The sequence below is a fragment of the Pseudomonas sp. St316 genome (genome assembly GCF_018325905.1).
In the GTDB taxonomy this organism is placed as follows: Bacteria; Pseudomonadota; Gammaproteobacteria; order Pseudomonadales; family Pseudomonadaceae; genus Aquipseudomonas.
In genome coordinates, this window is sequence record NZ_AP021901.1 from 4232167 (window position 1) to 4289837 (window position 57671).

The window sequence follows — 57671 nt, forward strand, 5'->3', positions numbered from 1 at the left end:
GGAGCGACGCCGCCTGCGTAAAGCGAACGACGAGCAGAATGTAAAAACGTTCGTGGCGGGGCAATGGACGCTGGAATACGACTTGGCGTTCAGCGGCATGGCACGCGAAATGTTGATCGCCGCACGCCTAGCTGCAAAGGATGATGCGCTTCATGCCGGTCGGGAAACGCATGATCAGATCATCGAGCAGGCCATTGTTGAGTATGACGGCCTTCACAATTCGGACATGTCGCCTGAGCAAGTGAGCTCTACTGTCTATGCCCTGTTCCACCGCAAGGTCGCCTCAAAGGCCATCACTGCTCAGTACTTTGTCGATATTTTGGAGCAGCGTTATCAGAGGATCTTGGTGCCTCGCGAGGGTCTGGAGGAAAGACTCCCCGGCTACCTCCTTGAGGCGATCAACTATGTGACCTCTCGCTTGGAAGTGCCCCACGAACAGCACCAGCCATCGCAACAGCAATCTGAGCGGCAGACACCATGATCACGTTCCGTGACCTGGTGCCCGAAATCACCGACGAGGACATCAACTGGATCTCAGGACTTATGAAGCTTGAGGGCCTGGATGAGCAGCGCATGGCGTTTCTTAGGGCGCGAGAAACACTCGACGTATCGGCGTGCCCGGGAAGCGGTAAAACCACATTGCTTGTCGCCAAACTCGCCATCCTCGCCCGCAACTGGAAAAGCCGCACTCGTGGGATTTGCGTGTTATCCCACACCAACGTAGCCCGCGAGGAAATCGAGCAGCGCCTAGGCGACACTGATGTTGGCCGCCGGCTGCTGAGCTACCCCCACTACATCGACACGATTCATGGGTTCGTCAGGCGCTTCCTTGCCACGCCTTGGCTGCTCTCCGCGCAACACCGTTTTACCGCGATCGATGATGAGCTGACTCACCGGGTGCGCTCAAAATACATGTGGGAGGAACGAGAAGACAGGAGGATTCTGCGCGGTTTCCTAGGACATAGAACCTTCGATACCAAATTGCTCCGGTTAGCCAGTACAGACTTTTCCAATCCTCGCATTGGTGTCGCTCGGGGCAGCCTTCCGTGTGGCCCTGATGCTCAAAGCTATCAAATAATGGCGAGAGCGGTAGGAAAGGCAGCCCGGCAAGGTTACTTCTGCTACGACGAAATTTTCGTACTGGGCACCGCCCAGCTTAGTGAGCGGCCAAGCGTCACGGAGGGATTGAGGCACCGTTTTCCCTGCGTCTTCATCGACGAGATGCAAGATACCTCAGCGATGCAGAACGACTACCTGAGCGCTATTTTCCCCCGGGACAATTCAGGGATATGCGTGACGCGAGTTGGCGATCCCAACCAAGCGATTTTCGAATCGGACATCCACACCAATGGCAGTGACTTTCCGGATCGAAGCAGAGCAGTCGACATCTCCAGCAGCTTTCGCTTCGATGAGTCGATCGCGTTGCTGGCAAATCCCTTTGCTTTCCATGCTGTTGCAGACGGGCTTTCCGGGCGGCGCAGCGTGGGTGAGGAAGGGCCGCTCCGCCACACCATTTTTGTTTTCCCTGATGGTGACTGCAGCGGTGTACTGGATGCTTATGGGCATCTGGTTCTCCAAGAGCTCCCCGCTGACCTACGGGGCAAGGCCACAGTCTCGGCGATCGGCTATACCCATAGAGACTTCGATCCTATCGATGCCGACCCACTGCATTATCCAAAAACGGTCGGGCATTACTGGGAAGGCTATGACCGTAACGCAGGTTCGGGGGCATACCGCCCTCCGACGTTGATTGAGCGTATTCGTCAAGCGAAGCGTAATCTCGTTAAAGGCGATACCGCACACCATAGCGTTGAGGAAGTCGCCAAGGGGCTTCTCCACCTGGTGAACCTCACCAACCTCACCACCAAGATTAAGGTAGGGGCCCGGCAGCACGTCCAAGTTCAGCAACTTTTAACTAACCCAGAAGACTTGGCTACCTACCAACAACTGGTGGTTGAGCTGCTGTTCACATCCAACATCATCAGCACCGACAACTGGTCATCCTACGCACGCCGCTTCTCCAACTTGGCATCAGTGCTTGCTGGAGCGCATGAGCAACCCGAGACAGCACAGGGGTACCTTACTTGGGTAGCGGAAAGCGCAGAGGTTGTGCAGGAAGGGGCTGTACAGAATGCAGTGAATACCTTCCGAAGCACTCATGAAAATGACGTGGTGGACATCAAACTCGGCTCTATTCATTCGAGCAAGGGGCAGACCCACACTGCGACGCTTGTGCTTGAAACGTTCAACTACGAGCACTTCATCGCGAGTTTGCTGCCGTGGGCTGCCGGGCAAAACAGCCACGGCGGGGCTCGACCTGGAAAGAGAACTACCCAGCGCCTACTAGCCATGTATGTAGCGATGACACGCCCGACTCACCTGCTCTGCCTGGCAATCAGCAGACGAGCGCTCGGCGAGGGAGAAGCATTCGAAGCCAACTGCGTGCAGCTTCGCGAGCAGGGTTGGGACATCCAGCATTTGTAGCCGTCTGAGTGCCAAACCCTACCCATTCCGCGACAGAAATGACTAGCCTGCCTCAAACGCCTGAATCGCTCACTGGCTTCTTCCAACGCCATCTCAACCGGTCATCCTGATCCAGCACCCACAAGCCCGACCAGATCGCCAGCCAGAACTGAGCCGTCACCAGCCATCGGTTGCTCATGACCCACCCGATGGCCTTTGCACCCAAGCGCACCCATGGAGCAGCGTATTTCGGCCCGCCATCAGCTACGGGAACATACGTGCCGGAGTGGGAGTAGGTGCCAAACCATCGCCAATAAATTTCAAGCTCCTGCTTGGCAAATTTCACCGCATCCAAATTCCAATCCATGTCCCAGCGCTTAGACCACTGGGAGTTCCATGTCGACGTTTGGGTCAAGGTCTGGGTCAGACCATCCGGTATAAGGATGTTGCGGCCATCGCTCAGTTCGACACTGCAGTGGCGAAGGCGGTAGGTATCTAAAGAGAACCGTACCCTGTCATTCGTCACGTCGATAAGCTCACACACCGGCTGGTTATTCAATTTGAAGATGGCCGGTGTCGTGTCCACGTCAACTGCGATGATCCTGTCCTGGTATTTCACCCCCATACCCCGACCTTCAAACACACATTCGAAGCGGCTTACTGTGCCTTGCTTCGCTCTCAAAGCGATTTTGGATTCCTGAGGCTGCGCGTCAGTGGATTCTGCAAGATAAACGCTGTACTCCAAGTGCTCGCCAAGCGGCTCCCAAAACGAACCTAACCCATGCTTGCTCGTCCAGCGACGATGAGAATGGAGGTAGGTTTTATAGAACAAAGCCTTTTCGACCTTTCTCCAACACCATCCAGCCACAAATCCTACGATTCCCCAAGGGACTGATAGGGTCATTCACTTTTCCTTTGTTTAAACGTTGCACGGCGGTGATCGTATATCTGTGCATTACCGTCCTGGAACGACGCGCTACCCACATGCGGCACTGAAGAGGTTATGGGGGCCGACGAAAAAAAATGCAATCTGCGTGATTTTGCAGGCTCTACCGCCTTCACGCGAACAATGCGCCAGTGGACGAAGGACGGGTTGTAAATGCGTGAAGAAAAGAAGACCATCGATGGCCTAAAGCCATTACCACGTTGCAAGGAAGCTCTGCATGCAAGCCAAAACACTCAAATCCCTCATTGCCGATCATGGCGTCTCCTTCGACGCCGCTACCATAATGAACGCGCTCGTGAAAACCGGGCATGCCGAGGTGTTCCAGTATCCAAGCACGACAGGTAGCGGAGTGATGAAATCATTCAAGCGACTCACGGCTCAAGCAGAGCACCTCGGAATCAATAAAGCGTCAATGGGCCACCCGTTCAAAACTGAGCCAAAATTCTACGCCGGAACCTTCGTCGAACTGCTCAATGTGGTGGTACGTCAACTCCATGAGGAAACAACTGCGCTCGCAGCCGCACCTACAGGGCTAGAGGCCATTTAACTGCGGCGCCCCAAGGGGGCGCCAATGATTGACACCGTACACAATACGCACCTCGTCAAGGCCCACGAACTTCATAGGTAACGCTACCGATCTTGAAAGCTTGGTGCTGTTGTTTGGCAGAGCCTACGGATATATCGAATCGCTCCGTGACACCAAGATTTTGCCCCACGCAGCGTTTGCAAACATGGAGAAGCAAGCGCGGGCGAATTTCGAAACGATCAATACCCGGCTAGCAGCCAACGCCCGAAGGCCTGATCTCGTCGCCCCATCGTGGAAAGCGAAAGAGTAAGGCCAGGCCAGGATCCATATCTAAAGGGGAGATCGGTGAACGCATTACAGGCCGTCAGCAAGGCGCTTCAGATGAAGCTTGCAGCCTTTCAAAAAAATCCTCAGGACGAGGATGAAGAATACCTGCGCGGAGCAGCGCTCCTCGCAATCGATATAGGAATCATGATGAATGCTCCAGCGCTCATAACCGAAGCACAGCACGTGATCAGCTGGATTGAGGAATGGACTGTTGAGCAGTTGAATGAGCATGCGGTCGAGATGGAAGAAAGCCATCGGGCTTGGGAAAAAAGCCGAGAGCCTTTGTACGAGGCGAATCGATTGGCAAAAGCAATTGTAGGCCGCGAGTACAATGACCCCCGATGGATCGGGCTCGTAGACGCGTACCGCGAGGCTTTCCCCACATTCATCGTACGCAATTCCGTGTTGGCGCGGCTTGGCCCCACACAGATGGCATTCCGACTCCGCGAATTACTAAGCAAAGCCATTCAAGAAAAAAAACTTGGCCGAACACCGACTGAGCCCGACATGCAGGAATGCTTACCTGAAGCCAAAGCCCGACTTCAAACCCAGACACTGAGCTATCTAGAGCGGGCGCTGCCAGGCTTCGATTTCAACGGCCATCCAATTCTTGAGCAATAGTCAGAAGCGTGAGCTGACACCACACGTTATTCAAGGGGAAAACATGAGCGTCGAGCAGAACGGATTTCGAGAGGTTTTCAACTTAGAGCACCACCTCACCTCTGAGGGAGGGTTTACAATTGGCCCCTACCGAATCACCGTGAACAGGGAACTCATTGAGCCCGATTTTGCCCGGTCACAACGGCTCGTATTTGGTAGTACTTTCAAATCGTCCGGGTTAAAGCACACCGTCACGGAAGAGCCAGGCAGTTCTGGCGCTTGGAGCGTAACGGCTGCCGTGGGCGAGCACGAGGGTTTAGATCAAGCGTCCGTGCTCCAACCCAAAAATCCATGGGTGGATGGAGCCTACGACCTGTCCGTCATCCTTTCGCTTCTCACCGGACGCCATGTGCGGATAGGAAACGATGTTGAACCCTATCTGACTGTCTCTGCTGGTTTGGCTCTAACCAGTAAAAACTTTTTCCGCACTCATCCGGTGATCGATTGGTCATTGCTTCCCGTCTTACAAGCAGCGGGTGCCGGAGAAGCGATGGAAGCGGTGATGCTGGCAATGACAAGCGGCAATGTAGCCGTGAAGATCGCGATGGCATCGGCGGCGCTCGACGGGATGAACACCAAATGGTTTAGCACCTCTGATACCAATCGCTATACCAAGGAAGTAAAAGAGACGGTCAAGGCTGCAGCGCAGGCCTTTAAAGCCCATCTGGAAACAGCACGTGTAAGGCAGGATCTCATCGAAGACATAATGCCCCGCCTAGGTAACGTTGCGAATGAGTCGGCGCTCGCTAAGCTCACAGCGTTCTTGAAGGCCGGTGGCATGTATCCGGAAAATCCTGATGACGAAGCTCCGAAACGGCTCCAATGGCTGAACAAGCTTCGAAATGCTATTGCGCATTCAGGCTCGATTAAGCTCGACATTGCGGAAACCCCTGAGGTGTCCATCCGGGTAGCGGGCGCTGTAGCGCTGCTACTCCAAGACATCTGCCGGATTTACATTGCGAAGTACCTGCTCAAGATCGCGGATCCGGGTGTTGATGAAGCGCAGCGGGCCGTGATGACCTTTTTCCTGAGTGGAAAGTACAATGGCCAAGACATCCTTACGGAGGACTATGAGGCCTACCGATTGCGGTTGATCGACCACTACGAAGAGTTTGGCAATATCGACCTCTGAAGCCAAGCTTGCTCGGGGAGGGCCAAAAGCTCTCCCCGCGTATAACTATTTCCTCGGGGCCTCACTTGCCCTTGCTAGGGAGCTGAGAGAACACTTCGCCCATTTGAGCCAAGGATTCAACCAATGATTCCAGCATCTGACGACCTTGCACAACGGGATCTGCCAGTTGATCGACGCCGACGAGGCCAAACGCCTTGGTGAACTCGGAAGAAGGTAGATGAGCGTCTGCCTGCCTGAGCTCATTGATACCCACCAGCACCTTGGTTATTGACCTCGCCTGCTCAAGGGTCAAGCCCATTTGCACCGTTGCCTCCAAGTGCTTGACCGAACCGGCCTTCATACCCTTGGGGGTCGGCGCGAGCGCTGACAAGGCGTCTCCATCCAAGGACTCTACCGTCACCCTGGCAAGATCTTTGGCCAGTTCGAGCACACCGGTATTTTCCAGAGCCCGGAAACGGTGAATACGACGGAAAATTTCATCCAGAGCGTGATGCGAACCAAATAGCTGTTTCCCGGTTAATTTTAGGAACACAGCGTTGAGATCGTCATAGACTGGACGCAGCTGCATTTCCGGAGCTTTGGTGGATGCCGGCTTGGCATTAGCCTGAGATGCCAGCAACTCAGCTGATACGCCACCATCTGGCACCAAGTTTGCGCCAGCCCATACGCGCTGCTGCCAAAGCGGAAGCTGCCCGATGTCTTTGGCATACACGTTGATCAGACCCAGCTCATTGAGACCAAAATGGACGCTGTGTCCGGATGAGATGCCGATGATACCGGTGTCTCGGGTAAACCATCTCAGTGAAGATCCACGATAGCTCCCAAGAAGAGCGGTAACGTTTGGCCGGAACCACAGCCAACGGCCACAGTGTTCCAGCTCATCACCATTCAGACGCTCCCCTGAGCCATCCACGGCAAAGTCCACCTTGGCGAGCGGGGACTCCCCTTGTACTCGCTCACTGACCCGCCCTGGCTCTACGACTTCAGTTTTCCAAAGCGAACCACTCAGGTCGTACAGCTTTCTTCCTTGGTGCTGGATCGACCATGTTTTCGAAACCACGGAATCATCATCTGGGAGCCCCAGGACGGGGACTTCGTCATCCTCGTCAACGTCCGTGCGAGAAGCATAGAAAACCCCCGTAGAGGAACCGTAGGGCATCCCGCCTTCGTGAATTGCCCGGCTGACGCCCTCCCACTTGTTCCCATCTTTCACTTCCTCCACAACCGCCATAGCCCATTTGACATGAGAGGCGTCCGCCACGATTTGCCGGCGGCTCCGGTAGCTCGAAATCAGCAGATACATCCCCCGTGCCTTTAGGTAGTCACGAAGATGCTCGGTACGCACATCCAGCCGAACAGGACGATCATGCTCGTCACGCACCAACCTCACGACCTCCTGAAAGCCCTCAATGGGTCGTAGCCAGATGTCACCCTGGCGCTGCAAGCCTAAAGAAACGACAAAGTCCTGGTGCAAATGCCACTCAGTGGGCGCTTCACTGTCAAAACTCTGCTCAATCACAAGTCCGGTGCCTATCGCATCCCCACGGTGGCTACCCCAATCACCTGCCCAATGGTAGGTCGTGATTTTCTCAGGCTCTGCCCGCTCAAAAGGTTCAGGTCGAGTTACCAGGGTTGCCAGCTCTGCGGGCTCAAGCTCCGCTGCCTGCACACGTAAGGTGAGATTCAAATTTGTAAAAGGCACGCGAAAAGAAACAAGTGGCTTGCCCTGCCCGACCTCAGCCGGCTTGGTATCCTCTAAAGACCCGCCGGCATCAGCTACACTCGCCGACCCATTACGCTCTGGCCAGACGTAATCTGTCACCTCGCCACCGATAAAGGTGTTCCCACCGAGGTCACCCCAGTCCAACTCACGGATCTGTTCTCGGTGCCCAAGATCAAACATCACCGAGCTGACACCGAAATACTCCTCGAGGTAGCCTTCGCGACCATACTCACCTTCTTTGCTGAGCACCGAGCTTGCACGAAGCGTAATCCAAACCTTGTCTGCGACAGACGCCTTTCGGATCTTGGCCATCTCGAACCAGGTCTGCGGCTTGCGCACCGCTGTCTTGGGTATCACTCCCAGTGCTGCACTGGCTACGGGTAGATCTTTCAACACCAGGACCACAGCCATCTCGCGCGAGTGATCGATTGCGGCCAGCTGCTCGCGCAACATTTGACGTATCTCCTCAGTCGGAATTAGCTGGTCGATAGCGTCAACAGAAAAGAAGGCGCCTGGATTCTCGAGCCCGTTCGTATCGGAATGCCAAAGGACGAAGCTCGGGCCTTGCGCAATAATCTCATCAGTGCGGCTGAGATCAGTCCAGACGGTGCGCCAGTGATTCAGAATTATCTCGACCTGATCATCCTGGCTATCGGCCTCATGCCCATTATCAGGGGCTTCTGTCGCTATCTCACATCCTTGATGCTTCTCCATCTGCCCCTCTCACATGCGCGGCCTTTAATCAGGCAAGAATTAAAACACGAGCTGTGATAGGCCTTGTAGAGCCTTTTTTTGATTTCCAATCTGGCTTGGAGCGGCGGGAGACGGAGTTGGTAGCCTTGACCAGCAGAATCCACCCCAAACGTGACCTGCGCCACCGCCAGACAACCCGAGATTCAGTGGCAAGCCCTGCCACTTCCCCGAAGATGGAACATTATCTCGGACCCAGGGCCCCGCAGACGATCTGCACGGTAAATTCGAAATTATCCGTAGTGAGCCTATCGATTGGCGAACGCCCCTTCAGTCGCTCATGGGGCTCACAGACCGTCCGATAAAGCCTCCAAGCATCGATATCCGGAAACCGCGCCAACGCAGCAATTACCAACTTGTGCCGCAGTGGATCAAGCTGCCAATCAGGAATGCGCTGACCGCGATTCCCCAGGCTCAGAGACAGCAGGCGCCGAGCCTTGATATCGCGGTTGATTTGATCTCGGGATTTGCCTGCCAGCTTGGCGAAGACAAGCAGCGGCAGATTACTCGAAGCTTCATAGATGGCGAGCATCTCGGCGCGCTGACGTTGTATGTCTGATACTTGGGGTTCGCGCAGCTGTTCAATCTGCGTTGGAGCAAGTAGGACAGGTGAATACTGAGCCGCGTTAAGGACCGGCTCGTTGCTGACGGACGTTTTGGAGGCTGGGACCGTCGTCGCTGGGAAGCCACGGCTGTACAGAACTGCGTTTGCGTTCGCGTTTTCCAACGAAGGTAACGAAGCTGCACCTTCTAAACGAATAGTAAGCGGAGAGCTAGCAGCTTTCAGCTGGCCCTGCCCCCACAGATCCAGGCGATTCGCCCAATCCTGCATCATCGTCCGGCGCTGCTCGACGTATTCCGCGTGATTGTAGGCCGCGCTCACCTTATCCGGATCAGCATGAGAAAGCTGAGCATCCACCCAAACCTTCGGATACCCGATCTCATTCAGCGCCGTCGAGATCGTCGCCCTCATGCCATGGCCGGTGAGTTGATCGGCGTACCCCATCCGACGTAACGCGCCATTCAGCGTGTTCTCACTGATGCGCTTGCTCAGGTCGCTTCGATGCGCAAACAAGTAGCGCTGTGCGGGAACAACCTGGTCCAACAAACGACGCACGATTTCCAGAGCCTGAACCGACAACGGCACGATATAAGGCGGTACATTTTGGGTCTGCTTACCTGGCTTTCGCATGGCTAGCTGGAGCTGTTTCACCACCTCCGCGGGTATCACCCACAACCGCTTCTCCAGATCGAACTGGTCGGGTGTCGCCAACCGCAATTCGCCCGTGCGGACACCGGTCAGCAACAACAACCGAAGGCCAAGCCGAGTTTGGTTGGCGCCACCGTAGTTTCGAAGAGCAGCCATCAATGCCGGAAGCTCATCCATTCGGAGAAATGGATTGTGCGTCACGGGAGGTTTGGGAAGTGCGACCACATCAAGATCTGAAGCCGGGTTGTGTTCCAGCCCCTCGACCTTCACCAGCGCATATCGGAACAATTGGTTGAACCAGGTCCGACATTTTTCGGCTGTCGTTAAGGCCTTGCGCTGTTCGATCCTGCTCAGTAAATCCAGCAGATCGTGACGACTGATATCATAGACAGACCGTCCGCTCAGTACGGGCAGGACGTCTTTATTGAAGATTCTCAAGATCTGCGAGAGCGTGCTCTGGCGCCCTTCCTTCAGGCTTAGCCTGCGGAACTCCACCCACTGATTGAACACGGCCTCGAAGGTATGCTCTGTCGCAAAACGAACAGCAAGCCGTTGTTGTTTTCGATGCTCATAGGGGTTGACGCCTTGGGCAACCAAGGCGCGCGCATCGTCACGTCGTGTACGCGCTTCTTTGAGGGAGATTTGTGGGTAACAACCCAAGGACATGCGCTTCTGCTTGCCTGCCCAGTAGTAGCGGAAGAGCCAGACTTTTCCGCCGCTGGCCGTCACATTGAGTGTGAGACCATCACTGTCGCCGAGGGTGTAGTCGTTACCGGTGATTCGGGCATGCCGAACTGTCATTTCTGAGAGTGCCATCGCTAGCTCCTGAACAGAGTCAGGGCCAGATGCTCATCTCGCTACACAATCTGCTCCAGCATTAAACCGATTCAGTGCTCGTCAGAATCCTGGACTCAATTCTGGACTTACACGCACCGGATAGTGCTGGATTTCGGTGGTTCCCGCTGGAACGAAAAAAGGGCCTAAAGGCCCTGATTTCAATCACTTACAGAATTCAGTGGAACTCTGTAGCGCAATATTTGGAGCGGGAAACGAGACTCGAACTCGCGACCCCGACCTTGGCAAGGTCGTGCTCTACCAACTGAGCTATTCCCGCGTCTTGGTGTGGCGCATTCTATAGATTCAGATTACGCCGTCAACCCTTTGATTCAAAAAAGTTTTATTTCGGGTCTACGTCGGTTCGCAGATGCGGCCAGGCGGCGCGCAGGTATTGGACCATCGACCACAGCGTCAGGCCGGCGGAAACCAGCAGCAATGCATAGCCCAACAGCACCCAGAAGCTGAAGTCCGAAGGGTTGGCCAGGAGGATCACCAGCGCCAACATTTGCGCGGCGGTTTTCCATTTGCCCAGGTTCGACACGGCCACTTGCGCGCGCGCACCCAGCTCGGCCATCCATTCGCGCAGGGCCGAGACGACGATTTCGCGCCCGATGATCACCGCCGCCGGCAGGGTCAGCCAGAGGTTGCCGTGTTCCTGCACCAGCAGCACCAGGGCCACCGCGACCATCAGCTTGTCGGCCACAGGATCTAGGAAGGCACCGAACGGCGTGCTCTGCTCCAGACGGCGGGCCAGGTAACCATCGAGCCAGTCCGTCGCGGCGGCGAAGGCGAAGACCGAGGCGGAGGCCGCGTAGCTCCAGTGGTACGGCAAATAGAACAGCAATATGAAGATCGGGATGAGCAGGACGCGTAGGACGGTAATCAGATTTGGGATATTCATCGGCACAACTGGCTGCGAGGTTGACGGGCATTCTACTCGCTGTGCAGGTTTGCATAAATCGACTCAGCGAGCTTTTTACTGATACCGGGTGCTTTGGCTATCTCCTCGATGCTGGCACGAGACAGTTCCTGCAATCCACCAAAATGTTTCAACAAGTCGCGGCGGCGTGTCGGGCCGACGCCTGCCACACCTTCCAGTGTAGACGTACGGCGCGTCTTGCCACGGCGAGCACGGTGCCCGGTGATGGCGAAACGGTGGGCTTCGTCGCGGATCTGCTGGATCAGGTGCAGCGCTGGCGAATCGCCCTTGAGGGTGAACTCGTGGGCGGCATCGTTCAGGTACAAGGTCTCGAAGCCGGCCTTGCGCGTCGCGCCCTTGGCCACGCCCAGCAGGATCAGGTCGGGCACCATCAGCTCATTGAGCACATCGCGGGCCATGGACAACTGGCCCTTGCCGCCGTCCACCAGGAGGATGTCTGGCAACTTGCCCTCCCCGTCCTTGACCTTGCCGAAGCGCCGCATCAACGCTTGATGCATCGCCGCGTAGTCATCGCCGGGCGTGACGCCTTCGATGTTGTACCGGCGGTAATCGGACTTGATCGGGCCTTCCGGACCGAACACTACGCAGGACGCCACCGTTGCCTCGCCACTGGAATGACTGATGTCGTAGCACTCCAGCCGCTGCGGCGGCTCGTCCAGGTTAAGGACATCGGCCAGGGCATCGAACCGCGCCGCCACGTGCTGGCGGTTGGCCAGGCGCGCACCCAAGGCCTGTTCGGCGTTGGTCACGGCCAGTTGCTGCCAACGGGCACGGGTGCCACGAACGCGGTGGCTGATGGTCAGTTCACGACCGCGAAGCTTGTCGATGGCTTCGATCAGGGCCGGAAAATCCTCGTGGACCACGTTGACGATCAACTCGGCAGGCAAGTCGCGTTCCGGGCTGCTGATGTAGTACTGGCCCAGGAAAGCCGCCATGACCTCAGCCACGTCCTCCTCGATACCCACTTGGGGAAAGAAGTTCTTGCTGCCCAGCACCCGACCGCCCCGTACGCTGATCAAATGCACGCAAGCGCCGCCCGGGTTGATGAACGCGGCGATCACATCGACATCACCGCTGCCACCTTCCATGCTTTGCTGGTCCTGAACGCGGCGCAACAGGCCAATCTGGTCGCGCAACTCGGCGGCCCGTTCGAACTCAAGATTAACCGCCGCGTCTTCCATGGCTGCCGACAGTTCATCGGTCAGCGCGTTGCTGCGGCCCTCCAGGAACATCACTGAGTGACGCACGTCTTCGGCATAGACCTGCGGCTCGACAAACCCCACGCAAGGTGCCTTGCAGCGCTTGATCTGGTATTGCAGGCAAGGCCGGGTGCGGTTCTTGTAGTAGCTGTCTTCACACTGGCGAACGAAAAAAGTCTTTTGCAGCAGGCTGAGGCTTTCACGAATCGCCCCGGCGCTGGGGTAAGGACCGAAATAGCGTCCCTTGGCTTTCTTCGCCCCTCGATGAATGCTCAGGCGCGGGAACGCCCCGTCGGACAGAAACACGTACGGGTAGGATTTGTCGTCGCGCAGCAGGATGTTGTACGGCGGGCGCCATTCCTTGATCAGCGTCTGCTCAAGCAGCAGCGCCTCGGTTTCATTGGCGGTGATCGTTGTTTCGACTTGGGCGATGCGCCCCACCAGGGCGGCGGTCTTCGGCGCGAGACCGGTTTTGCGGAAGTAACTGGCCAGGCGTTTCTTGAGATTCTTGGCCTTGCCGACATAAAGCAGGCGCGCGTCGCTGTCGAACATGCGGTACACGCCGGGGCGGCCACTGCATGTAGACAGGAAAGCGCTTGGATCAAACAATTCAGTCATTATCAGGCGCTGGCATCGACCATGCCGTGGCGCACCGCCAACAGTGTCAATTCGACGTCACTGCTGATCGAAAGCTTCTCGAAGATACGGTAACGGTAGGTGTTGACGGTTTTAGGCGACAGGCACAGCTTGTCGGAGATGATCTGCACCTTCTGGCAACCGACAATCATCAGGGCAATCTGGATTTCCCGTTCCGACAGCGCATCGAAGGGCGAATCGTTGGTCGGTTGGAACGACTTGATCGCCAATTGCTGGGCGATTTGCGGGCTGATGTAGCGTTGCCCGGCAAAAACCAGACGAATGGCCTGGACCATCTCGTTCAAGCCCGCGCCCTTGGTTAGGTAACCCGCCGCGCCCGCCTGCAACAGCCGGGTTGGGAACGGATCCTCTTCGCAGACGGTTACCGCGACCACTTTGATGTCCGGGTGACTGCGCAGCAGCTTGCGCGTGGCTTCAAGGCCGCCGATGCCGGGCATCTTGACGTCCATCAATACCACGTCGGGTTTCAATTCACGCGCCTTGATCAGGGATTCTTCCCCGGATTCAGCCTGGCCAACTACCTGCAGGCCGTCGATGTCAGCCAGCATTCGTGTAATGCCCGTACGGACGAGATCATGGTCATCGACCACTAACACCCTAATCAAGCAGACACCTCACGATTTGGTCTTATTTGGATTGCACAACACCTTAGCAAAAAGCATCCGGTAGACCTAGCGCAAAGGGACAGATAAAAGTTACAACACATCTTAAGCGGCACGCCATCCGAGGCCTCAAGCACCGACGTCTCGCTGCATCCTCAGGAAACATTCATCCTCGCCCACGACACGCAGGCCCATGCGTTCGTACAACACCCTGGCCGGATTATCCTTGAACACCGTCAGGCGCAGCGCCGGCCGACGCTCCAGCCCTACCAGGTCCCAAACCTGTCCGATCGCCCAGGTACCGGCGCCCTGCCCACGGAATGCCTCGTCGATCTGCAGCTCCCGGATGTACAACGCCCGGGCATCACGACTGAGGCTGACGAAGCCCAGCGCCTGGCCGGCACGGCTGATTATCCAGCTCTGGCGGATGATCCAGGCCAGGTCGAACGCTTCATCCTGCCAGAGCAAATCATGCTTGAGGTAATAGGCAAGCATGTTGTCGCAGGTCAGCTGCCGGGCGAAGTCGATGTCCCCGGCCGTTGCGGCACGCCACTCGAAGCTCATGAACACCTCATCAAAGCACTTGCACCGGCACGACTTGCCCTACCCAACCGTTGACATCGCGGCGGGCGATCACCAACAGCTCGCCCGTGCCAGGCGCTGCCGCGAGCAGCGAACCGTCCGGGCCCCAGATAGCACTGCGGCCAGCCGATTCCCAGCCTCCGGTGGCGCCGCCATGATTGGCCATCAACACGGTCATGGCATGCTGCCGGGCATATCCTTGCAGCAATGCCGTATCGGACGCGTAGCCACCCTCGGTGATCAACACCCCCGCCGCATAGAGCGTAGCGCCCTGCCCGGCTGCCGCCGCAGCATGGCTGGCGTGGGAAAAATCGGCGCATACGGCCAGGGCGATGCAATCCTGCCCCATCGCCAGTATCGAACCGCCATGGCCCGGGGCGAAGGCGACTTCTTCCCCCGCGTGCAGATGCTGCTTGCTGTACACCCCGAGGGAGCCGTCAGCGCCGAGGACCAACGCGCCGATCAACACCGGGGCGTCCGCCGACAGGCGAATCGGCATGCCCACCACCGCCGTCAGGCCGAGCTCGCGGGCCAAGTCACGCAGCGGTTGCAGTACGCCATCCTCCGGCAGGATGGCCAGATCCGCCGCCAGGCCACGCTCGTAGCCGGTGAGCGACAGCTCAGGAAACACCAGCAACTCGACGCCCTGTTCAGCGGCCGCCTGCATGAAATGCTGATGACGAACGAGGTTGGCACGAACGTTCCCCGCAATGGAGATCGACTGGGCGGCGGCGAAGGTTGGAGCGGTCATGGGTCATCCTTGGAAGGCGCTGCAAACCTGAAGTTTGTCATAAAGCCCAGCGGACTCAAGCCAGGGTGAACAATTGCATACCCTCGATAGAATTTTCTGATTGAAGCGGCGCACCGTCCTCAAGTAAGCTCAGGGCCATTCACCGGAGACAGACCATGTTCAACGCCCTCTCACCGCTCCAAACCGCCAGCGCCCCGCGCTCGGTTGCGGCTGCCTGGGCGAACAGCGTTCAAACTCCGGTCAGCTTTTATTTGGGGTATTGGTTTAGCCACTGGCGCGCCTGATACCCAACCGGCGCCCATTTTAAACGGGTCGCCTTCCAGAGTTTTCCAAACCCCCGGTCGGCCTCCCGACCGGGGGTTTTGTTTTTTCAGGCCCCACACATTTGCAGCACCAGACAACTTGAGGATTGAGCCATGAACTACGCCACTTATTACCGTTACGACAGTTTTTCCGCCTGGCGATTTACCAGCCACCGCTCGGGACAGCCTGCCGCCTCCGATCGGTCACCTACCGGTGGCAAGCCTCAATTGCGGGCCAATCCGGCCAATTGTCGAACACCCCACTAGGACCGGCGCGCGGGAATGAACCCGCCGCCCGTCCAGGAAGCCAGATCATGAATTCGTCCGTCTCCGCTTTGCCGCTGTCCACGCTCAACCCTGCCAACGAAGCCCTGACCCTGCGTCTGCCGAGCTCATTGCAACTCAAGCACCAATTGCCCCTCAGCCCCGCGCTGAGCCACCAAGTGAGCGTCCATCGCCAGGCCATCCGCGCGATCCTCGACGGTGAGGACTCCCGCCTGTTGGTCATCGTCGGCCCCTGCTCGATCCACGACCCGAAATCCGCCCTCGAATACGCCGCCAATCTGGCTCGCCTGGCCCATGAAGTGAGCGACAGCATGCTGCTGGTGATGCGCGCCTACGTGGAAAAGCCCCGCACGACCGTAGGCTGGAAAGGCCTGGCTTACGATCCTGGCCTGGATGGCAGCGATGACATGGCGGCCGGCCTGACCCTGTCCCGGGAATTGATGCGCGAAATATTGCAACTGGGCTTGCCCGTCGCCACCGAACTGTTGCAACCCATGGCTGCCAGTTACTTCGACGACCTGCTCAGTTGGGTCGCCATCGGTGCACGCACCACCGAATCGCAGATTCATCGGGAAATGGCCAGCGGCCTGGGCATGCCGGTAGGGTTCAAGAACGGCACGGACGGCGGGGTCGGTATTGCCTGCGATGCCATGCGCTCTGCCTCCCATCCCCATCGGCATTTCGGCGTGGACAGCCAAGGGCATCCGGCGATCATCCAGACACCGGGCAACCCCGACACCCACCTGGTGCTGCGCGGCGGCCATCGGGGGCCGAACTACGACCAGCAAAGCGTCACGCAGATACACCACGACCTGACCCGCCTCAAGATACCGGCCCGGATCATGGTGGACTGCAGCCATGCCAACAGCGGCAAAGACCCGCTGCGCCAACCGCAGGTGTTCAATGACGTGCTGGAACAACGACTGCAAGGAAACCGCGACCTGATCGGCATGATGATCGAAAGCCATCTGTTCGAAGGCTGCCAACCGCTGGGCCCATCGATGCGCTACGGCGTATCGGTCACTGACGGTTGCCTGGGCTGGGAGTCCACCGAGCAGTTGTTGCGCGAGGCCCATCGCAAGCTGCAATTGCCAGCCTGAGACCCGAACACGCCGCCCCCTGGAACCAGGGGGCGGTGCAAGCCATGCGGGAACGAGCTTGCTCGCGATAGCGTCAGTTCTGCCAACATCGATGCTGCCTGACATACCGTCATCGCGAGCAAGCTCGCTCACACAGCGGTGCCTTGCTCAGCCTGGCGCTTTGGAACGCACCTGCACCGTCACCGACTCTGAACGCTGGCTGACGTCATCCAGGCGCTCGACCTGATAGAACACCCCCACCGACCTGTCGCCCTGAGCCTGCCAATACGCCGCTGGAACCACAAAAACGAGCGGCTGACCTGCCGTGGCCTCGGTGACTTCGCGCTCCAGGACATGAGCGGAGCTGCCATTGCACTGCAACCAGACCAGCTCGCCCGCCTCAAGCCCGGGATCATCGATGACAATCGTCACCCCCTCTTGCAAATCGTCGACATTCAGCCAACCGTCGTTCATCTCCCGAATCCTGGGCGCCTTCAACGCAGGACGCAGCAGAGGACCGATGTGCAACGACAAGGGCTCGGCGCGGCGCACCGAATGTCCGCGCCTGACGACATAGACCAAGGCCAGGTTATGCCCTACATGGGGAGCGATCAGCGAATGATCGACCCAGAGCGATACCTCACGACCGACAGCATGGGCTTCTATCTCCAGCACATCGCGCCACAGCACGTTGGAAGTTTTGCTGGCCGTCAGGATCAACCGATCGCCGACCGCCATCCTGGCGTAGGGCCTAATCGTCACCCACGTTCCGTCAGGTACCCGACTCGGATCAAGGCTGCCACCCACCGCATCGTTGGCAATGGCAGGCAGCAGTTGCGGTGATGCATCGCCGATGTCCAGTTGCAAGTGTTGCGAAGCCAGGGTGACCGGCAACTGTTTGCCCGTCACCTGGTAGGAGAGCTCCAGCGAGCCACCGTCCAACTCGGCGATATGCGGTTCGCGCACGACGAACACCACGTCTCGCCCGACTTGCCGCTCCGTGACGAACCCGGCCACTTCATGTCGGTAAGGCTCTCCCTCGTTGTTGAGTCCATGCCAACGCAGCAGCACCTCATCCCCGCACGCCATCATCGGATAAGGCTTGACGGTAACGACGACCTTGCGCCAAGCGGGGTCGATCACCCCGTCCCTGGCCGCGGCCAGGACCGGTGGCGGCAGCCTTGCCCTAGAGGTTGAACGGGATCGTTGGAGAGTGGGGTAAGTGATCATGTGCAGGCTCCAGTCCTTGGATGAAGGCACCGTTTGCATAACGGCGCTCGATGAGGTCATTAAAACCCGCTCGCGCCAAACCCACAGCCAGACAAGACGACAGCGGCTGTGGTCCCTGGCGTTCAAAGCTGTGGCTGCAAACGACTCGGGTTATAGGAGACCTCCTACACCTTTAGCCAGCGCCAGACTATTTCCCACTCTTCCCACTTTTTCTATTCCGGTTTCCCCGGTTCAGCGCGGTTTCTTCCTACACCGCCCATTACAGGCCTGGATTAGAGTGAAGTGGCAAATTCATCGTGAACCTCTTCGAAAAAGGTACGAACATGCAACGGAATGCAACCACTCAATTTCCCATCCTGTTGGTCCATGGGTTGTTCGGGTTTGACAGGGTCGGTGGTTTTGAACTTTTCCATGGCATCAAACAAGCCCTACGCGCAGGCGGTGCTCGGGTGTTCATCCCCTATCTGTCGGCCACCCATTGCAACGAGGCCAGAGGCGAGCAACTGCTGGCGCAAATCGATCGGGTCCTGGCCGGCACCGGTGCCGCCCGGGTCAACCTGATCGGCCACAGCCAGGGTGCGCTGGCCGCCCGCTATGCCGCCGCGCGGGCCTCCGACAAAGTGGCCTCGGTCACGTCGGTCAGCGGCCCCAACCATGGTTCCGAACTGGCCGACTTCCTGCGCAAGGCACTTACCCCGGACGCTTGCCAGGGCACGTGGCAAGAGGCGTCGCCACACTGTTCGCCGATTTCATCTCGCTGCTTGACGGGCAGGCGCAGCTATCGCCCACCGCCGTCGCCGCGCTAGCAACGTTGACCACTGAGGGTGTGGGTGCCTTCAACGACAAATACCCCCAGGGCCTGCCGAAGAACTGGGGTGGAAACGGCCCGGACCGGGTCAATGGCGTGCGCTACTACTCATGGAGCGGCACGTTGCGCGAGGCTACGGGGGAAACATCGGAGCCGTTGCAGGTTTTCTGCCGCGCCTTTTCCGGATACTTCATCACCGAAGCCGAGCAGAACGACGGCCTGGTCGGGCGCTTCAGTTCGCACCTGGGCAAGGTCATTCGCTCCGACTATCCAATGGACCATATAGAGGCCATCAATCCAGGCGTCGGCGCATCACGCAGGGGTACAGACCCCACAGAACTTTACCTGCGCCACGCCGAGCGCCTGCGCAAAGCCGGCCTTTGATCGCCGGGCCCAAGGTTTTGACGCAATTTTGACAACACCCCGTTAATGAATCCGGTAGGCTCAACACCTTTAAATACAGCGAAAGGAATTTCCCCATGGCCAAAGCCACTGCCCGCCACATACTGGTTTCCACCGAAGACAAGTGCAACGAACTCAAGACCCAGATCGAAGCCGGCGCCGATTTCGCCGAAGTCGCCAAAGCCAACTCCTCCTGCCCATCCAGCCGCCAAGGCGGCGACCTGGGTTCGTTCGGTCCAGGCCAAATGGTCAAGGAATTCGACACCGTGGTATTCAGTGCGCCGATCAATGTGGTCCAGGGTCCGGTCAAGACCCAGTTCGGCTACCACCTGTTGGAAGTCACCAGCCGTCAGGACTGATGACCCCTTGTAGGAGCAAGGCTTGCCCGCGATGAAACGATAACGCGGCTTAGCTTGGACCGCGGCGCGACTATCGCGGGCAAGCCTTGCTCCCACAGGTCTTGCTCTCACAGATAAATCCCTTCGCCGTAAGGGACTGGCGATCCAGGCGCCGCTCGCGTACAAATCGTGTCATCGATCACCCGGCTTTAAGGCTGACAATGCGACTGGCGTTCCCTTCCCTGCTATTGACTGCCGTGGTCCTGCTGACAGGCGCCGTCGGCGTCGATGCAGCACCGCAACATGCCCTGACTGTCTATGGCGAACCGGCCAAATACGCCGAAGGCTTCGGTCACTTCGCCTATACCAACCCCCAGGCCCCCAAGGGCGGGACCCTGCGCCGCTCGGCCGTCGAGATCGGCCACTTCGACCACATCCTGCCCTACGTCGACAAAGGCATCGGCGTCAGCCAGATCGACGGGATGCTCTATTCGCCGCTGGCCCAGCGCTCGCTGGATGAGCCCTATACGGTCTATGGCCTGGTGGCGCAGAAGATGGAACGTGCCGACGATGGCCTGTCCCTGCGCTTCTACCTGAATCCCAAGGCGCGCTTCGCTGATGGCAAGCCCATCACCGCCCAGGACGTGCGCTACAGCTTCGAACTGTTGATGACCCAAGGCAGCCTGCGCTATCGCACCCAGTTCGCGGCGGTCAAGGACGTCGTGGTCGAGGACGAGCGCACCGTTCGCTTCAACTTCAAGAACAACGAAAGCCGCACCCTGCCCCTGGACATCGCCACCTTGCCGGTCTTCCCCGAACATTGGTGGAAGACCCGCGATTTCGCCAACGGCGGCGGCTATGAGGCGCCACTGGGCAGCGGCCCGTACCGGGTGAGCAAGGTCGATTCCGGGCGCAGCATCACCTTCGAGCGCAATGCCGACTGGTGGGGCAAGGACCTGCCCGTCAGCCGTGGCCTCTACAATTTCGACCACTTCAGCATCGAGTATTTCGGCGACACCGATGTAGCCCGGCAGGTGCTGCGCGGCGGTGCCTATGACTACAACCGCGAATTCTCCGCCACCGGTTTTTCCATCGGCTATGACAGCCCCGCCCTGCGCGACGGTCGCTTGCAAAAAGCCCACCTGGCCACCGAGGCGCCACAGACCGCCCAGGGTTTTGTGTTCAACCTGCAAAAACCGCAATTCCAGGACCGCCGCGTGCGCCAGGCCCTGGCGATGCTCTGGGATTTCGAGTGGAGCAACCGCCAGATGATGCGCAACCTCTATGTGCGTCAGCAGAGTTACTTTTCCAACACCGACCTCGCCGCCCGGAAACTGCCCGACGCGGGCGAGTTGGCGATTCTCGAGCCTTTGCGCGGGAAAATTCCCGATGAAGTCTTCACCCAGGTGTTCGAAGCGGCGAAAACCGACGGCAGCGGCGTGATCCGCGACAAGCAACTGCAAGCCCTGGCCTTGTTGGAACAGGCCGGCTGGAAACCCGACGGCGACCGCCTGGTGAATGCCGAGGGCGAACCGCTGAGCTTCACGTTCCTGAACAGCCAGAACGGTATCGACCGCCTGCTGCTGCCCTACAAACGCACCCTGGCGCAAATCGGCATCGACATGAGCATCCGCCACATCGACGCGTCCCAGTACGTCAATCGCCTGATGAGCCGCGACTACGACATGATCATCACCGGCTACCCCGTCAGCACCTCGCCAGGCATGGAACTCTACAATTACTTCGGTTCGGCGGCGGCCAACGATCCGGGGGCCAACAACTACATGGCCTTGCAGAACCCGGCGGTGGACACGCTGATCGACGGACTGGTCAAGGCCACCACCCAAGCAGACATGCTGCGCCATGCCCACGCCCTGGACCGGGTGCTGCAATGGAACTACTACTGGATTCCCAACTATTACCCGCCGGGCAGCTCGACGGTGTGGTGGAACCGCTTTGGCATCCCGAAAGTACAAGCCAGTAATGACGAAGCCATCGAAAGCTGGTGGGAAATGAGTACCACGCCGCTGACCAACGAGCAGATGAGCGCCGAGCGCATCAAGCGCGGCTCACCCGGAGGGCCGCATTGATGTGGGCTTATATCGCGCGGCGCCTGCTGTTGATCATCCCCACGCTGGTGATCATCCTGCTGGTGAATTTCGTCATCGTCCAGGCCGCCCCAGGCGGTCCGGTGGAACAGGCTATCGCCCACTTGCAAGGCATCGGCGGCGCCAACATCGGCAGCTCGGGCAACGCCATGACCGGCAGCTCCCGAGCCAGTCGCGGCCTCGACCCACAACTGATCAAGGACATCGAAAAACAATACGGCTTCGACAAACCGGCCCACGAGCGCTTGTGGCTGATGCTCAGCAGCTACGCCCGGCTGGATTTCGGCAAGAGTTTCTTTCGCGGCGCAACCGTCACCGACCTGATCCTGGAAAAGATGCCGGTGACCATTTCGCTCGGGCTCTGGGCCACATTGCTCACCTACCTGGTGTCGATCCCCCTGGGTATCCGCAAGGCGGTGCGTCACGGCTCGGCCTTCGATGTGTGGAGCAGCACGGCGATCATCATTGGCTATGCGATGCCGGCGTTCCTCTTCGCGATGTTCCTGATCGTGGTGTTCGCTGGCGGCACCTCTCTGAACTGGTTTCCGGTGCGCGGGTTGGTGTCGGATAACTTCGAGTCACTGTCGACCCTGGGCAAGATCGCCGACTACTTCTGGCACCTGGTGCTGCCGGTCACGTCGCTGGTGATCGGCGGCTTCGCCACCCTGACGATCCTGACCAAGAACTCGTTCCTCAATGAAATCACCCGCCAGTACGTGGTCACCGCGCGAGCCAAGGGCATGAGCGAACGACGGGTACTGTATGGCCATGTGTTCCGCAATGCGATGCTGCTGGTGGTCTCGGGTATTCCCCAGGCGTTCATCAGCGTGTTCTTCGCCGGTTCCTTGCTGATCGAGGTGATTTTTTCCCTCGACGGCCTGGGACGCATGAGCTACGAGGCCGCGGTCTCCCGGGATTATCCGGTGGTGTTCGGCTCGTTGTTCATCTTTACGCTGTTCGGCCTGCTGATCAAACTCGTCGGCGACCTTTGCTACACCCTGGTGGACCCGCGCATCGACTTCGCCGCGAGGAACGCCTGATGTTCAAGTTTTCCCCCTTGGGCCGCCGGCGCTTCGAACGCTTCAAGAAAAACCGTCGGGGCTGGTGGTCGCTATGGCTGTTCATCGGCCTGTTCATCCTGAGCCTGGGCGGCGAGTTGATCGCCAATGACAAGCCGCTGGTGGTGAGCTATCAGGGCTCATTATATTTCCCGGTGTTCAAGCGCCATACCGAGCAGGAGTTTGGCGGACAGTTGCCGTTCCAGGCCGACTACCGCAGCAATTACGTGCAGAACCTGATCCACAAGGACGGCGGCTGGCTGCTGTTCCCGCCGATCCCGTTCAGCGACGACACGCCCAACTACGACCTCAACCAGCCGGCGCCGAGCCCACCCTCGACCGTGAACTGGCTGGGCACCGATGACCAGTCCCGGGACGTACTGGCCCGGGTGATCTTCGGCGCACGGGTGTCGATCCTGTTCGCCCTGGCCCTGACCGCCATCAGCGCACTGATCGGCATCGCTGCCGGGGCATTGCAGGGTTATTACGGCGGGTGGGTGGACCTGCTCGGGCAACGCTTGCTGGAGGTCTGGTCCGGGCTGCCGGTGCTTTACCTGTTGATCATCCTATCCGGCTTCGTGGAGCCGAATTTCTGGTGGTTGCTGGGGATCATGGCGCTGTTTTCCTGGCTGGCCCTGGTGGACGTGGTCCGCGCCGAGTTCCTGCGCGGGCGCAACCTGGAATACGTGAAAGCCGCCCGGGCCCTGGGCTTGTCGGACCGCAAGGTGATCGTGCGGCATATCCTGCCCAATGCGATGAATGCGACCCTGAGCTACCTGCCCTTCATTCTCACCGGGGCGATCTCGACCCTGACGGCCCTGGACTTCCTTGGCTTCGGCATGCCGGCCGGCAGCGCCTCCCTGGGCGAATTGATTGCCCAGGGCAAGCAGAACCTGCAAGCGCCATGGCTGGGGCTGACAGCGTTTTTCACCTTGGCGCTGATCCTTTCTCTACTGGTGTTTATCGGCGAAGCGTTGCGAGACGCCTTCGACCCACGATCTTGAAACGGCCATGAAGCGGAACCTTGAGATGAGCGACAACCTGATCGAAATCCGTAACCTGAGCGTGGCCTTCAACGACCAGACGGTGGTGCGCAACCTGTGCCTGGACATTCGTCCCGGCGAGTGCCTGGCCCTGGTGGGCGAATCGGGCTCGGGCAAGTCGGTGACCGCCCACTCGATCCTGCAATTGCTGCCCGAGACACAAGCCCGCACCACCGGCAGCATTCGCTACCGCGGCCAGGAACTGCTGGGGGCCGAGGCCAAGACCCTGCGGGAGTTGCGCGGCAATCGCATCGCGATGATCTTCCAGGAGCCGATGACCTCGCTGAACCCGTTGCACAGCGTCGAGAAGCAGATCGGTGAAACCCTGATGCTGCACCGGGGCCTGGGCGGCAAAGCGGCGCGCCAGCGCATTCTGGAACTGCTGGCCCTGGTGGGCATCCAGAAACCCGCCGAACGACTCAAGGCCTATCCCCACCAACTGTCCGGCGGCCAGCGGCAACGGGTGATGATCGCCATGGCCCTGGCCTGCGAGCCGGAACTGTTGATTGCCGATGAACCGACCACAGCGCTGGACGTCACCGTGCAGCGCAAGATCCTGCTGCTGCTCAAGTCCTTGCAGCAACGGCTCGGCATGTCCTTGCTGCTGATCAGCCACGACCTCAACCTGGTGCGCAGCATCGCCCAACGGGTGTGCGTGATGAAGGCAGGGGAAATCGTCGAACAGGCGCCTTGTGAAACCCTGTTCAGCGCCCCGAAACATCCCTACAGCTGCGAGCTGCTGCACGCCGAACCGGAAGGCGAAGCCCTGCCTCGGGACGAGCGCGAAAACGTGTTGCAGGTGCAGGACCTGCGCGTGAGTTTTCCTTTGGGCGGCGGGTTGTTCCGGCGCAAGGAATACTTGCGGGCCGTGGACGGTATCAGCCTGAGCATCCAGCGCGGCAAGACCCTGGGCATCGTCGGCGAATCCGGTTCCGGCAAGTCCACGCTCGGCCAGGCGATCCTGCGGCTGATCGACTGCGAAGGCAGCATCCATTTCCAGGGCCAGGCCCTCGATCAGCTCTCGCAAAAGGATCTGCGCCCCTGGCGCAAACAGATGCAGATGGTGTTCCAGGACCCGTTCGGCAGCCTCAGTCCGCGGATGTCGGTGCAGCAGATCATCAGCGAAGGCCTGGAGGTCCATAGCCCCTCGAGTCCCAAGCAATGTGAAGCCCAAGTGATCCAGGCTTTGAAAGAGGTCGGCCTCGACCCGCAGAGCCGCCATCGCTACCCCCACGAATTTTCCGGCGGCCAGCGCCAACGCATCGCCATCGCCCGGGCACTGGTGCTCAAACCCGCGCTGATCCTGCTGGACGAACCGACATCGGCCCTGGACCGCACCGTGCAGAAACAAGTGGTCGCCCTGCTCCGCCAGCTCCAGGAAAAATACGGCCTGACCTACCTGTTCATCAGCCACGACCTGGCGGTGGTCCGCGCCCTGGCCCACGACATGATCGTGATCAAGGACGGCAAAGTGGTCGAACAAGGCGCCAGCCATGACGTGTTCGACTCGCCCCAGCATCCCTATACCAAGGAGTTGTTGGCGGCGGCGCATCCGGGCTGGGCCTGACTCGATCAGGCATCGCCACGCTGATCCATGGTCTGCGCAAACTCACCAATCACCTCGACCACCTGTTGCGCACCGCGATGGATATCGAGGATCACCGTGCCCGCCTGATTCGCCAGCTTCACCCCTTGCTCCGCCTTGAGCGTACTCGATTGCATGCTGGTCACAGCCTGCTTGGCCAGTTCGCGGTTCTTGCCGACGACATCGGATATGGCCACGGTGGCCTGGCTGGTACGTCGCGCAAGGTTGCGCACCTCATCGGCAACCACCGCGAAACCACGTCCCTGCTCCCCGGCGCGGGCTGCTTCGATGGCGGCATTGAGCGCAAGCAGGTTGGTCTGTTCTGCGATTCCGCGGATGGCATCGACGATGCTACCGATTTCCTCGGACTGGGCGCTGAGGGCGCTGATCCCCATGGCGACCTGTTGCAACTCATCAGCAATGCTCTGCACCACCGTCACGGTTTGCTGCACGACCGAGGTCCCAAGCTGGGTATGTTCGTCGGTTTCTCGCGACGTCTCGAAGGCCAATCGTGCCGCTTTTGATTCAGCTTGACGCTGCTCGACCTCGCGGGTGCTGTCCGTGGCGAACTTGACCACCCCATACAAGCGGCCATTGGCATCGTAGAGCGGGTTGTAAGTCGCTTGCAGCCAGACCATCGCACCCCGTTTATCGACACGCTGGAAAAGCCCACTCATGTACTGGCCGCGGTTCAACGCGGCCCAAAAGCCGCGATAGGCTTCTTCCTGCACTTCGCTCGCTTGGCAAAACAGGCGGTGGTGCTGGCCGATCACGTCGTCATGTCGATACCCCATTACCTTGAGGAAGTTTTCGTTGGCTCGCACCACGGTGCCGCTAAGGTCAAACTCGATGACTGCCATGGAGCGGTCTATCGCCTGCATGAAACTGGACTGGGCCTGCGCGCGCAGCGCGCGCTCATGGGTGTTGCGCACAATCTGAAGAACGCGTTGCACGCCTGAACCTTGAGCGCGAACGGGAACATAATTCGCTTCGACCCAGATGCCGTCGCCCTCGCGCCGCCCGTGTAAGAAATGGGTCTCGGCACCCTCGCCTTGACCCAGCTTTTGCCACAGCGCCGCGTGCTCTCGACTTCGCGCGTAGGCCGGTTCGCAGAACATCGAGTGATGCTTGCCCAGAACCTCGTCGAGGGAGTAGCCCGTCATCTCCAGGAACAGCGGACTGGCATCGAGCACCTCCCCCGCTGCCGTAAACTCCACGATTGCCAGCGAGCCATGGAGCGCCGCCCGCTCCGCTTCAAGAATGGCCTGCCTGGCCTGGATCTGGTGCAAAGCGTCCTGATGCTTGCGAGTACGAATGAACATGGGTACCGCTCCCCGAGACGTTGAGTGCAGGACGATGGTCTTCTGAAGCGCCAATGCCCTGGGCCGGACATCATTAAGCCATTACTCAGCAAATCTTGTACATATTTTTATTTTTGTACAACTATACAGAGCATCCACTTTTTCTAGCTGTCGGTCTTAGCACCAGCCCATTTTCCAGCGTTTGCTGTCGCACAGCTCCCGCCAGTCGAAAACCTCGCAGCGAGCGCTGTGAACGGCCTGCAGCTCGACTTGGAGCGGCACTCCGAGCTCATCGCAAAGCAGTTGGATGACGAGAAAATGTTTTTCTCGATTGACCGGTTCACACGCCGTCCACTTGGACAGCTTGAGCTTTCGGGGATTAAATCGATTCACGGCCATTGCCCATTCATGTACAAAATTCGACTTAATGTACAATTTTTACCCCTTTCGAACCACGACGAATCAGAAGGAGTGTTGATCGGCCTTCGTCCCTGGTCATAATGCCGCCCAAAGAGCGACTCAGTAGCGCAAGCCTCCCTCTCCTGGAAATGGCCGATGAACCCCACCGAAAGTCTCAAGGACTACAAGCGCGTGCGCACGCTGGCGATCCGTTCGTTGTTCGAGATCATCGAGCAGTCCAGCGAAGGGACGGTGATTGTCGACCGCGATGCGAACATCGTCTGGATGAACGAACGCTACGCTCGCCGCTTCGGCCTGAACTCGGCGCAAGAGGCGATTGGCCGGGCCTGCGAGAGTGTGATCCCCGGCAGCCTGCTGCGCGAGGTGGTGCGCACCGGGCGGCCGATCCTGCTGGACATGCAGGACACGCCCAAGGAACCGCTGGTGGTGATGCGCCTGCCAATCCACGACAGCGCAGGCGCGGTGATCGGCGCCATCGGGTTTGCCTTGTTCGATGAGCTGCGCAGCCTGTCGCCGATGCTCAAGCGCTACCAGAGCATGCAGGAAGAACTGGCCTCCACCCGCTCGCTCCTGCGGGCGCGGCAAACCAAGTACAACTTCGCCCACTTCATTGGCACCAGCAACGCCGGCCTGGAGGTCAAGCGCCGTGCCCGACGCAGCGCCAGCGCCGATTCGCCGGTGTTGCTGCTGGGGGAAACCGGCACCGGCAAGGAACTGCTGGCCCAGGCGATCCACAGCGCTTCGCCGCGCGCACACAAGGCGTTCGTGAGCATCAACAGCGCGGCGATTCCTGAATCGCTGCTGGAAGCCGAGTTCTTCGGCACCGCCCCAGGGGCCTTTACCGGCGCCGACCGCAAGGGCCGTGCTGGCAAACTGCAGATCGCCCAGGGCGGTACGCTGTTCCTCGACGAGATCGGCGACATGCCATTGCCGCTGCAAAGCAAACTGCTGCGGGTGCTCCAGGAAAAGGAATACGAACCGGTGGGCTCCAACCAGGTACTGCAAAGCGATGTGCGAGTGATCGCCGCCACGTCCATGGATCTGGAGGCCGCGATCAAACGTGGGGAGTTCCGCGCCGACCTGTATTACCGCCTCAACGTGTTGCCGATCCAGGTACCGCCGTTGCGCGAGCGCCTGGATGACTTGCCGGCCTTGAGCGAGGCGATCCTCGAAGAACTGCGCAGCCAGCACGAGCTGAACCAGGGCGCCTTGGACCTGCTGGCGCAGCACGCTTGGCCCGGCAACATCCGGGAACTGCGCAACGTGCTGGAACGGGCCGCGTTGCTCAGCGACAACCTGCAACTCAATGCCGCCGACATCCGCGCGGCCATCGGCACCTTCATGCCAGTGACCCGCACAGCAAGCCCTGGCCTTGAGCCGTTGCGGCAAGAAACTTTCAGCGAGGCCCGGGCGCGGTTCGACCGGCAGTTGATCGAAACCACCCTCGCGCAATGCGGCGGCAAGGTGATCGACGCGGCGCAGCGATTGGGGCTGGGAAGGTCGACGCTGTACAAGAAGATGGTGGCGTTGGGGATTGCAGAGTCTCAATAAAGAGACTTTATTCTCTAAACATAGATAATCTTTTCTAGAGCGCTTCGCGCTCATCGCGAGCAAGCTCGCTCCCACAGGGAAGGGCGTTCCTCTGAAGTACGTGGACACCTGTGGGAGCGAGCCTGCTCGCGATGAGGCCAGCACAGCTCATAAAATTCTCAAAACAGAGACAAAGCTCTCGATTCACCTCCAAAAAATCAAATAATTTCCTTATATTTCAATCAATTACATATCTGGCACAAAACTCGCTAAAGCCCCCTCCACAGCATCATCACAACAATAACAATCCAGGAGACACACCATGAGTGTGATCATTGCCTTGGCAGCCCTCACGCTGCTGATGGTCGCCGCCTACCGTGGCTACAGCGTTATCCTCTTTGCCCCCATTGCCGCCCTCGGCGCCGTCCTGCTCACCGATCCCTCCGCCGTCGCCCCTGCCTTTACCGGGGTGTTCATGGAAAAAATGGTCGGCTTCATCAAGCTGTATTTCCCGGTGTTCCTGCTCGGCGCGGTGTTCGGCAAGTTGATCGAGCTGTCGGGGTTCTCCCGCTCCATCGTCGCCGCGGCGATTCGCTTGCTGGGGACGCGCCAGGCCATGCTGGTGATCGTACTGGTCTGTGCCTTGCTGACCTATGGCGGCGTCTCGCTGTTCGTCGTGGTGTTCGCGGTATACCCGTTCGCCGCCGAGATGTTCCGCCAGAGTGATATCCCCAAGCGCCTGATCCCGGCCACCATCGCCCTCGGCGCGTTCTCGTTCACCATGGACGCCCTGCCCGGCACGCCGCAGATCCAGAACATCATCCCCAGCACATTCTTCAACACCACTGCCTGGGCCGCGCCGTGGCTGGGTGTGATCGGCACGCTCTTCGTGTTCAGCCTCGGCATGCTGTTCCTGCAACGCCAGCGCAACAAGGCTCAGCGCGCGGGCGAAGGCTACGGCAACGAGTTGCGCAACGAGCCGGAAACCGCGGAAGACATCAAGCTGCCAAACCCCTGGATCGCCGTTTCGCCACTGCTGGCGGTAGGGCTCATGAACCTGTTGTTCACCCAGTGGATTCCTCAGTGGTATGGCAAGACCCACAGCCTGGCGCTGCCGGGCATGGCCACGCCAGTGACCAGCGACATCGCCAAGCTCACCGCGATCTGGGCGGTGCAGGCGGCGTTGCTGGTGGGCATCGTCATGGTTCTGCTGTTTGGTTTCCGGGCCATACGCAGCAAGCTGGCCGAAGGCAGCAAGAGCGCCGTAGGCGGTGCGTTGTTGGCGGCGATGAACACCGCCTCGGAGTACGGCTTCGGCGCGGTCATCGCATCCTTGCCGGGCTTCCTGGTACTGGCCGACTGGCTCAAGAGCATTCCCAACCCGCTGGTCAACGAAGCGGTAACCGTCACGCTGCTGGCGGGCATTACAGGCTCCGCCTCGGGAGGCATGAGCATCGCCCTGGCGGCCATGTCCGAAACCTTCATCAACGCCGCCCACGCCGCCAACATCCCCTTGGAAGTGCTGCACCGGGTGGCCGCCATGGCCAGCGGCGGCATGGACACCCTGCCCCACAACGGCGCGGTGATTACCCTGCTGGCGGTGACCGGGCTGACCCACCGCGAAGCCTACAAAGACATTTTCTGCATTACGCTGATCAAGACCCTCGCGGTGTTCTTCGTGATCGGTGTGTTCTACGCCACTGGCATTGTGTGAGGTTCCCATGACAACCACTCTTTCGGGCAAGACCGCCCTGGTCACCGGTTCTACCAGCGGCATCGGCCTGGGCATCGCCCTGAGCCTGGCCAGGGCCGGGGCCGACCTGATCCTCAACGGCTTTGGCGATGCTTCGGCGGTGATCGCCGAGGTGAAACGGTTCGGCGGCAAGGTCGGTCACCATCCGGCCGATGTCAGCGACCCGGCGCAGATCGCCGACATGCTCGCCTACGCCGAGCGCGAGTTCGGCGGCGTGGACATCCTGGTGAACAACGCCGGGATCCAGCACGTGGCCGCCGTGGAAGACTTTCCCGTGGAGCGCTGGGATTCGATCATCGCCATCAACCTGTCCTCGGTGTTCCACGCCACCCGCCTGAGCCTGCCAGGCATGCGCGCCAAGGGTTGGGGGCGGATTATCAACGTCGCCTCGGTGCACGGTCAGGTCGGCTCGGTGGGCAAGGCCGCGTATGTCGCGGCCAAGCATGGGGTGATCGGTCTGACCAAGGTGGTCGGCCTGGAAACCGCCACCAGCAACGTGACCTGCAACGCCATCTGCCCAGGCTGGGTGCTGACGCCGCTGGTGCAAAAGCAGATCGACGATCGCATAGCCAGCGGCGTCGATCCGCAACAGGCACAGCATGACCTGCTGGCCGAGAAACAGCCGTCCCTGGAATTCGTCACCCCGCCGCAACTGGGGGAACTGGTGCTGTTCCTGTGCAGCGAAGCCGGCAGCCAGGTGCGCGGCGCGGCGTGGAACATCGATGGTGGGTGGTTGGCTCAGTAAGCGCCTGCGAACCCCTGTGGGAGCAAGGCTTGCCCGCGATGAACGAAACGCGGTGTAGCTGTTGAACCGCGGTGCGGCCATCGCGGGCAAGCCTTGCTCCCACAGATAAAACCCCTCACCACAAGATTGAGCCGCTCTATAGTTTGTGTGTGTGTGTATAAAAAATAAGAGGCACCCCATGTCCGACATCCTCTGGCAACCCAGCCCCGAACGCATCGCCCAGTCGCGCATGAACGCCTTTCGCCGGTTCGTCAACGCGCGACATCACCTGCAACTGCACGACTACCCGGCCCTGCACGCCTGGAGCATCGACCAGCGCGAGGCCTTCTGGCAGGCCATTGTCGATTTCTTCGAGATTCGCTTTCACCAAGCCCCCGACGCAGTATTGGTGGAGGGTCCACAAATGCCCAGCGCCCGGTGGTTCCCTGGCGCCACGCTGAACTTCGCCGAACACCTGCTGCGCCGCCGCGATGACGCCGTCGCGGTGGTGGCGCTGGACGAAAACGGCGGCCAGGAACAGCTGACCTGGGCCGAACTCACCGCCCATGTCGCGGGCCTGCAACGCAGCCTGAAGGCCGCCGGCGTCACCCAGGGCGATCGAGTCGCCGCTTGCATGCCCAACACCTGGCAGACCCTGGTCGGCATGCTCGCCACCACCAGCCTGGGCGCTATCTGGTCGTGCTCGTCACCGGACTTCGGTACCCAAGGCGTTATCGACCGGTTCGGTCAGATCGAACCCAAGGTGCTGATCACCTGCGCCGCTTATCGCTACGCTGGCAAGGTCATCGACCAGCAGACCAAGATCAATGAAATCCTCGAACGGCTACCGTCGCTGCGCCAACTGATCGTGTTGCCTTATGCGCAGCCGGATGTGCGCGTCGAGGCATTCAAGACCGCGGCCGCTGTCGCGCTGTGGAACGACTTTTATCAAAGCGGTGGCGAACCGGCGTTCGTCAGCGTGCCCTTCGACCACCCGCTGTACATCCTGTATTCCAGCGGCACGACCGGCGTGCCGAAGTGCATCGTCCATGGCACCGGTGGCGTGTTGCTGCAACACGTCAAGGAACATGGCCTGCACGTCGACCTCGGGCCCGAGGATCGGCTGTTCTACTACACGACCTGCGGCTGGATGATGTGGAACTGGCTGGTGTCGGCCCTCGCCGTAGGCAGCACGGTGGTGCTCTACGATGGTTCGCCGTTCCACCCCGGCCCCGAGTGCTTGCTGGACCTGATCGATCAGCAGCGCATCAGCGTATTCGGCACCAGCCCCAAGTTCCTCGCTGCCCTGGAAAGCGAGGGCCTCAAGCCCCGCCAGACGCACCGTTTGGACAGTCTGAAAACCCTGCTTTGCACCGGTTCGGCGCTGGCACCCCATAGCTACGACTACGTGTACCGCGACATCAAGGCCGATGTTTGCCTGGCCTCGATGTCCGGCGGCACCGACATTGTGTCCTGCTTCGTCAACGGCAACCCGCTGTCACCGGTGCGCCGGGGCGAAATGCAGGGCAAGAGCCTGGGCATGGCCGTGCAGGTCTGGAACGAGGCCGGCAATCCGGTCATGGGTGAAAAAGGTGAATTGGTGTGCACCCGGCATTTTCCGGCGATGCCCATTGGCTTGTGGAACGACCCTCGGCAGGAAAAACTCCGCGCCTCCTACTTCGCCCAGTTTCCCGGCGTCTGGGCCCAAGGTGACTACGCCGAAGAACTGCCCCACGGCGGCTTCTTGATCCACGGACGCTCCGACGCCGTGCTCAACCCCGGCGGCGTGCGCATCGGCACGGCGGAAATCTATCGGCAGGTGGAAAAAGTCGAGCAAGTGCTGGACTGCGTCACCATTGGCCAGCAATGGCAGGGCGATGTCCGGGTGGTGCTGTTTGTACGCCTGCGCGATGGCGTGACACTGGATGAAGCCTTGGAGCAACGGATCCGCCAGGTCATCCGAGCCAACACCACACCGCGTCATGTGCCGGCGAAGATCCTCGCGGTCAGCGATATTCCACGAACCATCAGCGGCAAGGTGGTGGAGCTGGCGGTGCGCAATGTGGTGCATGGCGAGGTGGTGAAGAACACCGATGCCTTGGCCAACCCCGGGGCTTTGGAGCAGTTTCGGGATCGGCCGGAGCTGGCTACTTAAACTGAGCGGGCCCCGGATCTGTGGGAGCAAAGCTTGCTCGCGATGAGCATTGCGCGGTCTCTCAGGAACCGAGGCGCCTATATCGCGAGCAAGCTGTGCTCCCACAGGTGTCGTTGTTCCACCCATGTTGTTCTCACAGAAGTGCTCAATCCATAAGCCCCCACTCACCCGCCGCCGGATCGGCCGGTGGCACCGCGCCCGACTCGGCATGCAACTTCAACCGCAACCGCAGGTTGTTCGCCGAGTCGGCATTTTTCAGGGCCTCTTCCTCATCGATGGCGCCTTCGATCACCAGGTTGAACAGCGCATGATCGAAGGTTTGCATCCCCAGTTCCTCTGATTTCTCCATGATGCCCTTGAGCTCGCCGAGCTCGTTGCGCCGGATCAGGTCCGCCACCGTCGGCGAGCCCAGCATGACCTCCACCGCCGCCCGCCGCTGGCCGGTGTGGGTGCGCACCAGACGCTGGGAGACGAACGCCTTGAGGTTGTTGCCCAGGTCATTGAGCAACTGCGGCCGGCGTTCTTCCGGAAAAAAATTGATCACCCGGTCCAGGGCCTGGTTGGCGTTGTGGGCATGCAAGGTGGAAATCACCAAGTGCCCGGTGTCGGCAAACGCCAAGGCATGCTCCATGGTTTCCCGGTCACGGATTTCGCCGATCAGCACCACGTCCGGCGCCTGGCGCAGCGTGTTTTTCAGGGCAGCATGGAAACTGCGGGTGTCGACACCGACTTCCCGTTGATTGATGATGGATTTCTTGTGCCGATGGATATACTCCACCGGGTCCTCGATGGTGATGATGTGGCCGCTGCTGTTGCGATTGCGGTAATCGATCAGCGCCGCCAGGGAGGTCGACTTGCCTGAGCCTGTCGCACCGACGAACAGCATCAGCCCCTGTTTCTGCATGATGGTGTCCAACAGCACCCGAGGCAGTTTCAGGTCTTCGAAGTGCGGGATGTCCAGCTTGACGTTGCGGATCACCATGGACACGTCATTGCGCTGCTTGAAGATATTGACCCGGAACCGCCCGACGCCGGCCAGGGAGATCGCCAGGTTCATTTCCAACTCCCGATCGAACTCAAGGCGCTGTTCGGCGTCCATGAGAGACTCGGCGAGCCTGGCAATGTCACCGACCTTGAACGCTTCGTTGCCCAAGGGCTTGATCACGCCCTCGAAACGCGCGCACGGTGGTGCGCCCGTGGACAGGTAAAGGTCGGAACCATTCTGGCTCGCCAGGATTCGCAACAACGGATCGATTTCCATGGACTGAAACTTCCGCGAGACATCAATGAAACAAGCTGAGCCGAACATGAAACCCTTCAGACCCACCCGCATGTACCCTCCTCTGAGGATAGTCGACGCCGTGGCACAGACACGACAGCCAGGGATCGCGTGATGAACGCGACACCTGCCGGCAGCGATACGCAACGCCTGATCAGCCAGGTGGACTGGGCGCTGACCCCGCTGGGCCCTGCCCAAAACTGGCCCCAGAGCCTGCGCACCGCCGTGGACATCATGCTCCATTCGCCCATGGCGATGGCCTTGCTGTGGGGACCGCAACTGTCCCATTTCTACAACGACGCCTTCGGCCGACTGGCCGGCGACAAGCACCCCCGGGCCTTCGGCCGGCCGACCCATGCAGCATGGCCCGAACTCAAGAGTGCGACCGAAGGGATTTATCACCGTGTGTTGCAAGGCCAGACACACACCTGTCGCGACCAGCAATGGCGCGTGCCCTTCGCCGGCCGTCTCTGTGATGTCTGGCTGGACCTGACCTACAGCCCGGTGCGTGACGAAAGCGGCAACGTCGCGGGCATCCTGGTCACCGCCATCGAGACCAGCGAACGACGCCGCCTGGCCGTGGAGTTCGAACGCCGCTCCGAGGCCAGCCTCAAGGCCCAGCATGAAAGCGAAGAACGTCTGCAACTGGCCCTGGCCGCCGCCGATGCGCTGGGCACCTGGGATTGGGACATCAGCGAAGACCGCTTTATTGCCGATGCACACTTCGCCCTGTTGCATGGCGTCGATCCCAGCCTGTCCCGCCAGTTGCCCATCAGTGCCTACCTCGAAGGCGTGCACCCTGAGGACCGGGCGATGGTTGCCCGCAGCATCAAGCACTGCATCACCCATGGCACCGAATACGCCGAGGAATACCGGCTGTTGCAGCCCGACGATGAGTTGCGCTGGGTGTACGTGCGTGGCCGTTGCTACAAGGATCGCCACGGCCGGCCCAAGCGCTTTCTCGGCGCGGCGCTGGACCTGACCGAGCGCAAGCGCACCGAGCAAGCCCTGCGCCAGAGCCAGACCGAGCTGCAACTGATCATCAATGCCATGCCGATCCTCATCAGCTACGTGGACCGCGAAGAGCGTTTCCGGCTGAACAATAGCGCTTACCTGGACTGGTACGGCCTGACCCCGCAGGAGCTCTACGGCAAGACCATCCGCGAAGTGCTCGGCGAAGAGGCCTATGCCGCCCGCGCCCAACAGATCGCCGACGCCCTGGCCGGCAAGCCGTGCAGCTTCGCCGTGCAGATGGACCACCGCGACGGGCGCCCGCGCCATTCGCTGATCAACTACCTGCCTCGTCATGGGGCGGACGGTGCGGTGAACGGTTTCTATATCTTCGTGATCGACGAAACCGAGAGCCGGAAAACCGAGGAGGCCCTGCGCAATCTCAACGAAACACTGGAAGAGCGCGTCATCGCCCGTACCCAGCAGCTGGCCGAAGCCAATCACCGGCTACAAAGCGAGATGTTCGAACGCGAGCGCGCCGAAGAAGCCCTGCGCCATGCGCAGAAGATGGAAGCCGTGGGCCAGCTCACGGGCGGCATTGCCCATGACTTCAACAATATGCTCACCGGCATCCTCGGCAGCCTCGACCTGATGCAACGCTACATCGCCGCTGGCCGCACTGACGAGATCGGGCGTTTTACCGAAGCCGCGGTGTCCTCAGCCAACCGCGCCGCGGCCCTGACTCATCGGCTGCTGGCCTTTTCCCGGCGCCAGTCCCTGGACCGCAAACCGCTGGACGCCAACGAGCTGGTGCACTCGCTCGAAGACCTGCTGAGCCGGACCACCGGCGATCACATTGTGCTGCGCCTGCAACTGGCCAGCGAGCTGTGGCCGGTCAACACCGATGCCAGCCAGTTGGAAAACGCCCTGCTCAACCTGGTGATCAACGCCCGCGATGCCATGCCCGAGGGCGGCGAACTGATCGTCGAAACCGCCAATGTCTATCTCGACGGTACGGACATCAACACCCTGGAGCCGGTCAAGGCCGGTGACTACGTGATGATCGCCGTCAGTGACAACGGCAGCGGCATGACCCCCGCCGTGCTGGCCAAGGCCTTCGATCCATTCTTCACCACCAAGCCTATCGGCCAGGGCACCGGCCTGGGCTTGTCGATGATCTACGGTTTTGCCCAGCAGTCGGGTGGGCACCTCAACCTGGACAGCGTGCCGGGCCAAGGCACGCGAGTGCAGTTGTACCTGCCGCGCTTGCACGTTTCGCCGACCCAACCAGCCGAGACGCCAGAGACGGTCGTCGTACCGCCGGCCATCGCCGGGGAAACCGTGTTGCTGGTGGAGGATGAACCCGCCGTGCGCATGCTGGTGCTCGACCTGTTGCAGGCCTTGGGCTACACGGCTCTCGAAGCCCGGGACGCCGCGACCGCGCTCCCCATGCTGGAATCGGACCAGCGCATCGACCTGCTGGTGACCGATGTCGGCCTGCCGGGCATGAATGGCCGGCAACTGGCGGAGATCGCCCGCCAGCACCGGCCCGGGCTGAAAGTGCTGTTCATGACCGGTTACGCGCAGAAAGCCGCCGAGCGCCAGGGCTTCCTCGACCAGGGCATGGACATGGTCGCCAAACCGTTCACCCTCGATCTGCTGGCCAACAAGATTCGGACGATGATCAACCATGGCAACTGACTTGAGGCATAATCGCCGCTCCGTCGCACCGTTCAGGTCACCGCAGCAATGAAAGCCCAAGCCCGCCATATCCTGGTGAAGACCGCCGAAGAAGCCGAACAGCTCAAGCAACGCATCGCCAAGGGCGAAGCCTTCGATGTGCTGGCCAAGAAATACTCCACCTGCCCCTCGGGCAAACGCGGCGGCGATTTGGGTGAAGTCAGGCCGGGGCAGATGGTCGGCGTGATTGATGCGGTGATTTTCAAGAAGCCGCTGCGGGTGGTGCATGGGCCGATCAAGAGCAAGTTCGGGTATCACCTGGTGCAGGTGTTCTACCGGGATTGATCGGGCACTTTGCCAGCGAAGCCTGTCTGTGGGAGCAAAGTCTGTGGGAGCAAAGCTTGCTCGCGATCCAGACGACGCAGTTCTTCAGATCTTGCGCGTTATCGTTTATCGCGAGCAAGCTTTGCTCCCACAGACTTTGCTCCCTTTGCTCCCTTTGCTCCCTTTGCTCCCTTTGCTCCCTTTGCTCCCTTTGCTCCCTTTGCTCCCTTTGCTCCCTTTGCTCCCTTTGCTCCCTTTGCTCCCTTTGCTCCCTTTGCTCCCTTTGCTCCCTTTGCTCCCACAGGTACACATCGCGCGCCCAGTCAGTCCCGGGGCATCAACGCCCCCGGCACCTGGATCACCCGGCTCGCCAACAGGTGCCCTGCCTCGGCCGCCTCCGCCGGACTGCCGCCCAGCAAGCGACTTGCCAGGTACGCAGCACTGAAAGAGTCCCCCGCCGCCGTGGTGTCCACGACACGCTCGACCCGCAGGGCAGGTACTTCATAAGACTGGCCGTCGCAACGAATCAGGCAGGCTTCGGCACCGCGCTTGAGCACCACCTCGGGCGTGCCGAGCTGCGCATAGGCGGCGAACACCGCCTCGCTGTCGGCATGACCGAACAATGCCTGCTCGTCTTCTACGGTCAGCAGCGCCAGTTCCACATAGGGCAAAACGCTGCGGTACGCCGCCCGCGCCGCTTCGATCGAGGCCCAGAGCCTGGGCCGAAAGTTATTGTCGAACACCACCAGCGCCCCGCGTCGACGGGCTTCAACCAGGGTTTCGACGAGTTTGCCACGCCCCTGCTCGCCGAGTACCGCCAGGGTGACACCGCTGAAATACAGCACATCGTAATCCAGCAATGCAGTCAGGATCGCCCCGGCGGCCGGGGTGGTAAAACAATCGCGCACCGCCGCCTCGTTGCGCCAGTACAGGAATCGCCGCTCACCCGCCGCATCGGTCTGGATGCAATACAAACCCGGCAGGCGTCCTGGCAAGCGCTGGACCCGTTGCAGCCCGATGTTCTCGGCGGCCCAGTTTTCACACATGGCATCGCTGAAACTGTCGTCGCCTAAGGCGGTGACATAATCCACCGCGCCCCTGTCGCCCAAGGCACGGGCCAGGTACACCGCCGTGTTCAGGGTGTCGCCGCCGAAGCTTTGCTGCAGGCTGCCGTCGGCGCGTTGTTGCAGTTCAATCATGCATTCGCCGATCAGGGCGATGCGGGGTTTCTGGGTGAGATTGCTCATAGGCGTCCTGATGTTTCGGTGGTGTCTGGAAGGTCGCTATCGCGGGCAAGCCTTGCTCCCACAGGGAATCTTGGGTGAACACCCATTTTGTGTTCACCGTCGATCGATGTGGGAGCCAGGCTTGCCCGCGATGGCCACAACTCGGTCCAAGGGCTAGAAACAAGTCTCCATGCTCTCCACCACCCGCAACCCCTCATCCACCAGGCACCCCACCCGCCACTTGTCGAACGTCAGGCACGGATGGGAAGTGCCGAACGAGATGATGTCCCCGACCCGCAATTCAATCCCTGCCGCCACGCTCATGAACGCATGTTGGTCCATCACCGCCGTCACCTTGCAGCCACTCACATCGTCACCCGCCACCGTGTCCGATCCGGGCTGGTAGCGCTTGAGCGGCACCGGCAAGCCGGCGTCGTAGGCCACGTCGCGCTTGCCCAGGGCGATCACCGCGAAGCCCGGTTCCGGCAGCGATTGCACATGGGCCCAGACTTCCAGCGCCGGGCGCAGGCCTTCGTGCAGGTCGCTGCGGCGCTCCAGGACACAGCACTGGGCCTCTTTGTAGATACCATGGTCATGAGCCACGTAGCTGCCGGGACGCAGCACGCTGAGGAACCGCCCGTGGGCATTCTGGGCTTCGAAGGATTCGGCGATCAGGTCGTACCAGGCCGACCCCGAGGCGGTGATGATCGGTTTGTCGATAGCAAACACGCCGTTGTCCTGCAACTGCACTGCCAACCGCACCAGGGACGCTGCGAACGCACGAATGCCACTGATGGCGTGGTCACCGTGGATCACCCCTTCGTAGCCTTCGATGCCGGTCAACGCCAACGCCGGTTGCGCCTGGATAGCCTCGGCCAGGGCCAACACCTCGGCTTCAGTCCGGCAACCACAACGACCGCCGACCACGCCGTACTCGATCATCACATTGAGCCGTACACTGCGAGAGGCGAAGTAAGCACCCAGGTCAGCGACATTATCCGGATGATCGACCAGGCAGTGGAATTCGAACGCCGGGTCGGCGAGCAAATCGGCAATCAGCGCCATGTTTGGCGAGCCCACCAACTGGTTGGCCATCAACACCCGCCGCACGCCATGGGCGTAAGCGGCGCGGGTCTGCACGGCGCTGGCGAGGGTCAGGCCCCAGGCGCCGGCTTCCAGTTGCCGGCGAAACAGTGCGGGGGTCATGCTGGTCTTGCCGTGGGGCGCCAGTTCGGCACCGCTGCGGGTGACGAAATCTTGCATCCAGCGGATGTTGTGCTCCAGCGCCGCGCGATGCAGCACCAGCGCTGGCAGGCTGACGTCCCGTAGCAGGTGGGCGCCAGCAGCGGCGGCGCCCTTCTCGACGCCGGCATTAAGGATGGCGGAAGGCATGTTCGAACTCCTCGCACACGGCCGCTAGTGCCGTTGCTGTCTATTCATTGATACGACGGGCCAGGTGGTTGGCGCTTTCGATCAGCACCCGGCGGTAGTCGGCGTAATTGTTCTTGGCATCGGCCCGTGGGGCGACGATGCACAGGGTGGCGATGGCCACGCCGTCGGGGTCTTTGACCGGTGCGGCGAAGCAGTGAGTGAAGGTGTCGGCGACACTGTCGAAGGAGAAAAATCCATCGAGGCCGGCCTGGCGGATTTCCTTGAGGAATTGCTCCAGGGGCAGGCGCTCGCCGTTCGGCAAAATGAAATCGTCGGGGTCGATCAGGTCGACGATCTGCTGGTCACTCAGATGCGCCAGCAGCAGGCGCCCGGACGCCGTCCACGGGATCGGCGCGTTTTCCCCGATGTCCGATGAAATGCGAAAATGCCGCTCGCCTTCCTTCATCAGCGCGACGGTGTATTTGCGCCCGTTGAGCAGGCACATCTGCGCCGTTTCCCGGGTCTGGCGCACGATCTCCTGCAAGGCCTGGTCAGCCTCGCGGCTCAGGTCGAAATGCCGCAGGTGCGCCTGCCCGAGAAAATACAACTGGCGGCCCAGGTAGACATGGCCGTCCTTGCCCACCGGCTCGAGGATGCGCCGCTCCAGCAGCGACGCCACCAGTTCATAGACCGTGGACTTGGGGCTGCCGATGCCGCTGGCAATATCGTTCGGGCGCAGCGGCTGGCCGATCTCCTTGAGGAAATCGAGGATATCGAACGCCCGATCCAATCCACGGGCCCGGCGTTTGATGGTGTCTTCGGTCATGTCTTTGGTTCCCATTCAATTGGCCGGGAGTTTAACCAGACTGCTGCGCCGCCTGATAGATCGCTATCGCGGGCAAGCCATGCTCCCACAGAAGAATGCGTTCCCTTGTGGGAGCAAGGCTTGCCCGCGATGAGGCCCCCGCGGTTCAGGACTTCTTCTTGTAGGCCACACAATCGATCTCGACCTTGCAATCGACCATCATGCTCGCCTGCACGCAAGCCCGGGCCGGCGCGTGTTCGGGGCTGAAATATTCACCGAAGACCTTGTTGAAACTCCAGAAATCCCGTGGGTCATCCAGCCACACGCCGCAACGCACCACGTCCTTGAGCCCGTAACCGGCTTCTTCGAGAATGGCGATCAGGTTCTTCATCGTCTGGTGCGTCTGCTCGACGATCCCGCCAACAATGATCTCACCGTCCACCGCCGGCACCTGGCCGGACACGTGCAGCCAGCCGTCGGCCTCCACGGCCCGGGCGAAGGGCCGCGGCTGTCCGCCGCCTGCGCTGCTGCCAGTGCCGTAACGAGTAATGCTCATGGATGTCTCTCCTTATCAATGCAGTTAAAAACGCGTGTTCTTGAGAAATTCCGCCAGGCGTGGCGACTGTGGCCGCTCGAACAATTCCTTCGGCGGCCCCTGTTCTTCGATGCGGCCCTGGTTCATGAACACGATCTTGTCGGAGACCTCGAAGGCAAAGCGCATTTCGTGGGTCACCAGCAGCATGGTCATGCCGTCTTCGGCCAGGCCCTTGATCACGTTCAGCACTTCGCCGACCAGTTCCGGATCCAGGGCCGAAGTGACTTCGTCGAACAGCATCAGGCTGGGGTTCATGGCAATCGCCCGGGCAATCGCCACGCGCTGCTGCTGACCGCCAGACAACTGGCCGGGAAAGTGATCGCGCCGCTCCAACAGGCCCACTCGCTCCAGCCATTTCTCGGCCAGGGCCACCGCCTCGTCCTTGGGCAGCTTTTTCACTTTGAGCAGGCCGAGGGTGACGTTCTGCAACGCGGTCAAATGCGGGAACAGGTTGAATTGCTGGAAAGCCATGCCGGTCATGGCCCGGTGCCGGGCGATGATTTTCTCGGCGTGGCGCACGCGCTTGCCGTCGATGTCGTCGTAACCGATGGACTCGCCGTCGAGCATGATCCGGCCGCCCTGGAACTCTTCCAGCATGTTCACGCAGCGCAACAGCGTGGTCTTGCCCGAACCGCTGGAGCCGATCAGCGTGACCACGTTGCCGCGCTGCAGGCTCAGGTCCACGCCCTTGAGCACTTCCAGCGGGCCGTATTGTTTGCGCAGGCCGCGAATGTCCAGCAGTGGCTGAGTGTTGGAGGGCTCCGTATTGGAGAGATTCGAAACGTCAGTCATGGCAAGGCCACCCGCTTTTCAATGTGCCGTCCGAGCAATTCGATGGCGTAATTGATGATGAAAAAGAGAAACCCGGCGAACAGGTAGAACTCCAGGGTCATGAAGGTCCGGGCGATGATCTGCTGGGTGCTGAGCAGCAACTCGGCGACGCCGATCACCGACAGCAGGGTCGATGCCTTGACGATCTCGGTGGAGGAATTGACCCAGGTCGGCAGGATCTGCCGCAATGCCTGGGGCAACAGGACATACCCCAAGGCCTGAAAGAATGTGAGGCCGATGGCCTGGCTCGCCTCCATCTGCCCACGGGGTAATGCCTGCAAGGCACCGCGCACGATCTCGGCGACGTGCGAGCCACAAAACAGCGTCAGCCCCAGCACACCGGCCTGGAACGCGCTGATCTGCCAGCCCAGCGCCGGGGCCATGTAGAAGCAGGCCAGCACCAGCACAAACACCGGCGTGCCGCGAATCAGGTCGACGTAGAAGCGAAACGGCGCGCGCATCCAGGTCCGGCCATAGGTCAGCACCAGCCCGGCGACCAGCCCGATCAACGTGCCCAACACAATCGCCAGCAGCGAGCACTGCACACTGGTCAGGAAGCCGGTCCACAGCGTGTCCCGGGCGACCCATAACTCATGCAACCAACTGGGTGATTCGTACATGGGACACTCCTAACGGCGGATCGCCAGGCGCTGCTCGAAATACCGCAGCAGCATGGCAATGAGGTAACAGGCCGCGACATACAGGGCCGTGGTCACCAACCAGGTTTCGATCACCCGGTAGCTCTCCACGTTGATCTTGCGGGCGTAATAGGTCAGCTCCGGCACGGCAATCGCCGCCGCCAGGGACGTGTCCTTGAACAGCGAAATGAAGTTGTTCGACAAGGCCGGCAACACATTGCGCAGCATCACCGGCACGGTGATGTAGGCCTTCACTTGCCACTCGCCCAGGCCGATGGCCAGGCCCGCTTCACGTTGTCCCTTGTGAATGCTCAGCAGCCCGCCGCGAAACACTTCGGTCAGGTAGGCCCCGGCGTACAGCGAGAGGGTGATGACGAACGACGGCAACTTGTCCAGGCGAATACCCAGGCTCGGCAAGGCGAAGTAGATCAACAGAATCAACACCAGGATCGGCGTATTGCGGATCACCGTCACATACACCGACGCCAGCACCCGCAAGACCCGATGCTTGCTCAGCAGCGCGAACGCCATCGCCAGGCCGATCACGCAACCGATGGCGATGGACACCAGCGCCAGGGAAAGCCCCAACCCTAGCCCCGCCAGCAAGGTGTCGAAATCGCGCCAGACGGCGGCAAAGTTCAACTGATAATTCATGGTCGGCAGTACCTTCGACGGAGCGCCCGCAAGTGACGCCCCGGGCTCACAGGGTCATTTGAATTCAACGGGAAAACCGATCGCTGGCGACGGCAGCTCGACACCGAACCACTGTTTGAAGGACGCCGCATAGGTGGGGAACTCCACGCCGGTCATGGCTTCATGCAAGGTGGTGTTGACGAAGTTCAGCCAGTCCTGGTCGCCGCGCTTGACCGCACAGGCGTAGGTTTGCGGACTCCAGGCGTAGGCCGGGCTGCGATAGCGGCCAGGGTTCTGCACCATCAGGTATTTGACCGAGGACTGGTCGGTGGCGGCGGCATCGGCGCGGCCGGAGTTCACTGCCTGATACATCAGGTCGACGCTGTCGTACTGGTCGACCTTGGCCTTGGGCAGCGCCTGGTGCACCAGCTCCTCGGCATAGACATTCTGCAACACCGCCACGGTGACCCCGTCGCCGCCGGCCTTGAGGTCGTCGATTTCCTTGTACTTGCTGTTGGCCGGCAGCAGCAGGCCCACGCCTTCGCGGTAGTACGGCAGGGTGAACGCCACTTGCTGGGCGCGGCTGGCGGTGACGGTGATGAACTGGCAGCTCATGTCGACCTTGTCGGTCAACAGGTTGGGAATCCGCGCATCGGAAGACTGCACCACGAACTCGACCTTCTCCGGATCATTGAACAGGCCCTTGGCGACCATCCGCGCAATGTCGATATCAAATCCCTGCAACTTGCCATCCGCTCCCTGGAAGTGCCACGGCGCATTGGTACTGCCCGTGCCCACGATCAATTTCCCCCGCTGCAGCACGCTGTCCAGCTTGCTGTCGGCCGCCTGAGCGACCCCCATGGCAGCCGTCGTGGCCACGAAGAGAAAAACATACGCTTTGAACAAGGAAGGTCGGCATTGCATGGCAAGCACTCCAGGATGAGTTTATTCCGCTATACCGGAACATGGTATGTAACAGCGGAATAGACAGCAGAAAGTGTGCCACAGGCTTGCGATGCGCGGGTAAGGAAAATGGAAAGTCAGGGAAATCAGGAGGATGGGAAAAACAGGCGCCCGGACCGTGGCATCTGCGTGCGACCACTGCTGCTACCGTTGGCCACGACGCACGGGTAACAAGGACTCAAACCGGCGCTGCGCCGGGTACCCGGCGCACCGAAACGGAACCACTGTGGAAGATCCCTGTGGGAGCGAGCTTGCTCGCGATCGCGGTGTATCAGTCAATACTGATGGCGACTAACCTGACGCTATCGCGAGCAAGCTCGCTCCCACAGTTGTTCGGTGGGGTTCCTGGCTTATTTGCGCTTGTAGCTCTTGCTGCCGCCAGGTGTGAGGCAATAAACCCCACCCCGGGGGCCGACGCAGTAACTGCCACTGCCGCACTGGCAACCGTCGGCTTGCTTGAGCAAAGACTGGGGCCGGGCTTCGTTGCGAAGCCCCGGCACAGCGGAACAGGACTTCTTCGAAGCACTGATGGACCCGTCATTGCACAGGAAGGTATCGCCGTCACACCCAGCGATACCGCCCTTACGCCCGGAACACGGTTGATTGGCGGCGAAGGCCGAAGTGCCCAGGGCCAACAACAGGATCGCAACGCAGGTGTGAAGTAAAGCGGACGTTCCGTGACAGGGCTTCATGGTAGCTTCCAGGCCAATTGATAGCCCTATGCTATCACCAAGCAATCCACTGTACCTAACGCCCGCAAAATCTCACCCTGGATAACATCCGCAAATCCCCCTCGCGGTAATAGTCATCACTCCAGCTGTCATCCATCGCCAGCGGCTTGACCTGCTTGAGGGCGAGTTTCTTTGCGAAATAGCGAAAGCGGTAGTGCTCATAGAAGCGCAGCAGCTCCAGCCCGTAGCGGTCGGCCAGGTCGGTGTCGCCCTGGATGATCAGGTAGTTTTCGTCGTTGCCGCTGCTGGCGGCGGCGCTCAGGTTATGGCTGCCGCTGAGGATGGTCGGCGTATCGCTGGTGAAGTCGGTGACGATGGCCTTGGTGTGCACCAGCAGGTTGCCCTTCTGGCCTTTCATGTTTTCCCGCAGCCAGCCTTCCAGGCCGGTGTTGAGCAACGCGGTGGCGGCGAATTCAGCGGTGCGGTCGGCGTGAAAGCCGGTGATGCGGCTCTTGGTGTTTTGCAGGCCGTAGCGCAACACGTCGTCATTGGGTGCGCCGAGCAGGGCGTCGAGGATGTGGTCGGGCAACACAAACGCGGTGACGAACAACAGGTCCTTTCGCGCCCCCTTGATGATGTCTACGAAGCGATCCAGGTCGCCCTCCCCGATGCGCGGCGAGAACCCGGCGAACAGCGCCTGCCCCGGGTCCATGGGGTTGTGCTCGGTCAGCCACTGGCGCGTCGCATCGACGTCCTGCGGGGCGGCCCAGATCTGCTCGAACACCTGGAGGTAGCTGTCGCTCACCCGAGGGTCGTCCAGCACATGAACGACGTTGGCCTGGCGATAGACACCGTTGGCGGTGAAGTTGGTGCTGCCGCACAGCACGGCTTCGGGTTGTCGTGAACCGCTGCCCTGCACCTTGCTCAGCACGATGAACTTGTTGTGAAAAATGTTGTGGGTGACCCGCCCACGCTTGTTGGCCGCAGGCATGTTCTCGAGGCTGGCTTCGTTGCGTGCCGTGGTGTCGTCTCCCGGCTCGGCGTGATACAGCACTCGAACCTGGGCGCCACGAGTGTGAGCGGCGGTCACCGCATCGACGATCACCGGCAGTTCGTATTCATAAATGGCGACATCCAGGGCCCAATTGGCATCCAGCGCCCGATCGATAAAACCGGTCAGGCGCCCCAGTAAGCCATTTTCCAACCAGCGACGCGGGGCGTCGGGCCAGTCATCGATGGACAGGTGCTTGTTGGCGTCGATCAGCGCGTCCACTTCAGGAAACTTGCGCTGGAACGCCTGGCTGGCGGCCACGGCACGGTTGAAGATCACCCGCTGGTTGGCCGGCTGTCCGTCGTCGCTGGTGACGGTGACCTCCAGGCATTCGCCCAACTGCGGTGCATCGGGGCTGCCGTAGGCCAGATGCACGCGGTAGTGGATCGTCACGCCAGGGTTGACCGCGTAGTCGGCCCAGCGAAATTTCTGCAAGGGCGCCTTGTCGCTGGGCGTGGCATGAAACTGGGGAAACGTATGGGCCTTGTCGGGGAAGGTCAGGCTGTTGAACAGGAACAGCCAGGGCTTGTCACCCTGCTGCTTCTCGATGGCAAAGCCCAGCAAGCCCTTGCGCCGGTGTTCGGCCAAGTCCATGGCGAGCAGCACGCCGTTGGTGCCGGCATAGGCCTTGACCCGAAAATCGTCCTGGGCGTTGGTGACGAGTACGCGCATGGTTCACTCCTGTGAGAGGGCCGCCTGAGCATAGTGCAGTGATGCGGGTTAAGGGGAGATCCGGGACCGAGGTGATGCTAATCGCGAGCAAGCTCGCTCCCACAGGGGGACTGGGTGTTCATCCGTTATGTGCGCACAGCGAAACCAGATGTGGGAGCGAGCTTGCTCGCGATGGGGCCTTCACAGTCAAAGAACATTTCAAGTGGTCTCATCGATGTGCCGATACTCAGCCCCCAGCTGCCCCGCCAACTGCCGGGCCCGGCCCAGGCGAATCGGGCCGCGCTCGATGTCGATCAACAGGCACGGGCAGTCGAGTGGCGGCGCCGTCAAGCCGTCCTTCAGCCGTCCGTCCGTCATCACCAGCACCCGCCGCTGCTCAGCCGGGTAGCGCTTGCGCCGGGCTTGCAGCCAACGACCGGCCTCTTGCAGCGCCGCTTGCAACGGCGTCCCGCCTCCGGCGCCGAGTTCGTCGAGCCACTCCCGCAGGCCGGCGGAGGCCTTGAGCCCTTGCACCTGCCAGTTCGGTTGCGTGCCGCTGGCCGTCAACAGCGCCAAGCGGGCGCGCTGTCGGTAGGCTTCGTCGAACAACTGCGCCAGCAGGCCTTTGCCATCACTCAAGGCGCGATGACGACGGGTCGAGGCCGACGCATCGACGATCACCAGCCACAGCTCATGGGGCGACCGATGGCGAGCGTGCCAGCGCAGGTCCTCACGCAAACGTGGCCGACCATTAAGCAACGTCCCCGGCCAGTTCACCGCGCCGCTGGCCGCCGCTTTGCTGCGGCCCTGGCGGCCCTGGTCAAGTCGTCCTGCACGGGGTCTGGCATCCGCCCCCGCAGCCGAACGGGGGCGAATGCCTAGGGCTTTTTTGGCCAGCTCGGCACGTCACGCCGGGCACCGGTCGGCAATGCCCGGGCCGGCAGGTCGCCCCACTGGCCCTGGCCTTCGTTGGGTTCAGTGGGTTTTTCCGCGCCGGTCGGCGCCTGGGACGGTGCCGGTGCCGAATGCCCGCGCCGCCGGTGACGCAAGGCAAACTCGGCGACCGCATCGATGTCTTCATCGGCAATTGCAGCAGCCCCGCGCCAGGCGGCATGAGCCCGGGCCGCCCGCAACCAGACCAGGTCGGCGCGCAAGCCATCGACCCCGGCGGCAAAACAACGCTCGGTGATCTGCGCCAGCGCAGCATCATCCAGGGCAATCCCGGCCAAGCGCTCGCGCGCCTGTTGGCAACGTTCGCGCAATTGTCGCTGGGCCGCTTCCCACTCGGTGCAGAACGCCAGCGGATCGCTGTCGAAATCCAACCGCCGCCGGATGATCTGGCCGCGTTCAGTCGGTGCAGTGTGACCGTCGAGGGCGACGTTCAAGCCAAAACGATCGAGCAACTGCGGGCGCAGCTCACCCTCTTCCGGGTTCATGGTGCCGATCAGCACAAAGCGCGCCGGATGCCGATGGGAAATGCCGTCGCGCTCAATCAGGTTGGTGCCGCTGGCGGCCACATCGAGCAGCAGGTCCACCAGGTGATCGGGCAGCAGGTTCACTTCATCGACGTACAGCACTCCGCCGTCGGCCTTGGCCAACACGCCGGGCGAAAACTGCGCGCGCCCTTCCCCCAGCGCCACGTCCAGATCGAGAGTGCCTACCAAGCGCTCCTCGGTGGCGCCCAAGGGCAAGGTGACGAACTGACCGCTGGCCAGCAGATCCGCCAGGCCCCGGGCCAGCGTGGACTTGGCCATGCCGCGCGGCCCCTCGATCAGCACACCGCCGATCTTCGGATCGATGGCGGCCAGGCACAGCGCCAGTTTCAAGTCATCGGCGCCGACCACGGCGCAGAGCGGGAAATGGGGGGTGTCGGTCATGTTGAATGTCTCATGGATGGTCGGTGGTAGGCGCTGCCGAAGGCTGCGATCTTTTGATTTTGATCTTTCGCTTGAGATTCAAGCGATTGGGAAAAGATCGCAGCCTCGTTGCACTCGGCAGCTCCTACGGAAGGTACGGGCGACCCAGCGGGGATAAATCCCCTTGCCACAGGTCAATAGGCAAGTCAGCCATCTTCTTCTATGTCCAACAACAAATTCTCCAGCGCCTCGCGGTACTCGCCTGGCGCCTGCCACATCCCCCGCTGCTGCGCTTCGAGCATGCGCTCGGTCATGTCCCGCAGGGCGTCGGGGTTGTGCTGGCGGACGAAATCCCGGGTGTCCGCGTCGAGCAGGTAGGCATCGGCCAGCAAGGCGTACTGGTGATCGTCGATCAATTGGGTGGTGGCGTCGAAGGCAAACAGGTTGTCCACCGTCGCGGCCAGTTCGAACGCGCCTTTATAGCCGTGGCGCTTCACGCCGTCGATCCACTTCGGATTCGCTGCGCGGGAGCGGATGACGCGGTTGAGCTCTTCTTTCAGGGTGCGGATCCTGGGCAAGTCTGGCTGGCTGTGATCGCCATGGTAACTGGCTGCCGTGGCCCCACCGAGGGTCTCGACCGCTGCCAGCATGCCGCCCTGGAACTGGTAGTAATCGTTGGAATCGAGCAGGTCGTGCTCGCGGTTGTCCTGGTTCTGCAACACTGCCTGCACCTGGCTCAAGCGCCGGGAGAACTGCTCCCGCGCGGCAGTGCCTTCATCGCTGGCGCCGTAGGCGTAACCGCCCCAGTTCAGGTACACCTCGGCCAGATCCTCGCGGCTCTGCCACAAGCGACCGTCGATCGCGCCCTGCACGCCCGCGCCATAGGCCCCGGGCTTGGCGCCGAAGATCCGCCAGCCGGCCTGGCGCGCCGCAGCTTGCGGCTCAAGACCCGATGCCAGCAAGGCTTCGCGTTCGCCACGCACCTTGGCCGCCAAGGGGTTCAAGTCGTCCGGCTCATCGAGGGCGGCGACGGCCTGCACGGCGGCATCGAACAAGCGAATCAGGTTGGCAAAGGCGTCACGGAAGAAGCCGGACACGCGCAGCGTGACATCGACCCGAGGCCGGTCCAGCAGGCTCAACGGCAGGATCTCGAAGTCATCGACCCGTTGGCTACCCGTGGCCCACACCGGACGCACGCCCATCAACGCCATGGCTTGGGCGATGTCATCGCCGCCGGTGCGCATGGTGGCGGTACCCCATACCGACAGGCCGAGCTGACGCAGGTGATCACCGTGGTCCTGCAAGTGCCGCTCAAGGATCAGGTTCGCCGACTGGAAACCGATGCGCCACGCCGTGGTGGTGGGCAGGTTGCGCACGTCCACCGAGAAGAAATTGCGCCCAGTGGGCAACACATCGAGGCGCCCGCGGCTCGGCGCGCCGCTGGGGCCAGCCGGCACGAAGCGCCCGTTCAAGGCATCGAGCAGGCCGCGCATTTCCGCCGGGCCGCAAGCGTCCAGGCGCGGAGCCACGACGGATCGCAGGTTCTCAATGATGCTGCCCACCACCTCCCAACTCGGCGCGTCGAGCGGCTCCACCGCACCGTCCAGCGCCTGCTCGATCAACTGCCCAGCGAACAGCTCCAGGCGTTCGCGGGTATCGCCGGCGGTGCGCCAAGGCTCGGCGCTGACCTGACCCAACGCCTCGGGACGGTCGCCAGTCCAGGGTTCGGCCAAGGCACAATCCAGCGGATCGAAATCCAGCCCGAACGCCTTGGCCAACGCGCGCAACAGACTCGACTGCGCACCTTTGCCGTCGCCCCGGGGAATGCGCAGCAACGCCAGCAGCGTGTCGATGCGCAGCCGTCCGCTGGGCGATTCACCAAAAATGTGCAGGCCATCGCGGATCTGCGACTCCTTCAAGTCGCACAGGTAGGTGTCCAGGCGTGGCAGCCAGATCGCCGCGTCGGCGTCGCTGTCGAGCCCGGCATCGAGTTGCAGTTCGCGGTCGATGTGCGTCTCGCGCACCAGGTTGAGGATGTCCCGTTGCAGCTCCCGGGCACGGCGCGGATCGAGCAGTTGCGCCTCGTAGTACTCGTCAGCCAGCAGCTCGAGGTTACGCAGCGGCCCGTAGGTTTCGGCCCGGGTCAGCGGCGGCATCAAGTGGTCGATGATCACCGCCTGGGTGCGCCGCTTGGCCTGGGCGCCCTCACCCGGGTCGTTGACGATGAACGGATAGATATTCGGCAGCGGGCCCAACAACACGTCCGGCCAGCAGTTTTCCGACAACCCGACGCCCTTGCCCGGCAGCCATTCGAGGTTGCCGTGCTTGCCGACGTGGATCACTGCGTGGACGCCGTAGGTGTGGCGCAACCAGAAATAAAACGCCAGGTAACCGTGGGGAGGCACCAGGTCCGGATCGTGGTACACCGCGCTCGGATCGACCTGATAACCGCGCGCCGGCTGGATGCCGACGAAGGTCAGGCCCAGGCGCAGGCCGGCGACCATCAAGCGTCCCTCGCGAAACATCGGGTCCTGCGCCGGCGAGCCCCAGCGCGCCAGCACCGCTTGGCGATTGGCTTCGGGCAACGCGTCGAACATGGCCTGGTAAGCGTCGAGGGCCAAGCTCTGGTGGCACGGTCGCAGGTCGAGGCTGTCCAGGTCGTTGCTGACACCACCGAGCAACTGCTGGATCAACGCAGTGCCGCTTCCTGGCAACTCGACCGGCAGCGGATAACCCTCGGTTTGCATGGCGCGCAGGATATTCAGCGCCGCCGCCGGGGTGTCGAGGCCGACACCGTTGCCGATACGCCCGTCTCGGGTCGGGTAGTTGGCGAGGATCAGCGCCACGCGCTTTTGCGCGTTGGGCAGGCGCGCCAGGGTGGTCCAGCGCCGGGCCAGTTCGGCGACAAAATCCATGCGTTCGGGCACGGCGCGGTAGCAGACCACGTCACTCTGGCTGCGCTCGCTGCGCCAGGCCAGGTCCTTGAAACTGATGGGGCGACTGATGATCCGTCCGTCCAGTTCCGGCAAGGCGATGTGCATCGCCAGGTCCCGCGGCCCCAAACCCTGCTCGCTGGCACGCCAGCCGGGTTCGTTGTCCTGGGCGCAGATCGCCTGGATCACCGGAATGTTACGGCGAAATGGCCGCAGATGCGGGGCCTCGGGGCTGGATTGAGCGAAGCCGGTGGTGTTGATAATGACGCCGGCTTCGACCTCATCCAACCAGTCTTGCACCCGTGCCAGGCAACCGGGCTCCTTGAGGCTGGCCACGGCAATGGGCAGCGGATTGAGCCCCGCCCCTTGCAGGCGCTGGCAGAACACGTCGATGAACGCGGTGTTCGCCGCTTGCAGGTGGGAGCGATAGAACAACACCGCCGCCACCGGTTGCCCGGCGCTCCAGTCGGCTTGCCAATCGGCGAGGTTGGCACTGGTTTTCGCCGGGTGATAGATGGCCGTGCGTGGCAAGGCCTGCGGCTCGGCCCACGGATAATCGCGGCCAAACCATTGGCTGCCCAGGTTGTGAAACAGGTCCAGGGCATTGCCCAGCCCGCCCTGGCGCAAGAACTGCCAGAGCCGGTCGCGGTCTTCGCAGGGCACGTTGCTCAGGTCGCTGAGTTCCGGGTCCGGACGATCATCCCCCGGCACCAGAATCAGCTTCACCCCGCGCCCGGCCAGTTCCATCAGGCGCTCGATGCCGTAACGCCAATAGCCGATGCCGCCATGCAGCGACAGCAGGATGACCTTGGCGTGGCGCAGCACGTCGTCGAAATACAGATCCACCGAGGCGTGGTTCTGCACCTGCATCGGGTTGGCCAGGCGAAACTGCGGGTAGTCATCCGGCAACTGCCGCGCCGCTTCGGCCAGCAATGCCAGGCTGGAGTCGCCGCTGCACAGGATCACCAGTTCGGCGGGGGTTTGCCCCAGGTCGGCAATGTTGTCATCCGACACGAACCCGCCGGGCTGGGTCCTGAGCAGGTGCATGGCTTAGGCCCCGAGGGCGGCGCGCAACTGCGCTTCGAGCAGCGCGGCGTCGAGCGCCTGGCCGATCAGCACCAGACGGGTGACTCGCGCTTCGTCGGCGCCCCACTGACGGTCGAAATGCTTGTCGAAACGCGTGCCGACGCCCTGGATCAGCAAGCGCATCGGCTTGTTCGGGATCGCTGCGAAACCCTTGACCCGCAACACACCGTGCTGGACCACCAGCTGCGTCAGCGCGTCCAGCAACAGGCTTTCGTCGGCCTGGGGCAACTCGATGGAAATAGAGTCGAAGGCGTCATGATCGTGGTCGTCATCATCGCCATCGTGGTGATGGTCGTGATGGCTGTGGCGGCCGTCGATGTGTTCTTCGGAACCGGCACCCAGGCCGATCAACACGTCCAGCGGCAGGCGACCGCTGCTGGCTTCGATGACCTTGACCGCCGGCGGCAGCTCTTCGGCGACTTCCAGGCGCACCTTGGCCAGGTCTTCGGGGCTGATCAGGTCGGCCTTGTTGAGGATCACCAGGTCGGCGCTTGCCAGTTGGTCGGCGAACAGTTCGTGCAGCGGCGATTCGTGATCCAGGTTGGGATCGAGTTTGCGCTGCGCATCGACCTGGTCGGGGAACGCGGCAAAGGTGCCGGCGGCCACGGCCGGGCTGTCGACCACGGTGATCACTGCGTCGACGGTGCAGGCGCTGCGGATTTCCGGCCACTGGAAAGCCTGGACCAGCGGCTTGGGCAGGGCCAGGCCGGAGGTTTCGATGAGGATGTGGTCGAGGTCGCCACGCCGGGCCACCAGTTCGCGCATCACTGGGAAGAACTCTTCCTGCACCGTGCAGCACAGGCAACCGTTGGCCAGTTCATAGACGCGACCGTTGGCTTCTTCTTCGGTGCAGCCGATGGAGCACTGCTTGAGGATCTCGCCGTCGATGCCCAGCTCGCCGAATTCGTTGACGATCACGGCGATGCGACGGCCCTGGGCGTTGTCGAGCATGTGCCGCAGCAAGGTGGTCTTACCCGAGCCGAGGAAACCAGTGACGATGGTGACGGGAAGTTTGGCCAGTGTTTTCATCGGATGCCCTTTGGCAAGGTGGCGGGCAAACGGGACGACAACCGCTGGCACAAGCGTGCGCGGAAGATTTCGCCACCGGATCACCCCGCCCGGTTGTAGTGAGAATCTGTCTCGAGGCAGGTCTCCTGGCTGACGGCGGGCCAGTCTTTGGACTGGCGATGACTGCGCCTTCCCGTGTGTCCATCGTAAAAATGGCATGCACAGTGGCCTTGCAGAAACAGCACCGTTCACAGTTGCGGGGGCAGCCGCGGCTTGGACCGCGTTCCCTTCTTAGCTCCGGCACATGCCGAAGAACCTCGAAGGCGCAAGGCTACGCAGGGTGTGGGGGCGGGTCAATCTCCGCAAGCAAGTTCTGCGGTGTCCTTGCTACCGCTATCGCGAGCAAGCTCGCTCCCACATTGGATCTACATTGGTCTTGAATTTTGGGCCCGGCGCAAATCCTTGTGTGGGAGCGAGCTTGCTCGCGATTGGGCAGCGCAGCGGCCCTCCCTCCGCATTGACGCCCGCCCCCGCCCATGCTCTCCTGTGCATGGTTTGCGTAGCTAACAGAACCGGCTACACAAACCACTCGTTACGGGTGCCCTTCACAGGGTGAAACGGGAAACCGGTGAATCGTGTGCTTTACTTCAAAGCCACGTCAGTCCGGTGCTGCCCCCGCAACGGTAAGCGAGCGAAGCGTCTGAACCACTGTGTCCCAGGACATGGGAAGGTGACGCTTGCAGGCCAGGCGCAAGCCCCCGCCCCTCGCGAGCCCGGAGACCGGCCCATGACTCCTGCATCAACAAACCCGCGGTGGGCGGGCGCTGTTCGAACCTTGGCGGGCTTTCGCCCGGGGTTTCATTGCGCTCGACTCCCCCACTGAACAAGAACAGAGGGAAGCGCCATGTCGACCATCAGCAGCACCGCCCGCACCGCCAGCAGCACCACCACCCTGAGCCAACGCCTGAGCGCCGCGATCCTTGCTTCGATCCTGGGCGCGGGGCTGGTCTATTTCGCCGGTTTCTCCCACATCGAAGCAGTGCACAACGCCGCCCACGATACCCGCCACAGCGCCGCTTTCCCGTGCCATTGAGAGCTGACGAGATGATCAAGCGTATCGCGCAGACCGCTGGTTTCAGCGGCTTGCTGGCCGCCCTGCTGCTGACCCTGCTGCAAAGTTTCTGGGTATCGCCGCTGATTCTCCAGGCGGAAACCTTCGAGAAGGCCCCGGCGACCGAGGTCCATGAACACGCCCACGGGGCGGCTCATACCCATGATGCCGAGGCCTGGGAGCCGGAAGACGGCTGGCAGCGCGTGCTGTCCACCACAGGCGGCAACCTGGTGGTCGCCGTGGGTTTTGCCCTGATGCTGGCGGGCCTGTACACCTTGCGTGCACCGACTCGCACGTCCCAGGGCCTGCTCTGGGGCCTGGCCGGTTATGCCACTTTCGTCCTGGCGCCGACGCTTGGCCTGCCGCCGGAACTGCCTGGTACCGCAGCGGCCGACCTGGCCCAACGTCAGATATGGTGGATCGGCACCGCGGCGTCCACGGCGGTGGGCATTGCCTTGATCGCGTTCGGCCGGCATTGGCTGCTCAAGGTACTGGGCGTGGCGACGTTGCTGGTGCCCCACGTCATCGGCGCACCGCAGCCCGAAGTCCACTCGATGCTGGCGCCCGAAGCGCTGGAGAGTCAGTTCAAGATCGCCTCGCAGCTGACCAACGTCGCGTTCTGGCTGGCCCTGGGCCTGATCAGCGCCTGGCTGTTTCGCCGTGACGGCCAAGCCCACCACGACGCATGAGCGCCGAGCCGATCCTGGTGATCGGCCTGGGCTGCCAGCGTGGCTGCCCGGCCAGCACGCTGCGGGCCTTGCTCGACCAGACGCTGCTGGCCCACGGCATCGAACTTCATCGGGTACGGGCCCTGGCCAGTATCGACCTCAAGCGTGACGAGCCCGGGCTGCTGGAGCTGGCCGGACAACTGGCCCTGCCGTTGACCTGTTTCAGTGTCGAACAGTTGGCCGGCTACGAGCAGCGGCTCAGTCACCGCTCCGAGATCGCCTTCGAGCGAACCGGTTGCTACGGCATCGCCGAAAGCGCCGCCCTGGCCTTGGCCGACCAGTTGGGCACACCGCCTGCGAGGCTGCTGATTACTCGCCAAAAAGGCCCAAAGAGCACGTTGGCATTGGCGGTCGTGGCGTAAATCCCGATAATCGGCGCCCAGGATCATGAGTGATCTTCATCTGGGCGACGCTCACCCACCTTTCACAGGAGCCGGTCATGACCGTTTACTTCATCGGCGCCGGCCCCGGCGACCCGGATCTCATCACGGTCAAAGGCCAGCGACTGATCCGCCACTGCGCGGTGATCATCTACGCCGGCTCCCTGGTGCCGACCGCCGTCCTTGAAGGTCATAGTGCCGAACAGGTCATCAACAGCGCCGAGCTGCATCTGGAACAGATCATCGAATTGATCAAGAGCGCCCATCTCAAGGGCCAGGACGTGGCCCGGGTGCATTCCGGCGACCCGAGCCTGTACGGCGCCATTGGCGAGCAGATTCGTTGCCTGCGGGAATTTGACATCCCTTTCGAAATCATCCCGGGTGTGACCGCGACCTCAGCCTGCGCCGCCTTGCTGGGTGCCGAACTGACCTTGCCGGACATTTCCCAAAGCCTGATCCTCACCCGCTACGCCGACAAAAGCCCGATGCCCGCTGGGGAAGAACTGGGCAGCCTGGCGCAGCACGGGGCGACCATGGCGATTCACCTGGGGGTCAATCATCTGGAAAAAATCGTCGACGAACTGCTGCCCCACTATGGCGCCGATTGCCCGATCGCAGTGATTCACCGGGCGACATGGCCGGATCAGGATTGGGTGTTGGGCACGCTGGCGGATATTGCCGAGAAGGTACAGGCCAAGGGTTTTCGCCGAACGGCGTTGATCCTGGTGGGACGTGTGTTGGGTAATGACGTGTTCAGCGAATCGTCGCTGTACCGCGCCGGGCATGCGCATCTCTACAGGCCCTGACTGCCGGGCCAGACAATGCACCCTGTGGGAGCCGAGCTTGCTCGCGATAGCGGTGGGTCAGCTTGCAATGATATTGAACGTACCGCCGTCATCGCGAGCAAGCTCGCTCCCACAGGGATTGGCGGATAGCCACAGCGTCACAAACCGATCGCTCAAACTTTGGTAGCGAGGGAGCAAGCTCCCTCGCCACGGTTTTTGCTCGCAGCGCATGCCTATCAGTAGTAGGCGTTTTCTTTCTGCGTGTGGTCGGTCACGTCGCGCACGCCCTTGAGCTCCGGAATGCGCTCGAGCAAGGTCCGCTCGATGCCTTCCTTCAAGGTCACGTCAGCCTGGCCGCAGCCCTGGCAGCCGCCGCCGAACTGGAGCACGGCGATGCCGTCTTCCACCACGTCGATCAGCGAAACCTGGCCACCGTGGCTGGCCAGCCCCGGGTTGATTTCGGTTTGCAGGTAGTAATTGATGCGCTCGTTGACCGGGCTGTCGGCATTGACCATCGGCACCTTGGCGTTTGGCGCCTTGATGGTCAACTGGCCGCCCATGCGGTCAGTGGCGTAGTCGACCACCGCATCATCCAGGAAGGCTTCGCTGAACGAGTCGATGTACGCGGTGAAGCTCTTGAGCCCCAGCGCGGTGTCTTCGGGTTTTTCTTCTCCCGGCTTGCAGTAGGC

At 61.2% G+C, this 57671-nt stretch carries 47 protein-coding genes, 1 tRNA gene, 3 pseudogenes and 2 riboswitches (2 of these 53 only partly in view); of the genes and pseudogenes, 22 read left to right on the plus strand and 29 right to left on the minus strand.

What is annotated here, in order from left to right:
• On the plus strand, window positions 1-481 hold the end of the coding sequence (locus KI237_RS18655) for an ATP-dependent nuclease (protein ID WP_212796497.1). It extends 1694 nt beyond the left edge of the window; only the last 481 of its 2175 coding nucleotides appear in the window; the start codon falls outside the window, past its left edge; the stop codon is at window positions 479-481.
• Window positions 478-2484, plus strand: a complete 2007-nt coding sequence (locus tag KI237_RS18660; RefSeq protein WP_212796498.1) for a UvrD-helicase domain-containing protein — start codon at window positions 478-480, stop codon at window positions 2482-2484. The genes KI237_RS18655 and KI237_RS18660 overlap by 4 nt, the downstream gene beginning before the upstream one ends.
• A 52-nt stretch (window positions 2485-2536) precedes the next feature.
• Here KI237_RS18660 and KI237_RS18665 read toward each other — a convergent pair whose 3' ends face one another.
• Window positions 2537-3367, minus strand: coding sequence for a hypothetical protein (locus KI237_RS18665; protein WP_212796499.1), 831 nt, complete (start codon window positions 3365-3367; stop codon window positions 2537-2539).
• 259 nt (window positions 3368-3626) lie between these two features.
• On the opposite strand from KI237_RS18665, the gene KI237_RS18670 reads away from it, so the two are divergent.
• From KI237_RS18670 to KI237_RS18680, 3 genes are all read left to right on the plus strand, one after another.
• Window positions 3627-3956: a hypothetical protein gene (locus KI237_RS18670; RefSeq protein WP_212796500.1), complete on the plus strand. Its 330-nt coding sequence runs from the start codon at window positions 3627-3629 to the stop codon at window positions 3954-3956.
• A gap of 324 nt (window positions 3957-4280) precedes the next feature.
• Window positions 4281-4883 (plus strand): hypothetical protein, encoded by a 603-nt coding sequence (locus tag KI237_RS18675; protein WP_212796501.1) that lies wholly within the window; start codon window positions 4281-4283, stop codon window positions 4881-4883.
• 43 nt (window positions 4884-4926) lie between these two features.
• Window positions 4927-6054, plus strand: a complete 1128-nt coding sequence (locus KI237_RS18680) for a hypothetical protein (RefSeq protein WP_212796502.1) — start codon at window positions 4927-4929, stop codon at window positions 6052-6054.
• A 61-nt stretch (window positions 6055-6115) separates the two neighbouring features.
• Here the strand turns inward: KI237_RS18680 and KI237_RS18685 are convergent, their stop codons facing one another.
• The 8 genes from KI237_RS18685 to KI237_RS18720 all read right to left on the minus strand — a co-directional run bounded on the left by KI237_RS18685 (window position 6116) and on the right by KI237_RS18720 (window position 15305).
• Window positions 6116-8491 carry a hypothetical protein gene (locus KI237_RS18685; protein WP_212796503.1) on the minus strand — a complete coding sequence of 792 codons (2376 nt, stop codon included), beginning with the start codon at window positions 8489-8491 and terminating at the stop codon, window positions 6116-6118.
• Between the two features lie 220 nt (window positions 8492-8711).
• On the minus strand, window positions 8712-10553 hold the full coding sequence (locus tag KI237_RS18690) for a tyrosine-type recombinase/integrase (RefSeq protein WP_212796504.1): 1842 nt from the start codon (window positions 10551-10553) through the stop codon (window positions 8712-8714).
• Window positions 10554-10775: 222 nt separating this feature from the next.
• Window positions 10776-10851: transfer RNA gene (locus tag KI237_RS18695), tRNA-Gly, on the minus strand.
• A 63-nt stretch (window positions 10852-10914) separates the two neighbouring features.
• Window positions 10915-11475, minus strand: coding sequence for a CDP-diacylglycerol--glycerol-3-phosphate 3-phosphatidyltransferase (gene pgsA, locus KI237_RS18700; protein ID WP_042727903.1), 561 nt, complete (start codon window positions 11473-11475; stop codon window positions 10915-10917).
• A 32-nt stretch (window positions 11476-11507) separates the two neighbouring features.
• Window positions 11508-13331, minus strand: a complete 1824-nt coding sequence (uvrC, locus tag KI237_RS18705) for an excinuclease ABC subunit UvrC (protein WP_212796505.1) — start codon at window positions 13329-13331, stop codon at window positions 11508-11510.
• 2 nt (window positions 13332-13333) lie between these two features.
• Window positions 13334-13975, minus strand: a complete 642-nt coding sequence (gene gacA, locus KI237_RS18710) for a response regulator transcription factor GacA (protein WP_003200277.1) — start codon at window positions 13973-13975, stop codon at window positions 13334-13336.
• Between the two features lie 126 nt (window positions 13976-14101).
• Window positions 14102-14536 carry a GNAT family N-acetyltransferase gene (locus KI237_RS18715; protein ID WP_212796506.1) on the minus strand — a complete coding sequence of 145 codons (435 nt, stop codon included), beginning with the start codon at window positions 14534-14536 and terminating at the stop codon, window positions 14102-14104.
• A 10-nt stretch (window positions 14537-14546) separates the two neighbouring features.
• Entirely contained in the window at window positions 14547-15305 is a 759-nt protein-coding gene (locus KI237_RS18720) for a carbon-nitrogen hydrolase family protein (protein WP_212796507.1), read from the minus strand.
• Window positions 15306-15921: 616 nt separating this feature from the next.
• Here KI237_RS18720 and KI237_RS18725 point away from each other — a divergent pair.
• A complete protein-coding gene (locus KI237_RS18725) occupies window positions 15922-16992 on the plus strand; it encodes a 3-deoxy-7-phosphoheptulonate synthase (protein ID WP_212796508.1) in 1071 nt (356 codons plus the stop codon).
• 147 nt (window positions 16993-17139) lie between these two features.
• Here KI237_RS18725 and KI237_RS18730 read toward each other — a convergent pair whose 3' ends face one another.
• On the minus strand, window positions 17140-18201 hold the full coding sequence (locus KI237_RS18730; RefSeq protein WP_249410639.1) for a hypothetical protein: 1062 nt from the start codon (window positions 18199-18201) through the stop codon (window positions 17140-17142).
• Window positions 18202-18524: 323 nt separating this feature from the next.
• Between KI237_RS18730 and KI237_RS18735 the strand changes: the two are divergent.
• From KI237_RS18735 to KI237_RS18760, 6 genes and pseudogenes are all read left to right on the plus strand, one after another.
• A pseudogene (locus KI237_RS18735) lies at window positions 18525-19393 on the plus strand (esterase/lipase family protein).
• Between the two features lie 80 nt (window positions 19394-19473).
• A pseudogene (locus KI237_RS18740) lies at window positions 19474-19770 on the plus strand (peptidylprolyl isomerase); the annotation flags it as partial.
• A 200-nt stretch (window positions 19771-19970) separates the two neighbouring features.
• Entirely contained in the window at window positions 19971-21839 is a 1869-nt protein-coding gene (locus tag KI237_RS18745) for an extracellular solute-binding protein (protein WP_212796510.1), read from the plus strand.
• Window positions 21839-22897, plus strand: a complete 1059-nt coding sequence (locus KI237_RS18750) for a microcin C ABC transporter permease YejB (protein WP_212796511.1) — start codon at window positions 21839-21841, stop codon at window positions 22895-22897. Before KI237_RS18745 ends, KI237_RS18750 begins: the two co-directional genes overlap by 1 nt.
• Window positions 22897-23919, plus strand: a complete 1023-nt coding sequence (locus tag KI237_RS18755) for an ABC transporter permease (protein WP_212796512.1) — start codon at window positions 22897-22899, stop codon at window positions 23917-23919. The genes KI237_RS18750 and KI237_RS18755 overlap by 1 nt, the downstream gene beginning before the upstream one ends.
• Window positions 23920-23944: 25 nt before the next feature.
• Window positions 23945-25525, plus strand: a complete 1581-nt coding sequence (locus tag KI237_RS18760; protein WP_212800655.1) for an ABC transporter ATP-binding protein — start codon at window positions 23945-23947, stop codon at window positions 25523-25525.
• Between the two features lie 5 nt (window positions 25526-25530).
• On the opposite strand, the gene KI237_RS31105 is transcribed toward KI237_RS18760, so the two are convergent.
• The 3 genes and pseudogenes from KI237_RS31105 to KI237_RS18770 form a co-directional block, all read right to left on the minus strand.
• Complete coding sequence (locus tag KI237_RS31105; protein ID WP_502937130.1) at window positions 25531-25995, minus strand: methyl-accepting chemotaxis protein; 465 nt, start codon at window positions 25993-25995, stop codon at window positions 25531-25533.
• A gap of 87 nt (window positions 25996-26082) precedes the next feature.
• Window positions 26083-26865: pseudogene (locus tag KI237_RS31110) on the minus strand (PAS domain-containing protein); the annotation flags it as partial.
• A 156-nt stretch (window positions 26866-27021) separates the two neighbouring features.
• On the minus strand, window positions 27022-27237 hold the full coding sequence (locus KI237_RS18770; RefSeq protein ID WP_212800657.1) for a TIGR02450 family Trp-rich protein: 216 nt from the start codon (window positions 27235-27237) through the stop codon (window positions 27022-27024).
• A 162-nt stretch (window positions 27238-27399) separates the two neighbouring features.
• On the opposite strand from KI237_RS18770, the gene KI237_RS18775 reads away from it, so the two are divergent.
• The 4 genes from KI237_RS18775 (at window position 27400) to KI237_RS18790 (ending at window position 33426) form a co-directional block, all read left to right on the plus strand.
• On the plus strand, window positions 27400-28815 hold the full coding sequence (locus tag KI237_RS18775; RefSeq protein WP_212796513.1) for a sigma-54 interaction domain-containing protein: 1416 nt from the start codon (window positions 27400-27402) through the stop codon (window positions 28813-28815).
• 301 nt (window positions 28816-29116) lie between these two features.
• Entirely contained in the window at window positions 29117-30508 is a 1392-nt protein-coding gene (locus KI237_RS18780) for a GntP family permease (RefSeq protein ID WP_212796514.1), read from the plus strand.
• Between the two features lie 7 nt (window positions 30509-30515).
• Entirely contained in the window at window positions 30516-31292 is a 777-nt protein-coding gene (hbdH, locus tag KI237_RS18785; RefSeq protein ID WP_212796515.1) for a 3-hydroxybutyrate dehydrogenase, read from the plus strand.
• 178 nt (window positions 31293-31470) lie between these two features.
• Window positions 31471-33426 carry an acetoacetate--CoA ligase gene (locus tag KI237_RS18790; protein ID WP_212796516.1) on the plus strand — a complete coding sequence of 652 codons (1956 nt, stop codon included), beginning with the start codon at window positions 31471-31473 and terminating at the stop codon, window positions 33424-33426.
• Between the two features lie 145 nt (window positions 33427-33571).
• On the opposite strand, the gene KI237_RS18795 is transcribed toward KI237_RS18790, so the two are convergent.
• Window positions 33572-34687 (minus strand): PilT/PilU family type 4a pilus ATPase, encoded by a 1116-nt coding sequence (locus KI237_RS18795; protein ID WP_212796517.1) that lies wholly within the window; start codon window positions 34685-34687, stop codon window positions 33572-33574.
• Between the two features lie 132 nt (window positions 34688-34819).
• Here KI237_RS18795 and KI237_RS18800 point away from each other — a divergent pair, with 132 nt between their 5' ends.
• Together KI237_RS18800 and KI237_RS18805 are read left to right on the plus strand one after the other, a co-directional pair.
• Window positions 34820-37357: a hybrid sensor histidine kinase/response regulator gene (locus KI237_RS18800; RefSeq protein ID WP_212796518.1), complete on the plus strand. Its 2538-nt coding sequence runs from the start codon at window positions 34820-34822 to the stop codon at window positions 37355-37357.
• 48 nt (window positions 37358-37405) lie between these two features.
• Entirely contained in the window at window positions 37406-37681 is a 276-nt protein-coding gene (locus tag KI237_RS18805) for a peptidylprolyl isomerase (protein ID WP_003182808.1), read from the plus strand.
• Window positions 37682-37983: 302 nt separating this feature from the next.
• On the opposite strand, the gene KI237_RS18815 is transcribed toward KI237_RS18805, so the two are convergent.
• From KI237_RS18815 to cobW, 14 genes are all read right to left on the minus strand, one after another.
• Window positions 37984-38907, minus strand: a complete 924-nt coding sequence (locus tag KI237_RS18815; RefSeq protein WP_212796520.1) for a sugar kinase — start codon at window positions 38905-38907, stop codon at window positions 37984-37986.
• Window positions 38908-39060: 153 nt separating this feature from the next.
• On the minus strand, window positions 39061-40278 hold the full coding sequence (locus KI237_RS18820) for an amino acid deaminase (RefSeq protein WP_212796521.1): 1218 nt from the start codon (window positions 40276-40278) through the stop codon (window positions 39061-39063).
• Window positions 40279-40318: 40 nt separating this feature from the next.
• The gene (locus tag KI237_RS18825) at window positions 40319-41083 is read right to left on the minus strand and encodes an IclR family transcriptional regulator (protein WP_212796522.1); all 765 of its coding nucleotides are present in this window, start codon (window positions 41081-41083) and stop codon (window positions 40319-40321) included.
• A gap of 145 nt (window positions 41084-41228) precedes the next feature.
• Window positions 41229-41618, minus strand: a complete 390-nt coding sequence (locus KI237_RS18830; protein ID WP_212796523.1) for a RidA family protein — start codon at window positions 41616-41618, stop codon at window positions 41229-41231.
• Between the two features lie 24 nt (window positions 41619-41642).
• Window positions 41643-42449 (minus strand): amino acid ABC transporter ATP-binding protein, encoded by an 807-nt coding sequence (locus KI237_RS18835; protein WP_212796524.1) that lies wholly within the window; start codon window positions 42447-42449, stop codon window positions 41643-41645.
• Complete coding sequence (locus tag KI237_RS18840; protein ID WP_212796525.1) at window positions 42446-43108, minus strand: amino acid ABC transporter permease; 663 nt, start codon at window positions 43106-43108, stop codon at window positions 42446-42448. The genes KI237_RS18835 and KI237_RS18840 overlap by 4 nt, the downstream gene beginning before the upstream one ends.
• 9 nt (window positions 43109-43117) lie before the next feature.
• A complete protein-coding gene (locus KI237_RS18845; RefSeq protein WP_181291062.1) occupies window positions 43118-43780 on the minus strand; it encodes an amino acid ABC transporter permease in 663 nt (220 codons plus the stop codon).
• A 54-nt stretch (window positions 43781-43834) separates the two neighbouring features.
• Window positions 43835-44683, minus strand: a complete 849-nt coding sequence (locus KI237_RS18850; protein ID WP_212796526.1) for a transporter substrate-binding protein — start codon at window positions 44681-44683, stop codon at window positions 43835-43837.
• Window positions 44684-45072: 389 nt separating this feature from the next.
• Window positions 45073-45414, minus strand: a complete 342-nt coding sequence (locus KI237_RS18855) for a YdcA family protein (RefSeq protein ID WP_212796527.1) — start codon at window positions 45412-45414, stop codon at window positions 45073-45075.
• A 55-nt stretch (window positions 45415-45469) separates the two neighbouring features.
• Window positions 45470-47116: a phospholipase D-like domain-containing protein gene (locus KI237_RS18860; protein WP_212796528.1), complete on the minus strand. Its 1647-nt coding sequence runs from the start codon at window positions 47114-47116 to the stop codon at window positions 45470-45472.
• Between the two features lie 198 nt (window positions 47117-47314).
• On the minus strand, window positions 47315-47872 hold the full coding sequence (locus KI237_RS18865) for a vWA domain-containing protein (protein WP_212796529.1): 558 nt from the start codon (window positions 47870-47872) through the stop codon (window positions 47315-47317).
• A gap of 101 nt (window positions 47873-47973) precedes the next feature.
• A complete protein-coding gene (locus KI237_RS18870) occupies window positions 47974-48972 on the minus strand; it encodes a magnesium chelatase ATPase subunit I (protein WP_212796530.1) in 999 nt (332 codons plus the stop codon).
• Window positions 48973-49157: 185 nt separating this feature from the next.
• A complete protein-coding gene (gene cobN, locus KI237_RS18875; RefSeq protein WP_212796531.1) occupies window positions 49158-52931 on the minus strand; it encodes a cobaltochelatase subunit CobN in 3774 nt (1257 codons plus the stop codon).
• Between the two features lie 3 nt (window positions 52932-52934).
• Window positions 52935-53999 (minus strand): cobalamin biosynthesis protein CobW, encoded by a 1065-nt coding sequence (gene cobW, locus KI237_RS18880; protein ID WP_212796532.1) that lies wholly within the window; start codon window positions 53997-53999, stop codon window positions 52935-52937.
• A gap of 98 nt (window positions 54000-54097) precedes the next feature.
• Window positions 54098-54313: riboswitch (cobalamin riboswitch) on the minus strand.
• Between the two features lie 244 nt (window positions 54314-54557).
• Window positions 54558-54781: riboswitch (cobalamin riboswitch) on the plus strand.
• A gap of 101 nt (window positions 54782-54882) precedes the next feature.
• On the opposite strand from cobW, the gene KI237_RS18885 reads away from it, so the two are divergent.
• The 4 genes from KI237_RS18885 to cobM all read left to right on the plus strand — a co-directional run bounded on the left by KI237_RS18885 (window position 54883) and on the right by cobM (window position 57003).
• Window positions 54883-55071: a CbtB domain-containing protein gene (locus KI237_RS18885; protein WP_014338677.1), complete on the plus strand. Its 189-nt coding sequence runs from the start codon at window positions 54883-54885 to the stop codon at window positions 55069-55071.
• An 11-nt stretch (window positions 55072-55082) separates the two neighbouring features.
• Complete coding sequence (locus KI237_RS18890; RefSeq protein ID WP_212796533.1) at window positions 55083-55778, plus strand: CbtA family protein; 696 nt, start codon at window positions 55083-55085, stop codon at window positions 55776-55778.
• Window positions 55775-56179, plus strand: coding sequence for a cobalamin biosynthesis protein (locus KI237_RS18895; protein ID WP_212796534.1), 405 nt, complete (start codon window positions 55775-55777; stop codon window positions 56177-56179). Before KI237_RS18890 ends, KI237_RS18895 begins: the two co-directional genes overlap by 4 nt.
• A 77-nt stretch (window positions 56180-56256) precedes the next feature.
• Window positions 56257-57003, plus strand: a complete 747-nt coding sequence (gene cobM, locus KI237_RS18900) for a precorrin-4 C(11)-methyltransferase (protein ID WP_212796535.1) — start codon at window positions 56257-56259, stop codon at window positions 57001-57003.
• 215 nt (window positions 57004-57218) lie between these two features.
• Here cobM and nfuA read toward each other — a convergent pair whose 3' ends face one another.
• Window positions 57219-57671: the 3' portion of a Fe-S biogenesis protein NfuA gene (gene nfuA, locus KI237_RS18905; protein WP_003182850.1), read on the minus strand. 132 nt of this gene lie beyond the right edge of the window; the window shows 453 of its 585 coding nt (coding positions 133-585); its start codon lies beyond the right edge, outside the window; it ends in the stop codon at window positions 57219-57221.

Coding starts and splice junctions, on each gene's coding strand:
- cobW (WP_212796532.1), bottom strand. CDS start 53,999: ATGAAAACACTGGCCAAACTTCCCGTCACCATCGTCACTGGTTTCCTC.
- KI237_RS18720 (WP_212796507.1), bottom strand. CDS start 15,305: ATGACCGCTCCAACCTTCGCCGCCGCCCAGTCGATCTCCATTGCGGGG.
- KI237_RS18870 (WP_212796530.1), bottom strand. CDS start 48,972: ATGACCGACACCCCCCATTTCCCGCTCTGCGCCGTGGTCGGCGCCGAT.
- KI237_RS18895 (WP_212796534.1), top strand. CDS start 55,775: ATGAGCGCCGAGCCGATCCTGGTGATCGGCCTGGGCTGCCAGCGTGGC.
- KI237_RS18685 (WP_212796503.1), bottom strand. CDS start 8,491: ATGGAGAAGCATCAAGGATGTGAGATAGCGACAGAAGCCCCTGATAAT.
- KI237_RS18665 (WP_212796499.1), bottom strand. CDS start 3,367: ATGACCCTATCAGTCCCTTGGGGAATCGTAGGATTTGTGGCTGGATGG.
- KI237_RS18760 (WP_212800655.1), top strand. CDS start 23,945: ATGAGCGACAACCTGATCGAAATCCGTAACCTGAGCGTGGCCTTCAAC.
- KI237_RS18780 (WP_212796514.1), top strand. CDS start 29,117: ATGAGTGTGATCATTGCCTTGGCAGCCCTCACGCTGCTGATGGTCGCC.
- KI237_RS18860 (WP_212796528.1), bottom strand. CDS start 47,116: ATGCGCGTACTCGTCACCAACGCCCAGGACGATTTTCGGGTCAAGGCC.
- KI237_RS18850 (WP_212796526.1), bottom strand. CDS start 44,683: ATGCAATGCCGACCTTCCTTGTTCAAAGCGTATGTTTTTCTCTTCGTG.
- cobM (WP_212796535.1), top strand. CDS start 56,257: ATGACCGTTTACTTCATCGGCGCCGGCCCCGGCGACCCGGATCTCATC.
- KI237_RS18845 (WP_181291062.1), bottom strand. CDS start 43,780: ATGAATTATCAGTTGAACTTTGCCGCCGTCTGGCGCGATTTCGACACC.
- KI237_RS18830 (WP_212796523.1), bottom strand. CDS start 41,618: ATGAGCATTACTCGTTACGGCACTGGCAGCAGCGCAGGCGGCGGACAG.
- KI237_RS18690 (WP_212796504.1), bottom strand. CDS start 10,553: ATGGCACTCTCAGAAATGACAGTTCGGCATGCCCGAATCACCGGTAAC.
- KI237_RS18730 (WP_249410639.1), bottom strand. CDS start 18,201: ATGATCACTTACCCCACTCTCCAACGATCCCGTTCAACCTCTAGGGCA.
- KI237_RS18815 (WP_212796520.1), bottom strand. CDS start 38,907: ATGAGCAATCTCACCCAGAAACCCCGCATCGCCCTGATCGGCGAATGC.
- KI237_RS18800 (WP_212796518.1), top strand. CDS start 34,820: ATGAACGCGACACCTGCCGGCAGCGATACGCAACGCCTGATCAGCCAG.
- KI237_RS18660 (WP_212796498.1), top strand. CDS start 478: ATGATCACGTTCCGTGACCTGGTGCCCGAAATCACCGACGAGGACATC.
- KI237_RS18750 (WP_212796511.1), top strand. CDS start 21,839: ATGTGGGCTTATATCGCGCGGCGCCTGCTGTTGATCATCCCCACGCTG.
- KI237_RS18680 (WP_212796502.1), top strand. CDS start 4,927: ATGAGCGTCGAGCAGAACGGATTTCGAGAGGTTTTCAACTTAGAGCAC.
- KI237_RS18790 (WP_212796516.1), top strand. CDS start 31,471: ATGTCCGACATCCTCTGGCAACCCAGCCCCGAACGCATCGCCCAGTCG.
- KI237_RS18745 (WP_212796510.1), top strand. CDS start 19,971: ATGCGACTGGCGTTCCCTTCCCTGCTATTGACTGCCGTGGTCCTGCTG.
- KI237_RS18840 (WP_212796525.1), bottom strand. CDS start 43,108: ATGTACGAATCACCCAGTTGGTTGCATGAGTTATGGGTCGCCCGGGAC.
- KI237_RS18725 (WP_212796508.1), top strand. CDS start 15,922: ATGAATTCGTCCGTCTCCGCTTTGCCGCTGTCCACGCTCAACCCTGCC.
- pgsA (WP_042727903.1), bottom strand. CDS start 11,475: ATGAATATCCCAAATCTGATTACCGTCCTACGCGTCCTGCTCATCCCG.
- cobN (WP_212796531.1), bottom strand. CDS start 52,931: ATGCACCTGCTCAGGACCCAGCCCGGCGGGTTCGTGTCGGATGACAAC.
- KI237_RS18885 (WP_014338677.1), top strand. CDS start 54,883: ATGTCGACCATCAGCAGCACCGCCCGCACCGCCAGCAGCACCACCACC.
- KI237_RS18670 (WP_212796500.1), top strand. CDS start 3,627: ATGCAAGCCAAAACACTCAAATCCCTCATTGCCGATCATGGCGTCTCC.
- KI237_RS18755 (WP_212796512.1), top strand. CDS start 22,897: ATGTTCAAGTTTTCCCCCTTGGGCCGCCGGCGCTTCGAACGCTTCAAG.
- KI237_RS18820 (WP_212796521.1), bottom strand. CDS start 40,278: ATGCCTTCCGCCATCCTTAATGCCGGCGTCGAGAAGGGCGCCGCCGCT.
- KI237_RS18825 (WP_212796522.1), bottom strand. CDS start 41,083: ATGACCGAAGACACCATCAAACGCCGGGCCCGTGGATTGGATCGGGCG.
- KI237_RS18715 (WP_212796506.1), bottom strand. CDS start 14,536: ATGAGCTTCGAGTGGCGTGCCGCAACGGCCGGGGACATCGACTTCGCC.
- KI237_RS18855 (WP_212796527.1), bottom strand. CDS start 45,414: ATGAAGCCCTGTCACGGAACGTCCGCTTTACTTCACACCTGCGTTGCG.
- KI237_RS18775 (WP_212796513.1), top strand. CDS start 27,400: ATGAACCCCACCGAAAGTCTCAAGGACTACAAGCGCGTGCGCACGCTG.
- KI237_RS18805 (WP_003182808.1), top strand. CDS start 37,406: ATGAAAGCCCAAGCCCGCCATATCCTGGTGAAGACCGCCGAAGAAGCC.
- hbdH (WP_212796515.1), top strand. CDS start 30,516: ATGACAACCACTCTTTCGGGCAAGACCGCCCTGGTCACCGGTTCTACC.
- KI237_RS18795 (WP_212796517.1), bottom strand. CDS start 34,687: ATGGAAATCGATCCGTTGTTGCGAATCCTGGCGAGCCAGAATGGTTCC.
- uvrC (WP_212796505.1), bottom strand. CDS start 13,331: ATGACTGAATTGTTTGATCCAAGCGCTTTCCTGTCTACATGCAGTGGC.
- KI237_RS18890 (WP_212796533.1), top strand. CDS start 55,083: ATGATCAAGCGTATCGCGCAGACCGCTGGTTTCAGCGGCTTGCTGGCC.
- KI237_RS18835 (WP_212796524.1), bottom strand. CDS start 42,449: ATGACTGACGTTTCGAATCTCTCCAATACGGAGCCCTCCAACACTCAG.